23 protein-coding genes and 1 pseudogene (1 of these 24 running past the window's edge) are annotated in these 57,671 nt (G+C 63.0%); 19 read left to right on the top strand and 5 right to left on the bottom strand.

Features of this window, described 5'->3' with window-relative positions; translation table 11 throughout:
* The 7 genes from CYR32_RS14710 to CYR32_RS14680 form a co-directional block, all read left to right on the top strand.
* Positions 1–2,987: the 3' portion of an Ig-like domain-containing protein gene (locus tag CYR32_RS14710; RefSeq protein ID WP_101825724.1), read on the top strand. The gene continues 2,557 nt to the left of window position 1, outside the view; 2,987 of the gene's 5,544 nt are visible here — the last part of the coding sequence; its start codon lies off the left edge, out of view; its stop codon occupies positions 2,985–2,987.
* 571 nt (positions 2,988–3,558) lie between these two features.
* Complete coding sequence (locus tag CYR32_RS14705) at positions 3,559–9,990, top strand: Ig-like domain-containing protein (RefSeq protein WP_165698250.1); 6,432 nt, start codon at positions 3,559–3,561, stop codon at positions 9,988–9,990.
* Between the two features lie 718 nt (positions 9,991–10,708).
* Positions 10,709–11,260: a BapA prefix-like domain-containing protein gene (locus tag CYR32_RS14700; protein WP_101825720.1), complete on the top strand. Its 552-nt coding sequence runs from the start codon at positions 10,709–10,711 to the stop codon at positions 11,258–11,260.
* Positions 11,239–30,663 carry an Ig-like domain-containing protein gene (locus CYR32_RS14695; protein ID WP_338152918.1) on the top strand — a complete coding sequence of 6,475 codons (19,425 nt, stop codon included), beginning with the start codon at positions 11,239–11,241 and terminating at the stop codon, positions 30,661–30,663. The genes CYR32_RS14700 and CYR32_RS14695 overlap by 22 nt, the downstream gene beginning before the upstream one ends.
* A gap of 147 nt (positions 30,664–30,810) precedes the next feature.
* Complete coding sequence (locus CYR32_RS14690) at positions 30,811–32,175, top strand: TolC family outer membrane protein (protein ID WP_101825716.1); 1,365 nt, start codon at positions 30,811–30,813, stop codon at positions 32,173–32,175.
* 77 nt (positions 32,176–32,252) lie between these two features.
* Positions 32,253–34,397 carry a type I secretion system permease/ATPase gene (locus CYR32_RS14685; RefSeq protein WP_101825714.1) on the top strand — a complete coding sequence of 715 codons (2,145 nt, stop codon included), beginning with the start codon at positions 32,253–32,255 and terminating at the stop codon, positions 34,395–34,397.
* Positions 34,398–34,407: 10 nt separating this feature from the next.
* Positions 34,408–35,574, top strand: a complete 1,167-nt coding sequence (locus tag CYR32_RS14680; RefSeq protein WP_101825712.1) for a beta-barrel domain-containing protein — start codon at positions 34,408–34,410, stop codon at positions 35,572–35,574.
* Positions 35,575–35,658: 84 nt separating this feature from the next.
* Here the strand turns inward: CYR32_RS14680 and CYR32_RS14675 are convergent, their stop codons facing one another.
* Positions 35,659–37,632: a DUF4034 domain-containing protein gene (locus CYR32_RS14675; protein ID WP_101825710.1), complete on the bottom strand. Its 1,974-nt coding sequence runs from the start codon at positions 37,630–37,632 to the stop codon at positions 35,659–35,661.
* Positions 37,633–38,404: 772 nt separating this feature from the next.
* On the opposite strand from CYR32_RS14675, the gene ompC reads away from it, so the two are divergent.
* The 3 genes from ompC to CYR32_RS14660 all read left to right on the top strand — a co-directional run bounded on the left by ompC (position 38,405) and on the right by CYR32_RS14660 (position 44,607).
* Complete coding sequence (gene ompC, locus CYR32_RS14670; protein ID WP_101825708.1) at positions 38,405–39,508, top strand: porin OmpC; 1,104 nt, start codon at positions 38,405–38,407, stop codon at positions 39,506–39,508.
* A gap of 282 nt (positions 39,509–39,790) precedes the next feature.
* Complete coding sequence (locus CYR32_RS14665; protein WP_101825706.1) at positions 39,791–42,058, top strand: glycosyl hydrolase family 18 protein; 2,268 nt, start codon at positions 39,791–39,793, stop codon at positions 42,056–42,058.
* A gap of 281 nt (positions 42,059–42,339) precedes the next feature.
* Positions 42,340–44,607, top strand: coding sequence for a glycosyl hydrolase family 18 protein (locus tag CYR32_RS14660; protein WP_101825704.1), 2,268 nt, complete (start codon positions 42,340–42,342; stop codon positions 44,605–44,607).
* A 90-nt stretch (positions 44,608–44,697) separates the two neighbouring features.
* On the opposite strand, the gene CYR32_RS14655 is transcribed toward CYR32_RS14660, so the two are convergent.
* The 4 genes from CYR32_RS14655 to CYR32_RS14640 form a co-directional block, all read right to left on the bottom strand.
* The gene (locus CYR32_RS14655) at positions 44,698–45,084 is read right to left on the bottom strand and encodes a helix-turn-helix domain-containing protein (protein ID WP_101825702.1); all 387 of its coding nucleotides are present in this window, start codon (positions 45,082–45,084) and stop codon (positions 44,698–44,700) included.
* A 131-nt stretch (positions 45,085–45,215) separates the two neighbouring features.
* On the bottom strand, positions 45,216–45,431 hold the full coding sequence (locus CYR32_RS14650) for a hypothetical protein (protein ID WP_101825700.1): 216 nt from the start codon (positions 45,429–45,431) through the stop codon (positions 45,216–45,218).
* 840 nt (positions 45,432–46,271) lie between these two features.
* Complete coding sequence (locus CYR32_RS14645) at positions 46,272–46,613, bottom strand: DUF2502 domain-containing protein (protein ID WP_420912841.1); 342 nt, start codon at positions 46,611–46,613, stop codon at positions 46,272–46,274.
* 155 nt (positions 46,614–46,768) lie between these two features.
* Entirely contained in the window at positions 46,769–47,014 is a 246-nt protein-coding gene (locus CYR32_RS14640; RefSeq protein WP_072930436.1) for a DinI-like family protein, read from the bottom strand.
* Between the two features lie 713 nt (positions 47,015–47,727).
* On the opposite strand from CYR32_RS14640, the gene tssB reads away from it, so the two are divergent.
* The 9 genes and pseudogenes from tssB to CYR32_RS14600 all read left to right on the top strand — a co-directional run.
* On the top strand, positions 47,728–48,225 hold the full coding sequence (gene tssB / locus CYR32_RS14635; protein ID WP_180319906.1) for a type VI secretion system contractile sheath small subunit: 498 nt from the start codon (positions 47,728–47,730) through the stop codon (positions 48,223–48,225).
* Between the two features lie 35 nt (positions 48,226–48,260).
* Positions 48,261–49,805, top strand: a complete 1,545-nt coding sequence (gene tssC, locus CYR32_RS14630; protein ID WP_101825735.1) for a type VI secretion system contractile sheath large subunit — start codon at positions 48,261–48,263, stop codon at positions 49,803–49,805.
* Between the two features lie 14 nt (positions 49,806–49,819).
* Positions 49,820–51,163, top strand: coding sequence for a type VI secretion system baseplate subunit TssK (gene tssK, locus CYR32_RS14625; protein WP_101825696.1), 1,344 nt, complete (start codon positions 49,820–49,822; stop codon positions 51,161–51,163).
* Positions 51,160–51,834, top strand: a complete 675-nt coding sequence (tssL, locus tag CYR32_RS14620) for a type VI secretion system protein TssL, short form (RefSeq protein ID WP_101825694.1) — start codon at positions 51,160–51,162, stop codon at positions 51,832–51,834. Before tssK ends, tssL begins: the two co-directional genes overlap by 4 nt.
* A 338-nt stretch (positions 51,835–52,172) precedes the next feature.
* Positions 52,173–53,534, top strand: coding sequence for an OmpA family protein (locus tag CYR32_RS14615; RefSeq protein ID WP_338152917.1), 1,362 nt, complete (start codon positions 52,173–52,175; stop codon positions 53,532–53,534).
* Between the two features lie 3 nt (positions 53,535–53,537).
* A complete protein-coding gene (gene hcp, locus CYR32_RS14610) occupies positions 53,538–54,029 on the top strand; it encodes a type VI secretion system effector Hcp (RefSeq protein ID WP_101825690.1) in 492 nt (163 codons plus the stop codon).
* A 166-nt stretch (positions 54,030–54,195) separates the two neighbouring features.
* The gene (tssH, locus tag CYR32_RS14605) at positions 54,196–56,835 is read left to right on the top strand and encodes a type VI secretion system ATPase TssH (protein WP_101825688.1); all 2,640 of its coding nucleotides are present in this window, start codon (positions 54,196–54,198) and stop codon (positions 56,833–56,835) included.
* A gap of 120 nt (positions 56,836–56,955) precedes the next feature.
* The gene (locus CYR32_RS21455; protein WP_146000705.1) at positions 56,956–57,234 is read left to right on the top strand and encodes a type II toxin-antitoxin system YoeB family toxin; all 279 of its coding nucleotides are present in this window, start codon (positions 56,956–56,958) and stop codon (positions 57,232–57,234) included.
* A 253-nt stretch (positions 57,235–57,487) separates the two neighbouring features.
* Positions 57,488–57,671: pseudogene (locus CYR32_RS14600) on the top strand (type VI secretion system tip protein VgrG); the annotation flags it as partial.

Below are 57,671 nucleotides of genomic sequence, written 5' to 3'. Positions count from 1 at the left end.
CCGGGGAACAGGCGCAGGACCAGATCCTCGACGGCACCTTCTTCCTGGACGACAGCCCCACGGGTGAGGGCGTGGCCGGGCTGGCGGTGACGATCCGCATGACCTCCTTTGACGGCCAGAGCTTTACCTATACCACCACCACCGGCGTCGGCGGCAACTGGCAGGTTACGGTGCCGGCCGCCGATCTGGCGTTGCTGCCCGATGGCCGGGTTGACCTCGTGGGCAGCGTCACGGACGGCGCGGGTAACACCATCAGTAATGACAATGTGTTTGTGGTGCTGGCTGACCCGGGCACCCTCACCATCGACCCGATCGCCGGGGACAACGTGCTGACGCCGGAGGAGGCCGCCGCCGGGCTGGTCATCAGCGGCAGCAGCCACTTTATGGCGATGCCGCTGGATGTGCAGGTCACCATCAACGGCGTCACCCACAGCTTCTCCGACTACAGTGACACCTGGGCCGTGACCTTTACCCCGCAGGAGCTGGCCGGGTTGCCGGACGGCCCGCTCACCGTCACCGTCAGCGCCTTTGATCTGGCCGGTAACCCGATCACCGCCACCGCGCCGCTCACCGTCGAGCTGGGCGACCTGCAACCGCTGACCTTCGACCCGTTCGGCGGCAGCGACAACTATATGGACGAAGATGAGCTGGAGAGCGATCAGCTGCTCAGCGGCCACGCGGACAACAGCCCGGCGGGCAGCATCGTGACCCTGACGCTGGGCGGCTTTACTTACCAGGCAGAGGTGCAGGCAGACCACAGCTGGAGCGTGCTGATCCCGTCGGCGGATCTGAAAACCCTGCCCAATGACCCGACCACCGACATCCTCGGCAGCATCAGCGACGCAGACGGCAACCTGCTGGCAGTGGGCAGCCACAGCTTCCTGCTCTACCGCACGCCGGGGCAGCTTAACATCGACACCCTGGCCGGTGACGGCACCCTCACCGCCGACGAGGCCAACGGCCCGCTGGTGATCAGCGGCACCATTACCAACGGGCAGGTAGGCGCGGCGATCACCGTTGATCTGAATGGCCACCTCTACCAGACCACCGTCACCGACTCTGACGGTGCCTGGAGCGTCACGGTGCCGCAGGCGGATCTGGCGCTGCTGGGCAACACCGACTACTGGGTCTCGGCGACCTCCACCGATCTCAGCGGCAACGAAATCAGCGGCCTGAACCTGCTGACGGTGGATCTCTCCGCGCCGGTGATCACCCTTAACCCGATCGCCGGGGATAACATCATCAACATCGCCGAAGCCGCCGCCGGGGTGGCGATCAGCGGCCAGAGCTCCGAGGCGGGCGGCACAGTCAGCGTGCTGCTTAACGGCGTCACCTATAACGCCGCCGTCAACGACGAGGGGAGCTGGCAGGTGACGCTGCCGAGGCGCGTCCTCGCCGGGCTGGAGGATGGGCGCTATACGCTGACCGTCAGCCAGACCGACGCCGACGGCCAGACCACCACCCTGACCGAGTCGCTGCTGCTGGACGCTGACCGGGCCAACCGGCCGGTACTGCGCATCCATAAAGTCTCGGGTGACAACGTGATCAACGGCGCGGAGATCCAGAGTGACCAGATCATCAGCGGCAGTTCGGAAAATGTCGAAAGCGGGCAGACCCTGAGCCTGAAAGTCGGCAGCGTGACCTACACCACCCAGATACAGGCGGGCGGCGTCTGGTCGCTGGTGATCCCGGCGGAAGATCTGGCGGCACTCGGCAACGGCGGGGAGACGCTGCGCGCCAGCGTGACGGATACCTCCGGTAACCCCGCCACCGCCAGCCGTAACATCACCATCCATAGCCACCGCGACGGCCTGAGCATCGACCCGATCACCGGTGACAACCTGATCAACGCCGCCGAAGCAGGCGGGGCGATTACCATCACCGGCCATACCGACGGCGTGCAGCGCGGTGCCACGGTGCACCTGACGCTGAACGGCGAGCACTACACGGCGAAAGTCGGCCGTGACGGCAGCTGGTCGGCGACCCTTCCGGCCGCGGATGTGGCGGCGCTGGAAGAGGGCTGCAACACGCTGAAAGCGAGCGTCAAAGGCGCAGGGCACCAAACCCTGCACGCCAAAGCGGTATTGACAGTGGACACCCTCGCACCGGAACTGGCGTTTAACCCGGTCACCGGGGATAACCGCATCAGCGTGCAGGAGGCGCAGGCGGGCTTCGGCCTGACCGGCACCGCCACCGCTGCGGCCGCCGGGCTGCTGGTGCTGGTGGTGCTGAACGGCGTGGATTACCACGGCCTGGTACAGGAGGACGGCCACTGGGCGGTGGCGATCCCGGCCGGGGCGCTGGCGGATCAGCCCGCCGGTGACTACCCGCTGACGGTCAGCCTCGCTGACGTGGCCGGGAACCTGACGACGGTCACCGGGGCGCTGACGCTGGAGGCCGCGCCGGAGGCGGCAGAAAGTGACGCGGCCCAGGCGATGGCTGCCACAGCAACCGCTGCCAGCACCCTGGCCGCCGCGCTGGCGGTGCCGGAAGCGGCGGCCACTGAGGAACAGGGCACTTACAGCATCGCCGGGCTGACGCTGGATCTCACCGCAGGCGGCGAGGCGATCGGCGGCAGCGGCAATGACACCATCGTTGTGCACACGCTGGATTTCCTGCATATCGACGGCGGCAGCGGCACGGACACCCTGCTGCTGGCGGGCAGCGATCAGCACCTTGACCTCACCGCGCTGGGGCTGAAGATTGAGAATATCGACGTCTTCGACCTCGGCAACGGCAGCAACAGCCTGACGCTGGGGCTGCATGAAGCGGAAAGCGTCAAAGACCAGCCGGAGGAGAGCCTGCTCATCCGCGGGGCGGAGGGCAGTGTGCTGACATTAACCGGTGACGGCGGAAGCTGGGCCGACAGCGGCCAGCGCGACGTCAATGGCCTGACGTTTGATGTCTACCACCACAGCGCGCTGGGAAGCAGCGATCTGTTTGCGGACGTGCTGGTGCAGCAGGGCATTCTGGTACAGCAGGTGTAACGCAATAACAGGGGGGAAAAAGGCCGGGCGGGAAACCCGGCCTTTTTTATCGGCATCCGGCGCGGGGGCCTTTCCTTAATAACCGCCCCGGTTATTACCGATAAAAAGGATAAAATATTCTAATGTTTTCTCCGTGATTTTAATGAGGGGGCTTTTTATGGCTATTATTTCGCGCCGGAATAAATGGGAAGCCACCCGGATAAATTCACCGCAGATCAAGCTGTAATTGAAGGGGCTTATTTTTCCGCTGTTATTTTCTGATATCACGCTGTGTTAACTTAATTGTTTTCAGGACTTTTCTTAGCCCAATAACGGGCGCATTTTCCCATAGACTTTCTCTCAGGCCGGAATATCCGGCCCTTTTATTTATCCTAAAAAAACAGCATTTATCGGTTATTACCTTAACCTCTGGGCCTTTTTGTCTTTTTTTGGCCGCGTTTATTACTGCACGTCACCAGTCTGGAAAAACATAACGCCCCTGAGCAGCGGGGCTTTTGAATTGATGCTCCCCCGGCCGCGCGGGCTGACCCGGCGGCCGGGGACTCATGACGATTCCTACAAGAGGCAGTGTATGGCAACCACAAACCCAAGCTCCCGATCCTCCGGCAACGCCCTCGCCCAGGTGGCCGCAAGCGACCTGACCTTCACCCTTGACCCGCTCTCCGGGGATAACGCCCTGAACGCCGCCGAGGCCGCCCAGCCGCTGGTGATCAGCGGCAACACCTCGCCGTGGCTGCCTGACGCCGCCGTAGAGGTGCTGCTGAACGGCACTTCCTACCGCGCCACCGTCAATGCGGATGGCCGCTGGAGCACCACCGTGCCGGTGGCGGCCGTGGGCGCGCTGCCGGACGGCGCGCAGCCGGTGACCGCCACCCTCACCGCCGCCGACGGCACCTCCCAGCGCGCGGAGGCGACGCTGGCGGTGCACGTCACCACGCTGCCGCAGGCGGAACTCGACCCGCCCGCCACCCTCAACCAGGCGCAGACACAGAGCGACCAGACGCTCACCGGCCGCACCGGCGTCAGCGGTGAGGGCCAGAGCGTGGTGGTGGCGCTTAACGGCCAGACCTACAGCGGGGAGGTCACCGCAGACGGCACCTGGCAGGTGACGCTGCCGTCCGCCGCCCTGCAGGCGCTGGCAGAGGGCAGCTACCCGGTCAACGTGACGGTGACCGATGCCGCCGGGAACGTGAGCACCACCCAGGGCAGCCTGCCGCTGGACATCACCGCGCCGCAACTGGCGATCGACCCGGTCACCGGCGACAACCTGCTGAGCCAGCGGGATGTGCAGCAGGGGATCACCCTCACCGGCCAGTCCGGCGAGCCGGGCCGCCCGGTGGCCCTGACCTTCAACGACCAGAGCTACAGCGCCACCGTGGCCGCCGACGGCACCTGGCGGCTGGCGCTCCCGCCTGAGGCACTGAGCGGGCTGGCCGCCGGTGACTACACCCTCACCGCCACCACCACCGACGCCGCCGGGAACCCGGCCACCGCCCAACAGACCGTGACGGTGGACACCAGCAACCTGCCGCAGATAGCGATCACCCCCTTCACCGGTGACAACCAGCTCGACCTCGCCGAGCGTAACGTGGCGCAGGAGCTGAGCGGTACCACCCGCAACGTGGAGCCGGGGCAGACGGTGAACATCACGCTGAACAGCCACAGCTACAGCACGGTGGTGCAGGCGGACGGCAGCTGGCAGCTGATTGTGCCGCAGATCGACATGGTGCAGATTGCCGCGGGCACGCTTCCGCTGAGCGCCACCGTCACCGATCTGGCCGGGAACAGCGCCAGCGCCCGCCAGACCATTACGGTGGTCAACGGCGGGCAGACGGTGGCGATCGACACCCTGGCGGGGGATAACATCCTCAACGCCGCCGAAGCCGAAACCGACCTCACCATCAGCGGCGTGGCGCAGGGGCTGGCGGTGGGGAACAGCGTCACCGTCACCCTCAACGGCGTCAGCTACACCGCCACCCTGACCAGCAACGCCACCGTCAACGGCGGCACCAGCTGGCGCGCCACCGTCCCGGCGGCAGACCTCAACGCGCTGGCGGACGGCACCTACAGCGTCTCGGCGGAGGTGCGCAGCAGCAGCGGCACGCCGGTCACCTCCACCCAGGAGCTGCTGGTGGTGATCAACACCCAGCCTGACCTGCTGAATGACAGCCCGTTCGGCGACGGCTACCTGAACCTCGCCGAGGCGGCGGCCGGGCAGTTCCTCTCCGGCCACACCGGCGTCACCGGGGCGGGGCAGAGCGTCACCGTGACGCTGGCCGGGCAGAATTTCACGGCGGTGGTGGATGAGGGCGGCCAGTGGCGCGCCGCCATCCCCCCGGCAACGCTGCAGGCACTGCCCAACGGGCTGGTGACCTACACCGTCACCGCCAGTGACGTCGCCGGGAACACCGTGACCGGCCCCGGTGCCTTTACCGTGGACTTCACCCCGCCGGGGCTGAACATCAGCCCGCTTACCGCCGACAACATCGTCAACCAGAGCGAAGTGGGCCGCGGGCTGATCCTGCACGGCACCTCGGCAGATGTGCCGATCAACACCAGCCTGGGGGCCACGGTGGTCGCGACGCTCAACGGCGAAACCTACACCACCACCGTCACCGAGGACGGCATCTGGAGCATCCCGCTGCCGCCGGGGGCGCTGGCCGGGCTGCCGGACGGCAGCTACCCGATCACCGCGGAAATCACCGATGACGCGGGCAACCATACCCTGGTCACCGGCGCGGTGGTGCTGGCGGCCGGGCCGCTGAACACGCCGGTGCTCACCTTCGACCCGTTCGCCGGGGACAACGTGCTCAACGGCGCGGAGCAGAACACCGCCCAGACCCTGAGCGGCCACGCTGACCATGTCGAGGCGGGGCAGCTCGTCACCCTGGGGCTGAACGGCCGCACCTACACCGCCGTGGTGCAGCCGGACGGCAGCTGGAGCGCCGCCGTCCCGGCCAATGATCTGCGCCTGCTCAGTGACGGCACCCTGACGTTGACCGCCACGGTGGACAATATCGCCGGCAACCGCGCCACCGCCAGCGAAGAGCTTACCGTTGACCTCAACCGCGGCGGCATCAGCGTCAACCCGCTGGCCGGGGACGGGATGCTGAACGTCGCTGAACAGGCGGCGGGGCTGATTGTCAGCGGCACCACCGCCGGGGTGCCTGTGGGCAACACCGTGACCGTGACCCTGAACGGCCGGGAGTACACCACCACCACCGACGCACAGGGCATCTGGGCCCTGCGGGTGCCGCCGGAGGCGCTGGCGCAGCTGGCTGACGGTCGGCAGACCCTCGCCGTCAGCACCACCGACGCCGACGGTGACGTGGTTTTCACCCGCGCGCCGCTTAACGTCTTCCTGAATAACCTGCCGCACCCGACGCTGGACACGCCGTTTGTGGATGGGCGGCTGAATGCCGCCGAGGTGCAAACCCCCCAGATCCTCACCGGCCACACCGGCATTACCGGCGCGGGGCAGAGCGTCAGCCTGGCGCTGGGCGGGCTGATCTACACCGGCACGGTGGATGAGAACGGCGTCTGGAGCCTGAGCCTGCCGCCTTCCGCCTTCCGCGGGCTGGCCGAAGGCACCACCTCCTTTGAGGTCACCGTCAGCGATCTGGCGGGCAACACCGCCACGGCCGCCAGCCCGGTGGTGGTGGATTTCACCCCGCCGACGCTGGTGGTGAACACCATCGCCGGGGATAACATCGTCAACGCCCGTGAAATGGCCGCGGGCGTCACCCTCAGCGGCAGCGGCTCCGAAGTGGGCGGCACCGTCAGCGTGACAGTGCTGTTCAACAACATCAGCTATGAGGCCACCGTGAAACCGGGCGGCGGCTGGAGCCTGCGCCTGCCGCCGGGCGCGCTGAATAACCTGCCGGACGGCCGCTATGACCTGCTGGTCAGCCTGTCGGACGCGGCGGGCAACACCGCCACCGAGACCCGTTCACTGGTGCTGGACGGCGACGCCGCCACCCTGCCGCGCCTGCGCATCAACGCCGTCTCCGGCGATAACCAGCTGCACGGGGCTGACCTGTTCAGCGACCAGATCATCAGCGGCTCGGCGGATAACGTCGAAACCGGCCAGCAGGTGCAGCTGAGGATCGGCAGCCACACCTACACCACGCTGATCCAGGCGGGCGGCATCTGGTCGCTCACCGTTCCGGCGGAGGATCTGGCGGCGCTGAACAGCGGGCGGCTCACCCTGCTGGGGCGCGTCTCGGATCTCGCCGGCAACCCGGCCACCGCCACCCGCTTTGTCAACGTCAACACCGACCGCGCCGGGCTGAGCATCGACCCGGTCACCGGTGACAACCTGATCAACGCCGCCGAGGCGGGCGGGGCGATCGCGCTCAGCGGCCACGCCCTGGGGGTCGCCACCGGCACGGTGGTCAACCTGACGCTGAACGGCCACCGCTACACCGCCCGGGTGGATGCGGAGGGCCACTGGGCCACCCAGATCCCGGCGGCGGATGCGGCGCAGCTCCCTGACGGCACCCTGTCACTGGTGGCGCGCGCGGCGGGCCTCAGCGGTTCACAGCTCTACACCAGCATGCCGATCGGGGTGGTGGCCCATACGCTGCCCGCCCCGACCGTGAACACGCTGTTCGGCGACGGCCTGCTCGGCCACGCCGACGCGGCGCAGACGCTGGGGCAGAGCATCGCCGGGAATACCGGCGTCACCGGTAACGGCCAGAACGTGGTGATTACCCTGAGCGGCCGGGAGATCCACGCGGTGGTGGACAGCCACGGTGCCTGGAGCGCCACGCTTCCCGCCGCGCTGCTTACCGGCCTGCCGGAGGGGCAGAACAGCCTGACCGTGACCGCCACGGACGCCGCGGGGAACCGGGCGCAGACTGAAGGGAGCTTCCAGGTGGATTTCACCCCACCGGCGCTGACGCTCGACCCGGTCTCCGGCGACGATGTATTGCTGAACAGTGACACCAACACCACGATTTCCGGTACCGCCGACATGGACACCGTGGGCCAGAAAGCGGTGGTGACGCTGTTTGGCGTGCCGTACCAGGCGGAGGTGCTGTGGGACGGTAGCTGGGCGCTCTACCTCAGCGGCCTGAACCAGATGCCGAACGGCATCTACCCGATCACCGTCAGCGTCACCGATGCCGCCGGTAACGTCTCGACCCTCAGCCGGGAGGTGCAGGTGGCGCGTAACCTCGACCTCGCCATCACCCGCGATGCGCTGACCGGGGACGACGTGCTCAACGCCGCGGAGATTCAGGTGGATCAGGTGATCACCGGCCACACCGTGGGCGTCGAAGCGGGGCAGATCCTGACCCTGCGCTTCAACGGCACCGACTACACCACCACCGTGGCCTCCGGCGGAGAATGGCGCGTCACCATCCCGCAGTCGGCGCTGGCCGGGCTGGAGAACGGCGAACGGGTGATCATCGAGTCGCGGGTCAATGACATCCACGGCAACCCGGCGGTGCAGAGCCAGGCCGCCACCGTGAACCTCGATCAAGGGGGAATCGCCTTTCACCCGGTGGGGGGCGACAACACCCTGAATGCGGAAGAGGCGGCCGGCACGGTGGTGCTCAGCGGCATCACGGCCTATGTGGCGGAGGGGGCGGCGCTGGCGCTGATCTTTGACGGCCACAGCTACACCACCACGGTGGCGGCGGACGGCAGCTGGCGCTTTACCCTGCCTGCGGCGGATGTGGCGCGGCTGCCGGACGGCAAGGTGCCGCTGACCGCCACCGTCACCGATCTTGACGGCACGCTGATCACCCAGAGCACCGACATCCATGTGCACATCAACTCGCTGCCTGCGCCGACGCTTAACACGCCGTTTGCGGACGGCCTGCTCAGTGCGGCGGAAGCGGCGGCCGGGCAGGCGCTCTCCGGCACCACCGGCGTCAGCGGCGAGGGGCAGCAGGTCAGCGTGGCGCTGGGCGAACAGCGCTTTAACGCCATCGTCGCCAACGACGGCAGCTGGACGGTGCTGATCCCGGCCGCCACCCTCCAGGCGTTGCCGGAGGGGCGCGCCACGGTCACCGTGACGGCGCGCGACGCCGCGGGCAACAGCCGCGAGGCCAACAGCACCTTTACCGTGGACGTCACGCCGCCTGAACTCAGCGTCAACCCGCTCACCGGTGACAATGTGATCACCGCGCGTGAGGTCCAGAGCGGCTTCGCCGTCACCGGCAGCACCACCGCCGCGGCGGCCGGGCTGATGGTGGCAGTGGTGCTCAACAGCGTCACCTACCACACCCCGGTCCATGACGACGGCAGCTGGTCGGTGGCGATCCCGGCGCGGGCGCTGGCCGGGCAGCCGGACGGCCACTACCCGCTGACCGTGAGCCTGGCGGATGCGGCGGGCAACCTCACCACCTCCAGCAGTGAGTTCACCCTCGGCACGCCGCCTGCGGTGGCCGTGGCCGCGACAGAGAGTGCGCCGGCTGCCTCCGCAGGCAGTGAGGCGGCGGCCGTGGGGGAGGCCCCCGTTACCCTCAGCACGGCACAGGCCGCGGCCCCCCTGGCTGAGGCCACACCCGGCGAGACGGCCTACTCCATCGGCGGGCAGGTGATTGACCTCACCACCCCCGGCGGTGAGGCGCAGGGTGGCAGCGGCAACGACACCCTCAGCCTGCACACGCTTGATTTCCTGCACGTTGACGGCGGCAGCGGCACCGACACGCTGCTGCTGGCGGGCAGCGACCAGCACCTCGACCTGACCGCGCTGGGGCTGAAGGTAGAACACATCGAGATTTTTGACCTCGGCAACAGCGGCAGCAACAGCCTGACGCTGGGGGTGCATGAGGCGGAAACCGTCAAAGACCAGCCGGACGAGAGCCTGTTCATCCGCGGGGCGGCGGGCAGCCAGCTGACGCTCACGGGCGACGGCGATACCTGGGCCACCACTGGCCAACGGGTGGTGGACGGCCTGACCTTCGACGTTTACCACAACAGTTCACTGGAGGGCAGCAACACCCTGGGGGATGTGCTGGTGCAGCACGGCATTCAGGTTCAACAGGTGTAAACAGCCATCGCACCGCGTTTTATGGCCGGGGCCGGGGAAACCCGGCCTTTTTTATGGCCTGAGGGCAGGGTGGGAAACGGCCAGCGCCGGGCGGGAAAACGGTGCCCGCACCGCCTGCGGGGCCATTATGCACGGTGTTTTCCCCGGCAACAGGCAGGGGCAGGCCAAGCCCGCAAATACGATCCAGCCAGCACAATAGATAAATTCTTTTGATGTATCCGGTGCCCTCTTTAAAAAGAGGAAAAGTTGTGTTTATTATGTGTTACTTAAGTTAAATTATCGTTGATTGTGTTAAATTTGTTTTATATCAGAGGATTATTTGGGAAATTTATTCTTATAAACCGGTTTATCACGCACATCACTGAGAAAATAACGTGTTGTAATAAATATTTTTTATCTCTGTGATAAATTTTTTTCCAAGCAGAGCGCGGTTTCGCTGCATATACCTAGATAGCCACTGATTTAAAAAAGTGCCGCTTATCAATAATCAGGGTAACGATAGACGCTTATTTGCTTTGTTTTTTGGTTGTTCCTTGTTGCTGTTGCCACACCAGATTGAAAAACAATGAAGCCACGGAATTCCAGGGCTTTTTGGTTAATTTCCCTTACTGTCTCTTTCTCCGATCAGGGCGGGCCTGTCTATGACAAGCTGCTGTAATGAAAGGTAAAAGCGTGCCGGCATGGGATTTTTTACGACGATTTGGAGAAGAGGCAGCATATGGCAACCGCAAACATCCTTTCCCGTAGTTCCGGTGACGTGATTACCCAGGTCGCAGACGGAAACCAGACACTCTCCCTGAATGAACCGAGCGTGGTGCGCATCAACGGCACGCGCGCCATGGTCGTCCGCTATGAGCGGGTCGGCAATGATCTGATCCTGCATATGCAGGATGGCTCCACCATGACCTACCGCAGCTTCTTCCTGACCAATGCCGAGGGGCTGCACAGTGAACTGGTGTTTGATGACGGTGCGGGCCTCATCGACCATGCGGTGTTTGCGGATGCCGCGGCGACAGCGGGCGCGACGGCGGTGGTGCCTACCTTTGCAGCGATGGAAAGCATCGGGCCGCTGATTGCCGCCGGGTCGACCCTGGGCCTGTCGCCGCTGGCGCTGGCCGGGATCGGGGCGGTGGCGCTGGGCGGCGGGATTGCCCTGGCCGCCGGCGGCGGTGGCGGTGGTGGCGGCGGCAGCGCCGGGGATGGCGGCACCGTCACGCCGGGCACCGCACCGGTGGTCACCCTGACCCCCTGGCCGCCGATAACCTGCTGAACGCTGCGGAAGCGCAGGCCGCCCAGACCCTGACCGGCACCGTGCAGAACGCCGAAGCGGGCAGCGTAGTCCAGGTGACGCTGAACGGCGTCACGTACAGCGGCACCGTGGCCGCAGACGGCAGCTTCAGCATCAGCATCCCGGCCTCCGCCCTGCAGGGGCTGGCGGACGGCAGTTATCCGCTTGGCGTGACAGTGACCAACGCCGCCGGGCTGAGCGGCCAGGCGACCGCCACGCTGGTGGTAGACACCACCGCGCCGACCGTAACCGTAAATCCGGTGGCCGGTGACAACCTGATCGACGCCAACGAAGCGGCCCAACCCCTGACCATCAGCGGCACCGCCTCCGCCAGCGAGGCGGGGCAGACCGTCACCGTAACCCTGAACGGCACCGCCTACACCGGCACCGTGGGCGCGGACGGCAGCTGGAGCCTGACCCTCCCGGCCGGGGCGCTGAACGGCCTCGCCAACGGCACCTATCTGCTGACCACCTCCCTGACCGATGCCGCCGGTAACACCACTACCGTGACCCAGAGCGTCACCCTGAACACCACCGGCGCGACCCTGCCGACCCTGACCCTGGCCCCGTTCGCCGGGGATAACGTGGTCGACGGCACCGAGGCGCAGAGCGCCCAGACCCTGAGCGGCACCACCACCGGTGTGGAAGCGGGGCAGACCGTGACGCTGGTGCTGAACGGCATCACCTACACCGCCGCCGTGAATGCCGACGGCAGCTGGAGCACCACCGTCCCGGCCGCCGATCTGGCGCAGCTTGCGGCGGGCACCACCACCCTGACCGCCACCGTCACCACGCTGGCGGGCGTCCAGGCCGCTGACAGCGAAACCATCACTGTTAACCTGAGCGCGGCGCAACCGACCCTGACCCTGGCCCCGTTCACCGGGGATAACGTGATCGACCGTACCGAAGTGCTCGCTGACCAGACCCTGAGCGGCACCACCACCGGCGTGGAAGCGGGCCAGACCGTGACGCTGGTGCTGAACGGCATCACCTACACCGCCGCCGTCAACGCGGACGGCAGCTGGAGCACCACCGTCCCGGCCGCCGATCTGGCGCAGCTCGCGGCGGGCACTACTACCCTGACCGCCGCCGTCAGCACCGCCGGCGGCGTGGCGGCTGACGCCAGCGCCACCCTGACCGTGGCCGGGCAGCCGACCCTGAACCCGGTCACTGGGGATAACATCATCAACGCCGCCGATGCCGGTGCCGATCTGGTGCTGAGCGGCACCACCGGGACGGCGGGCGTGGGCCAGAGCGTCACCGTGACGCTGGGCGGCACCACCTACACCGGCAGCGTGGACGCGGCAGGCAACTGGACGGTGACCGTGCCGTCGGAAACGCTGCAGGCGCTGCCGCAGGGCACCACCACCCTCGACGTGGCGATCACCGATGCCGCCGGCAACGTCACGCCGCTGACCGCCACCGTCACCAATGACACCGCCGCGCCGGTGCTGGCGGTGGACCCGGTCGCCGGTGACCAGACCATCAACATCGCGGAAGGGCAGGCGGACATCGTCGTCAGCGGCACCACCAGTGACCCGGCTGCGCCGTTAAGCGTCACCCTGAACGGCGTTGCCTATACGCCGGTGATCGCCGCCGACGGCAGCTGGACGGCCACCATCCCGGCCAATACCCTGACCTACCCGGCAGGCAGCTACCCGCTGGAGGTCACCACCACCGACGCCGCCGGGAACCCGGCCACGGTCACCCAGACCCTCTACCTGCACGCTGACCCGGCCGCCGCGCCGACGGTGAGCATCAATGCCTTCGCCGGGGATAACACCGTCGACGGCGCTGAGCTGGCCACCGCACAGGTGTTGAGCGGGACCACCACCAACATGGAAGCGGGGCAGACGCTGACCATCAACATCGGCGCGTCGCTGCAACGCACGGCGGTCGTCCAGGCGGACGGCAGCTGGCAGCTCACCCTCACGGCGGAGGAGCTGGGCGCGCTCCCGGCCGGTACCACTGACATTACCGTCCAGGCCACCGACGCCGCCGGTAACCCGGCCACCAGCACCCCGCTCAGCATCGGCGTGATCCCGACGCAGGGCGGTGTGGCGATCGATGCCGTCACCGGGGATAACCTGATCAACGCCGCCGAAGCCGCGGCCGGGCTGACCCTGCAGGGCACCACCCTGAATGTGGCGGAAGGCACCACTGTCGACGTGACGCTGAACGGCATCACCTACAGCGCCATTACCCAGGCGGACGGCAGCTGGAGCGTCAACGTGCCTGCCGCAGATGCGCAGCTTCTGGGTGACGGCAGCTACCCGGTGACCGTCACCACCACGGACAACAACGGCGCGGCCCTGACCACCAGCACGACTATCACCACTGCCATCGCCACCCAGCCGGTGGTGACCATCAACCCGCCGCTGGGGGATGGCGTCCTGAACCTGGCGGAAGCCGCCACTGACCAGACGCTGACCGGCAACACCGGCGTGACCGGGGCAGGGCAGGCGGTGACGCTGACCCTGGGCGGCGTGGCCTATAACGCCACCGTGGCCGCCGACGGCAGCTGGAGCCTGGTGGTTCCGGCCGCAGACCTGCAGGCGCTGCCGGACGGCAGCGTGCCCTACAGCGTGGTGGCCGCCGACGCCGCCGGGAACAGCAACACCCTGTCCGGCAGCCTGCCGGTGGACTTCGGCGCGCCGACCCTGACCCTGAACCCGGTCGCCGGGGACGGCATCCTCAACGCCGCTGAACAGCAGGTCACGCAGATCCTCAGCGGCACCGCCTTCGGCGTGGAGCCGGGGCAGGCGGTCACCGTGACCCTGAACGGTGTCACCTACAGCGCGCCGGTGCTCTCCGGCGGCAGCTGGCAGGTGGAGATCCCGGCCGCCGATCTGGCGCAGCTCGCCAACGGCGGGCTGACCGTGACCGCCACCGTGGCGGATGCGGCGGGCAACAGCGTCAGTGAAAGCCAGACGCTGATCGTGAACAACACCCTGGGCGGCCTGGCCCTCGATCCAATCGCCGGGGATAACCGCATCAACGCCACCGAGGCGACCGCGCCGCTGGTGCTCACCGGCAGCGCCGCCAATGTGGCGGAAGGCAGCCCGGTCACCGTGACGCTGAATGAGCGCACCTACACCGCCGCCGTCGGCGCAGACGGCAGCTGGACAATCACCGTGCCGGTGGCCGACGTGGCCGCCCTGCCGGACGGCACCAACACCCTGACCGTCACGGCCACCGATGCCGCCGGTAACCCGCTGAGCAGCAGTGTCGACATTGACACCCGCATCACCACCCTGCCGGAGCCGGTAGCCGACGCGCCGTTCGGCGACGGCACCCTGAGCGGGCCGGAAGCGGCGGTTGACCAGACGCTGACCGGCAGCACCGGCGTGACCGGCAGCGGCCAGTCTGTGGTGGTGAACCTGAACGGCGTTGACTACGCCGCCACCGTGCAGCCGGACGGCACCTGGAGCGCCACGATTCCGGCCGCCGATCTGCAGGCGATCCCGCCGGGCAGCACCCCGCTGACGGTCACCGCCACCGACCCGGCCGGGAACAGCGACAGCAGCACCACCCCGGTCACGGTGGTCGGCAGCAGCAACCTGATCGTCATCGACCCGGTCACCGGCGACAACCTGGTGAACGCCGATGAAGCAGTGGGCGGCATCACCCTGAGCGGCACCGCCGACAGCCTGCCTGCCGGCACCGCCCTGACGCTGACCCTCGCCGGGCAGACCTACACCGCCACCACCGCCGCCGACGGCAGCTGGAGCGTGGATGTGCCGGAAGCGGACGTGCTGGCCTGGACGGATAACCCGCTGCTGCTGGTGGTCACCGCCCCGGACGGCACCAGCAACAGCGTGGAGATCGGCAACTACGTCACCAGCCCGCTGGCCCCGACCTTTGACACGCCGTTCGGCGATAACGTGCTGAATATCGAGGAGGCGGCCGCCGACCAGACACTCTCCGGCACCACCGGCGCAGCGGGGGCGGGGCAGACCGTGACCGTGACGCTGGACGGCACCACCTACCCCGGCAGTGTCGACAACGACGGCAACTGGACGGTGAGCCTGCCGGCCGCCGCGTTGCAGGCGCTCGCGGACGGCACCACCACCATTGAGGTCACCGTGAGTGACGTGGCGGGCAACAGCGCCACCACCAGCCAGACCCCGACCGTGGCCCTCACCGCGCCGACGCTGACCGTCGGCACTATTGCCGATGACAACGTCATCAACTACGCCGAGGCGCAGGCGGGCGTGACCCTGACCGGCACCTCCTCACTGCCCGGCAGCACTGTGACCGTGACGCTGGGCAGCGAGACCTTTACCGCGGACACCGGCACCGACGGCAGCTGGACGCTGACCCTGCCTGCCGGTGCGCTCAGCGCGGGCGGTGCCTTCCCGGACGGCACCTACCCGCTGACCGCCACCCTTACCGATGCCAACGGCAACACCACCACCACGACCCAGCCAGTGGTGATCAACGCCGATGAGGACTCCCTGCCGACCGTGACGCTGGACAACGTCAGCGGCGACAACCAGCTGACTGAGGCGGAGCACCAGGTCTCGCAGACCCTGAGCGGCACCACCACCAACGTCGAGCCGGGCCAGCAGGTGACCCTGACCTTCAACAACCTGACTTACACTGCCACCGTACAGGGGGACGGCAGCTGGAGCGTGATTGTGCCGGCGGCGGACATCGCCGCCCTGCCTGCCGGGGCCAGCACCGTCACCGCCACGGTCAGTGACAGCGCCGGTAACACCGCGACCGCGGCCGAACAGAGCGTCACTGTGGTCGAGACCCTGGGCGGCATCGCCATTGACACCATCGCCACCGACAACCGCATCAACGCCGCCGAGGCCGCCACCGATCTGGTGGTGCAGGGCAGCGTCTCCAATGTGGCGGAAAACGCCCTGGTAACCTTCTCCTTTGCCGGGCGCAGCTTCTTCAGCCGTGTCGCCAGCAGCGGCTGGCGCGTCACCGTGCCGGCGGAGGTGGCCCAGTCAGTGGGCAGCGGCACCGTGGTGGCCACCGTGAGCACCACCGATCTTGACGGCAACACCACCACCAACGAACTGCCGATCTCCCTCTATGTTAGCCCGGTGCCGGTGGCCTCTCTCGACACCCCGTTTGGTGACGGCTTCCTCAATGCGCAGGATGTGACCGCCGCCCAGACCCTGACCGGCCGCACCGGCGTTAGCGGGGCGGGGCAGACCGTGACCGTTACCCTGGCGGGCACTACGCTCACCGGTACCGTGGGGAATGACGGCGTCTGGAACGTGACCGTGCCGGTCGCGGTGCTGCAACAGCTGTCAGAAAGCGCCTCGCCGGTCACCGTTGAGGTGCAGGTGGCGGATGCGGGCGGCAACACCAGCACCACCAGCGGCACTGCGGTGGTGGATCTCACCGCCCCTGTGCTGACCCTCAACACCCTGGCGGGGGATGACATCCTCAACGCTGCGGAACAGGCTGTCCCGCTGGTCATCAGCGGCACCGCCACCGGCGGCGTCGAAGGGCAGACCGTCACCGTCACGCTGAACGGCATCAGCTACACCGCCACCGTGCAGGCCAGCGGTAACTGGCAGGTCACCGTCCCGGCCGCCGATCTGGCGCAGCTCACCAACGGCGGCTTCACCGTCACCGCCAGCGTCAACGATGCGGCCGGTAACCCCGGCACCGTCAGTGACGTGCTGGTGGTCAACACCGATCTGGGCGGCATCGCGATTGATGCCATCTCCGGCGACAACGCCCTGAGCCAGGCAGAAAGCGGCCAGCCGCTGGTGATCGGCGGCACCACCGCCAACGTCACCGCGGGCAGCAGCGTCAGCGTGGTGCTGGCGGGCGTTACCTACACCACCACCGTGAACGCGGACGGCAGCTGGTCGGTCACCGTTCCGGCCGCTGACGTCGGCGGCCTGCCGGACGGCCTCAACAGCGTCACCGCCACCGTGACCGATGCGGGCGGCACCGGCGAGAGCGCCACCGCCACGCTGGATGTCCATATCACCAATCTGCCGCAGGCGGTGCTGGATGCCCCGGCCACCCTGAACGGCGACGCCGCGCAGGCGGAGCTGGCGCTTACCGGCAGCACCGGCGTCAGCGGTGACGGCCAGACCGTGACCCTGACCCTGAACGGCCAGACCTTCACCGGGCTGGTGGACGGCGACGGCAACTGGCGTGTGGCGGTACCGGCCTCCGCCCTGCAGGCGCTGACGGACGGCGACTACCCGCTGGCGGTGACCGTCACGGATGCGGCCGGCAACATCAGCACCGCGACCGGCACGCTGCCGGTGGATGTCACCGCGCCGACGCTGGCGATCGACCCGGTCACCGGCGACAACATCCTCAACCAGACTGAAGTGCAGGCGGGGATCACCGTCACCGGCCAGTCCGATAACCTCGACGGCACCGTGACCGTGACCTTTAACGACCAGACCTACACTGCCACCGTGGGCGGTGACGGCAGCTGGAGTGTGGCGATCCCGGCCGACGCGCTGGCGGGGCTGGCGGGCAACCTGCCGCTGACCGCCACCCTGACCGATGCCGCGGGCAACGTCACCACCGTCAGCCAGACGGTGACGGTCGACGCCACCGATCTGCCGCAGCTCACCCTGGATCCGTTCACCGGTGACAACGAGCTGGACAGCGCCGAGATCGGCGTGGCCCAGACCCTGACCGGCACCACCACCAATGTGGAAGCGGGGCAGACGGTCACCGTGACCCTCAACAACCAGACCTACACCACCACCGTGCAGGCGGACGGCAGCTGGAGCCTGATTGTCCCGGCGGCGGATCTGGCGCTGCTGGGCACCGGCTCCGCTACCCTGACCGCCACGGTGGCTGACCTCGCCGGGAACAGCATCACCGCGGAAGAGACCCTTACCGTGGTCACCGGCCAGGAGGCGGTGGCGATCGACACCCTTGCCGGTGACAACTTCCTTAATGCCGCAGAGGCCGGTGAACCGCTGGCAGTCAGCGGCGTGGCGGTGGGCGTGGCGGAAGGCAACGCCGTCACTGTTACCTTTAACGACCAGACCTACACCTCCACCGTCAACGCGGACGGCAGCTGGCGCGTGGAGATCCCGGCGGATGATCTGGCCGGGCTGGCGGACGGCACCTACAGCGTCACCGCCAGTGCCGTCGACAACAACGGCGCGACTGTGACCGACAGCCAGGATCTGGTGGTGCTGGTCAACAACCTGCCGGCCCCGATCAGCCTCACGCCGTTCGGTGACGGCTACCTGAGCATCAGCGAGGCGGCGGCCGGGCAGGCGCTCACCGGGCAGACCGGCGTCAGCGGCACCGGGCAGAGCGTCACCGTGACGCTGGCCGGGCAGAACTTTACCGCGACCGTGGATGAGAACGGCTTCTGGAGCGCCGACATCCCGGCGGAGGTGTTGCAGTCCCTGACCAACGGGCTGGTGAACTTCACCATTGCCGCCACGGACGCGGCGGGCAACAGCAGCGAGGCCACCGGTGCCTTTACCGTGGACTTCACCGCGCCGGGGCTGAGCATCGGCCCGATCTCCAATGACAACATCATCAACATCGCCGAGGCGGCAGGTGAGGTAGTCCTGCGCGGGACCTCGGCGGACATCCCGCAGAACGGCGCGGCCGGGGCCACGGTCACGGTGACGCTGAACGGCGAAACCTACACCACCACCGTCACGGAAGAGGGCACCTGGAGCGTGCCGCTGCCGGTAGGCGCGCTGGCCGGGCTGCCGGACGGCAGCTACCCGATCACCGCCGCCATTACCGATGATGCAGGCAACAGCACCAGCGTCACCGGATCCGTGACCCTGGCCACCGATCCGGCCAACGCCCCGCAGATCACCTTCGATCCGTTTGCCGGTGACAACGTGCTCAACGGCGCGGAGCAGAACACCACCCAGCTGCTGAGCGGCACCGTAAGCAATGTGGAGGCCGGGCAGGTGGTGACGCTGACGCTGAACGACCGCAGCTACACCGCCACCGTGCAGCCGGACGGCAGCTGGAGCACCGAGGTGCCGGCCAACGACCTGCGCCTGCTCAGCAACGGCACGGTCACCATCAGTGCCAGCGTGCAGAACGTCGCCGGTAACCCCGGCACGGCGGAAAGCAGCCTGACCGTTGACCTCGACCAGGGCGGCCTCAGCCTCAGCCCGCTGGCCGGGGACAACCTGCTGAACGCCGAAGAGGCCGCCAACGATCTGGTGATCAGCGGCACCTCGCTGGATGTCCCGGCGGGGGCGCTCATCACCGTGACGCTGAACGGCCAGACCTACACCACCACCCTGGGGGATGCGCAGGGAGGCTGGAGCGTCACCGTACCGGCTGCGGCACTGGCCCTGCTGCCGGACGGCCCGCAGACCGTGACGGTCACCAGTACCGACAGCGCCGGTAACCCGGTGACCACGGACGCCACGCTCACTGTCCTCATCAATAACCTGCCTGTCCCGACGCTGGATCTGCCGTTCGGCGACGGTATCCTCAACAGCAATGAGGCGCTGGTCAGCCAGACCCTCACCGGCTCCACCGGCGTGAGCGGTGCCGGGCAGAGCGTCAGCCTGACGCTGGGCGGCACGCTCTACACCGGCACCGTGGACGAGAACGGCCTCTGGAGCCTGACCCTGCCGCCGCAGGCGCTGAGCAACCTGCCGGAAGGCACCACTACGCTGCCGATTACCGTCAGCGATCTGGCGGGCAACACTGCCACCCTCAACGGCAGCGCGCAGCTCGACTTCACCGCGCCGACCGTGGTGGTGAACCCGATCGCCAATGACAACATCGCCAACGCCAGCGAGATTGCGGCCGGGGTGGTGGTCAGCGGCAGCGGCTCGGAAGTGGGTGAGGTGGTCACCGTGACCATCCTGTTCAACGGCATCTCCTATGACGCCACCGTGCAGCCGGGGGGCGGCTGGAGCCTGACCCTGCCGCCGAGCGCGCTGGCCAACCTGCCGGACGGCAACTATGACCTGTCGGTCAGCCTGACGGACATCTCCGGCAACACCTCCACCCTGATCCAGACCCTGACGCTGGATGGCGCGGCCGCCAACCTGCCGCAAATCACCATCAACGCCGTCGCCGGGGATGACATCCTCAACGGCGCGGAGATTCAGAGCGCGCAGCTCATCAGCGGCGTGGCGCAGAATGTGGAAACCGGCCAGAGCGTGCAGATCACCCTGGGCGACAACACCTACACCGCGCAGGTGCAGGCGGGCGGCGTCTGGTCAGTGACCATCCCGGCGGCCGACCTCGCCCTGCTGGCTGACGGGGCACAGACCCTCAGCGCCGGGGTGGCGGATGTGGCGGGCAACCTGGCGACCACCAGCCGCCCGATCACCCTCAACAACGCCCAGGGCGGGATCAGCATCAACCCGGTTACCGGTGACAACCTGATCAACGCCGCCGAAGCGGGCGCGGCCATTACCCTGAGCGGTAACACCGCCAACGTGGCCGGGGGGGCCACCGTGACCGTGACGCTGAACGGGGTGACCTACACCGCCGACGTCGGCGCGGACGGCAGCTGGACGGCCACCGTCCCGGCGGAGGATGCGGCGCTGCTCACGGACGGCAACCTGCTGCTGTCGGCCAGCGTGACCGACAACGGCGGCACGGTGCAGACCACCGACGTCACCCTGGGCGTGTTCACCACGCCGGTGCCGGTGCCGGTCGTCAACGACCTGTTTGCTGACGGCGTGCTGAGCAGCGGCGAGGCGGCGCAAAGCCTCGGCCAGAGCATCGCCGGCAGCACCGGCGTGACCGGCAACGGCCAGACGGTGGTGGTCACCCTGGCCGGGCAGCAGATCAATGCGGTGGTAGACAACACCGGTGCCTGGAGCGCCACGCTGCCTTCCGCCCTGTTGACCGGGCTGGCGGGCGGCACCAACAGCCTGATCGTGACGGCCACCGACGCCGCCGGGAACACTAACCAGACCGAGGCCACCTTCGAGGTCGACTTTACCCCGCCGACCCTGACCCTCGACCCGATCGCCGGTGACAATATCCTGATCAACAGCGACACCAACACCACCATCAGCGGCACCACTGATGCCGTGGGCCAGACGGTGGTGGTCACCCTGTTTGATGTGCCGTACCAGGCGGAAGTGCAGCAGGACGGTACCTGGACGCTGTTCCTCAGCGGCCTGAACCAGATGCCGAACGGGACTTACCCGGTCACCGTCAGCGTCACTGACGCCTCCGGCAATGTCACCACCCTGACGGATCAACTTCAGGTGGCGCGTAACCTCGACATCGCCATCACCCGCGATGCCCTGACCGGCGATGACGTGCTCAACGGCGCGGAAGTGCTGGCAGACCAGGTGATCACCGGCAGCACCGTGGGCGTGGAGGCGGGCCAGACCCTGACCCTGCGCTTCAACGGCACCGACTACACCACCACCGTCACCTCCGGCGGCGGCTGGAGCGTCACCATCCCGCAGACGGCGCTGGCCGGGCTGGCGAGCGGCGAACAGGTGATCATCGAAACGCGTGTCACTGACATCTACGGCAACCCGGCGGTGCAGAGCAGCTCGGTCACCGTGAACCTCGAGCAGGGCGGCATCGCCTTTGACCCGGTCAGCGGCGACAACGCCATCAATGCTCAGGAAGCCACCGGCGACATCGTGCTCAGCGGGGCCACCGCCAATGTGGCGGCAGGGGCGACGCTGGCGCTGACCTTTGACGGCAACAGCTACACCACCACCGTCAATGCCGACGGCAGCTGGAGCTTCACCGTGCCGGCGGCCGATGTGGCCGGCCTGCCGGACGGCATCGTACCGCTGACGGCCACCGTCACGGATCTGGGCGGCACCACGCTGACCCAGACCCAGGACATCAACGTCCATATCACCAGCCTGCCTGCACCGGTGGTCAGCACCCCGCTGGGTGACGGCTTCCTTGGCTCGGCAGATGCCGCACAAGACCAGTACCTCTCCGGCTCCACCGGCATCAGCGGTGACGGCCAGACAGTGGTCGTTACCCTGGGCGGCTTTACCTATAACGCCCAGGTCAACAACGACGGCAGCTGGACGGCGACCCTGCCGTCCGCTGACCTGCTGACCCTGCCGGAAGGCACCACCCCGGTGACCGTGACCGCCACGGACATCGCCGGGAACAGCGTCACCACCAGCAGCAGCCTGACGGTGGACTTCACCGCGCCGGTGCTGACGGTTGCGGCGGTCGCCACCGACAACGCCCTTAACGCCACCGAAGTGCAGCAGCCGTTTACCGTCAGCGGCACCGCACCGGCCGGGGAAGCGGGCCAGACCGTGACCGTGACCCTGAACAGCGTCAGCTATACGGCGGCGGTGCAGGGCGACGGCAGCTGGACGCTGGATATCCCGGCCGGGGCGCTGGCCGGGCAGCCGGACGGCAGCTACCCGCTCACCGTGACCCTCACGGATGCGGCCGGGAACAGCAGCACCAGCACCAACACCCTCACGCTGGCGGCCTCACTGCCGCTGCCGCAGGTGGATACCCCGCTGCAAAACAGCTACCTCAACGCCGCCGAGGCGGCCGTGCCGCAGGTCTTCACCGGTAACAGCGGCGTGGCGGGCAGCGGCCAGAGCGTGGTGATTAACTTCGCGGGCGTGGACTACCCGGCGACCGTGGACGCCGACGGCAACTGGACGCTGACGCTGCAACCGGCGGTGTTGCAGGCCCTGCCGGAAGGCACCCAGCCGGTGCTGGTCACCGTGACCGATGCCTTCGGCAACCAGGGCGTCACCGAGAGCGCGATCATCGTCGACTACAGCGCCCCGGTGCTGAATGTGACGCCGGTAGCGGGGGATAACATCATCAACGCCGCCGAAATCACCGGCAGCGTGCTGTTCAGCGGCACCACCGGCGCCGCGGAGGCGGGGCAGACCGTCACCGTTGATTTCATTAACCAGACCTACCAGACGCAGGTGCAGGCGGACGGCAGCTGGAGCATCACCCTGCCCAACAGCGTGACCCAGACGCTGGCCGACGGCAGCTACCCGGCCACCGTGACCCTGCTGGACGCGGCGGGCAACCCTGTCACGCAGAGCGTTACCGTGACGGTGGACGCCTCCGCCGCCGATCTGCCGACCCTTACCGTGGTCGCCGTCAGCGGGGATAACTTCGTCAACCAGGCGGAAGCCGCGGCGGATGTGCTCGTCACCGGCAGCAGCACCAACCTCCCGGCCGGGCAGGTGGTGACGCTGACGCTGGCAGACCAGACCTTTACCGGCACCGTGGCCGCAGACGGCACCTGGAGTGTCACCGTGCCGCAGGCCGCCCTGGCCGCGCTGGCTGACGGCACCCAGACCTTTACCGTCAGCGCCGCTGACGTGGCGGGCAACCCGGCCAACAACCTCGGCCAGTTCACGCTGGTGGCGCAGGCGGCGAGCCTGCCGTCCGTGACCCTTGACCCGGTCAGCGGTGACGGGGTGCTCAACGCCCAGGAGGTGCTGAACGACCTGACGATCACCGGCAGCAGCCAGAACGTGCCGGAAGGGGGCACGCTGACCGTCAGCCTCGGCAACGGGCTGGACTACGCCGCCACCGTCAATGCTGACGGCAGCTGGAGCGTGGTGGTCCCGGCGATCGACCTGCAAACCCTGCCGCAGGGGGCCAACAGCGTTACGGTTACCGGCAGTGATGCCGCGGGCAACCCGGCCACCGGCAGCGAAAGTTTCACCGTGGACACCACCATCCCGTTGCTGGATGTCACCACCAGCCTCGGCACGGATGCGATCCTCAACCAGGCCGAAGCGCTGGCCGGGCTGACCATCAACGGCACCGCCGAAGCGGGTCTGCCGGTCACCGCCACCCTGAGCGGCATCACCTACAGCGTGGTGGCCGCCGCGGACGGCAGCTACAGCCTGACCATCCCGGCCGGTGAGCTGCAACAGCTCCCGGACGGCCCGGCCTCGCTGGTCGTGACCGTGACGGACGGCAGCGGCAACGTGGCAACCCAGACCTTCCCGGTCGGCATCGCCATCAATACCCTGCCGTCACTGACCCTGGACACGCCGTTCGGCGACGGCCTGGTCAGTGCGGCGGAAGCCGCGGCTGACCAGGTGCTGAGCGGCACCGCCACCAACCTGGAAGCGGGCACCACCATCACCGTGACCTACGGCAGCCTGACCTTTGCCACCACCCTGAACGCCGACAACACCTGGAACCTGATCATCCCGGCCAACACCCTGACGCCGCTGGGCGACGGGGCCGAGCAGGTGCTGGTCTCGGCGGCGGATCTGGCGGGTAACCCGGCCAGTATCAGTACCAGCGTGGAACAACTGGTCAGCGCCGTGCCTGTGGCGGTGCTCAACACGCCGTTCGTCGACGGCCTGCTGAATGCCGCGGAAGCGGCCAGTGACCAGGTGATCAGCGGCTCCACCGGCGTCACCGGCAGCGGCCAGACCGTGACCCTGACGCTGGATGGGCAGCCCATCACCACCACCGTGGATGAGGGCGGCATCTGGAGCGCGACGCTGACGGCCGAACAGCTCTCCGGCCTCAGCGACGGCACCCACACCCTGGCGCTGTCAGTGGTTGACCGGGCGGGCAACACCTCCGACATCAGCACGGACTTCACCGCCATCGTCAATACCCTGCCGGATGTCACCTTCAACCTGCCGTTCGGGGACGGCATCATCAATGCCGTTGAGGCGGCGCAGGGCGGGGCGCTCAGCGGGACCACCGGCATCACCGGTGCGCAGACGGTGGTGGTGAACGTCAACGGGACGCTCTACCCGGCGGATGTCAACCCTGACACCGGCGACTGGTCACTCACCCTCTCCCCGGCGCTGCTGACCACGCTGCCGGACGGCGCATGGCCGGGTTCCGTCACCGTGACGGACGCAGTGGGGAACACCTCGACCCTGGGCGGTGACCTGTTTATCGCCATCAATAACCTGCCGGTGGCGAGCCTGAACGCGCCGTTCGGCGATGCGCAGCTCAACATCGCGGAAGCGGCGGCCGGGCAGACCCTGAGCGGCAAAACCGGCCTCAACGGCGACGGCCAGACGGTCACTGTCTCTATTGACGGCGGCGCGCCGATTGCGGCCACTGTCTCCGCCAACGGCGACTGGACGCTGGATCTTACCCCGGCGCAGTTGCAGGCCCTGTCCGACGGCACGCACACGCTGCTGGTCACCGCCAGTGACTTTGCCGATAACACCAGCACCACGTCGCTCGACTTCGTCGCCAGCCTGACCCCGCTTGACCCGGTGATCGACACGCCGTTCGGCGATGGCGTGCTCAATATCGCCGAGGCGGCCGGTGTCGTGACCATCACCGGGAATACCGGTGAGGTGGGCGTCGGCCAGGGGGCGCAGCTTACCCTTGACCTGGACGGCATCAGCTACATCGGCACGGTGGACGCGCAGGGCAACTGGACGGTGACCCTGCCGGCCGGGGCGCTCAGCGGCCTGCCGAGCGGCCCGCATGAGCTGGATGTGACGCTGATTGACCAGGCCGGCAACATCGCCACCGATGTGCTCGCCTTCACCGCGGTGCTGACCGCGCCGCAGCCGACCTTCTCGGTGGCCTCCGGCGAGGGGGTGATTAACGCCGCCGCCGTGGCCAGCGGCATCGTGATGAGTGGTACCACCGGGGCCACCGGGGCCGGGCAGACCGCCACCGTGACGCTGGGCGGCACGCCGTACACCGCCACCGTGGCCGAGGACGGCACCTGGACGCTGCCGCTCTCTTCGGCGCAGCTCGGCCTCCTCGGGCAGGGCAACCAGCCGCTGATCCTGGATGTCACCGACAGCGCAGGCAACCCGGCCCGGCTCTCTGACAGCGTGCTGATTGATACCACCGTCCCGGCGGTGGATGGGCTGGTCTTCTCCGCAGGCGATACCCTGGACTATGTGGAGAGCTTCACCACCCAGACCCTGAGCGGCACCACCACCAATGCCGAAGCGGGGGACGTCATCACCGTGACCATCGGGGAGGCGACCCAGACCGGCATTGTGGCGGCGGACGGCAGCTGGTCCGTGAACCTGACCCCGGCGCTGCTGGCAGGGCTGGAAGATGCCGGGGCGATCGGCGTCACCATCACTGACCTGGCGGGCAACACCAGCGGCACCACGCTGCCGGTGGCGGTGGATCTCACCCCGCCTGCCGCGCCGGACATCGCCGTGGTGGCGCTGGGCGGCGACAACATCATCAACGCCACAGATGCCGCCACCCTGGCCCTGACCGGCCGCTTCTTCCGGCTGGCGACCGGCAGCGTGGGCACCGTCACGGTGGCCCGTGCTGACGGCACCGTGCTCGGCAGTACGCCGATCTCCGGTACCGACGGCGAGTGGAGCGTCAGCGTACCGAACACTGCCGCCAGCCTGCCGGACGGCACCCAGACGCTGACGGTCACCCTGACCACGGCGACCACCACCCTGACCGGCACCACCACGGTGCTGGTGGACCGCGCCGCGCCGACCCTGACGCTGGATCCGTTCACCGGGGATAACATCCTGAATGCCGGTGAGCAGAACAGCGGCCAGACCCTGAGCGGCACCGTCTCGGCCGCGGACGCCGGGCAGACGGTGACCCTGACGCTGGACGGCAACACCTACCGCGCCGTGGTGCAGGCGGACGGCACCTGGGCAACCACCGTGCCTTCCTCCGCGCTGCAGGCGCTGGCTGACGGCAGCTACCCGATCACCGCCACCGTGAGTGACGTGGCGGGCAACACCACCAGCCAGACCCAGACCCTGACGGTGGACACCGCCGCGCCGCTGATCACCGTGGAAGCGCTGGCCGGGGATAACATCCTCAACGCCGCCGACATTCTGGTGACGCAGGTGCTGACCGGGACTGCCTCCGGGGCCGAAGGGCAGACCGTCGGCCTCTACCTCGGCGACGGCAGCCCGCTGGCCACCGGCGTGGTGGCAGCGAACGGCACCTTCAGCCTCGACCTGACGCCGGAAGTGCTCGGCAGCCTGACCGAAGGGCCGCTGGTGCTGGGGCTGCGGGTCGGCGATGCGGCCGGGAACACCACCGCCGCCACCGTGACCGTGAACAAAGTGGTCAACAGTGCGCTGAACCTGGTGGTGGACTCGGTGTTCGGCGACAACACCCTGAACGCGCTGGATACCGCCGTAGCGCAGACCATCAGCGGGGTGGCGACCTCCGCCGGGATCGGCGCTACCGTGGCCGTGACCCTGGGCGGGACGACCCTCACCGCCGACGTCGGCCAGAACGGCCAGTTTGCCATTGTGGTGCCGCCGAGCGTGCTCGGGCTGCTCAGTGACGGCCCGCTGGCCGTGGATGTCACCCTGACCGACGCCGCGGGTAACACCCGCACTGTGGGCCAGACCGTGACTGCCATTGTCGATGCGGTGCCGGTAGTGGGCGAACTCACCGGGCTGTTCGGCGGGGATAACCTGCTGAACGTGGCGGAATCCCTGGCCGGGCAGACCATCGGCGGGGTGATCAACGCTGCCGCAGGCTCGACCGTGACCGTGACCCTGGGGACGCGCGCCTACCAGAGCGTGGTGGGTGCCGACGGCAACTGGAGCGTCACGCTGCCGGCCGCCGACCTCACGGCGCTGGCCGGGGGCAACCTCAACCTCGGCCTCACGGTGGTTGACCCGGCAGGCAACGTCGCCTCCAGCACGACCACGGTAGGCATTTTCAACCTCCAGCCGACCCTGACCCTGAACCCGATCTTCGGCGACGGGCTGCTCAACATCGCCGATGCGCTGGTGAACCAGACCATCAGCGGCGTGGTCACCAATGCCGCACCGGGCAGCACCGTGACGCTCTCCCTCGTCAACCGCACCGTTGACGCCACCGTAGGCAGCAACGGCAGCTTCAGCGCGGTGATCACGCCGGACATCCTCGGCACCCTGACCAGCGGCCCCCTGACCGTGGGCGCGACGCTGAACGGGGCGGCCGGCAATACCGCCACCGCCAGCGCCGGGCTGACGGTGGATGTCACCGCGCCGACCATTACGCTTAACCCGCTGTTTGGTGACGCGCTGCTGAACGCGGCAGACGCCACCGTGAACCAGCTGATTGGCGGGACCGTCGGCAACGCGGAGGCGGGCTCACGCGTGGTGGTGTCTATCGGCAGCCAGCAGTATGTCACCACCACCGCCGCTGACGGCACCTTCAGCCTGGCGCTGACGCCGTCCATCCTGCGTACCCTCACTGACGGCAACCTGTCCGTGGGCGTCAGCGTCACCGATGCCGCCGGGAACACCAGCAGCACCAGCGGCACCGCGCTGGTCGGCATCACTAACCTGCCGACCATCAGCCTCAACCCGGTGTTTGGCGGCGACAATATCCTGAACGTGCTGGAAGCGCTGACCACCCAGACCATCAGCGGTAACGTGGGCAACGTGGCGGCAGGCAGCACCGTGCGGATCAACGTCGGCAACATCGTCACCACCGCCACCGTGGGGCAGAACGGCAGCTTCAGCGCCCAGCTGACGCCGGATGTGCTCGGCACGCTGCTCTCCGGCAACCTCACCGTGGGCGTCTCGGTGACTGACCCGGTCGGCAACGTCGCCAGCGCCAGCATCGGGGCGCAGGTCGGGCCGCGTGTGACCCCGACCGTGACGCTCAACACCATCTTTGGTGACGGCGTGCTGAGCGCGGCGGATCTCAGCATCGCGCAGACCATCAGCGGCACCACCACCAACGCGGCGACCGGCTCGGCCGTCAGCGTGACATTGGGCGGCGCGACCTACAGCACCACCGTAGGCAGCAACGGGGCCTGGTCACTGAGTGTCCCGGCCGGTTCCCTGAGCGGGCTGGCCAACGGCACCCAGACGGTGAACGCCACGGTCACTGACCCCTACGGCGCAACCGGCACCGCCAGCCGTACCGTCAGCGTGATCGCCCAGACCCCGCCGACCGTGACCCTGACCTCGGTGTTTGGGGATAACGCCATCAGTGCCACCGATGCGCGCCAGGCCCAGACCATCACCGGGACCACCACCAACGCCGAAGGATCGACGCTGCGGGTAACGCTGGGCGGCACCACCTACACCACCACCGTGGGCAGCAACGGTGCCTGGAGCGTCTCCGTCCCGGCGGCGGCACTGGCGGCACTGGCGGACGGTAACTACACCGTCACCGCCAGCGTCACCAACGCCGCCAACAACAGCGGCAGCGGCAGCGCGGCAGTCTCGGTGATCACCCACACCCAGCCGACCGTGACGTTAGGCTCGGTGTTCGGCGGCGACGGCTACCTGAACCTCGCCGAGGCCAGCACCAACGAAACCATCAGCGGCACTGCCACCAATGCGGTAGGCAGCACGGTGACGGTGAACGTGGCGGGGAACGTGCTGACCACCACCGTGGGCAGCAACGGCACCTGGAGCGTGTCGGTGCCGAGCGCAACGCTGCTCAACATCAGCGACGGCAGCCATACTGTCACGGCCACGGTGAGCGACGCAGCGGGCAACACCGCCAACGCCAGCAGCACCTTTACCGCCGTGACCCATAACCTGCCGCTGGTGGCGGTCGACCCGGTGCTCAACCTGGTCAACTTCCTGCTGTTCGGCCTGACGGTCTCCGGCGGGACGCTGAACCTGCCGCAAGGCTCGCGGGTGAGGGTCACCCTGCAAGGGGTGAGCCAGACCACCACCGTGGATGCCTTCGGCCGCTACAGTGTGCACTACACCTCGTCGCTGCTGGGCGGGCTGCTGATCAACCTCAACTCGATTGTCACCGTGTCGGCGGTGGATGTGGCGGGTAACACCGCGGCGGTCACCACCACGCTGTTGCTCGGCTCGCTGTTGCCGGTCGCGGCAACCGCCGAAGCACAGACACTGATGGTGGCGACAGCGAGTGATGATGTCTCGTCGCTGGCGACCGGGGATGACAGCAGCAACACAACGGTCCACACGCTGTCGGCGCTGAGTGTCAGTGAGGTCGCCTCCACCACCGCGGAGGCGTCTGACAGCACGTTGGCCACCACGGCACTCACTGCCGGTGACACCACCACCGCCAACGCGGCGGTGGTCACGGCAGAAAGTGACGAAACCGCCTATTCTATCGGGGGGCTGACGCTGGATCTCACCACGCCAGACAGCGAGGCGCTGGGCGGCACCGGTAACGACGTCATCCAGCTGCACACGCTGGACTTCCTGCACATTGACGGCGGCGCGGGCACCGACACCCTGCAACTGGCGGGCACCGGGCAACACCTTGATCTGGTGGCGCTCGGGCTGAAAGTGGAGCACGTCGAGATCTTTGACCTCGGCCAGAGCGGCACCAACAGCATCCGGCTCGATCTGCATGAGGCGGAAACCGTGAAGGATTCACCGGAGGACACCCTGTTCATCCGCGGCGCGGACGGCAGCCAGGTCACCCTGGTGGGAGACGGCAGCACCTGGGCCACCACCGGCCAGCGGGTGGTGGACGGCCTGACCTTCGACGTTTACCACAACAGTTCACTGGACAGCAGCAACACCCTGGGGGATGTGCTGGTACAGCACGGTATTCAGGTACACCAGGCATAAGGAGGCCACCGGGACCACAGGTACTGACGCCGGGGCCGGGGCAACCCCCCGGCCCCCTGACAGTTGTAAGGAAACCACACGCCGCGCGGCGGAAACCGCCGCCGTGCGGCATGACCTAAAAGAACCGAATATGGGGTAGCGTCGGTAATGACCAAACAAGGCAGGCGGTGTGCTGGGGTATTGCTCAGCACCCTATGGATCACAGGGATAACGGCAGCGGGCGCCCCCCGTGCCGAGACACAACCGGAATTTCACTGGCAGGCGGCACCCACCGAGGAGCAGCGGGCCAGCCTTACCCTGCGCGAAGCCATTTTGCGGGCCTTCGCGCGCAACCCACAAATCGCCTCCGCCGCGGCACAGATTCACGTCGGCGAAGGCGACCTCAAACAGGCGCGCAGCGCCTGGTTCCCCCAGATTTCCCTTAACGCCTCGGCCGGGCACTCCAACCAGACGGACTCGGCCGGGCAACTCAATAACAACGCCTCCGGCGGCATCGAGCTGAGCCAGCTGCTGTATGACTTCGGCAAAACCGGCGGCGCCATCGACGAGCAGGAGCAGCTCTCGGCCTCCTACCGTTACACGCTGTTCAGCACCATGACCGATGTCGGCCTCAGCACGCTCCAGACCTACCTGGAGGTGAAGCGCTACCAGGCGCTGACGCTGGCGGCACGGGACAATATCGCCTCGCTGGAGCGGGTGCGCGACACCGCCAAAATGCGCGCGGACGCAGGCTTAAGCTCGCAGTCCGACGTGTTGCAGGCGCAGACCCGCATCGCCGGGATGCGCGCCACCCTGGAGCAGTACCGCGCCCAGCAGCGCTCCGCCTCGGCGCAGCTCACGGTGCTCACCGGCGTGGTCTCCGACAACCTGCCCGATCTGCCGCAGAGCCTGCTGGAGCAGCAGGTGGCGCTGGACCGTATCCCCTACCAGAACAGCGCACTGGTGCGCAGCGCGCAGGCCAAACAGGAAGCGGCGATCCAGCGGGTGAGGTCGCAGCGGGCAGAGCACTGGCCGACCTTACGGGTGCAGGCGGGGCGCACCCGCTATGAAAATGACACCCGCTCCTACTGGGACGACCAGGTGCAGCTGGCCGTCGAGGCCCCGGTCTACCAGGGCGGGGCGATCAGCGCGCGGGTGCAGTCCGCCGAGGGCGAACGCGAGGCGGCCCAGGCGGAGGTGGAGAAGGCGAAGCTGGACATCAACCAGAAAGCCTCCACCGCCTACGCGGACATGATCGGCGCGCAGCAGCGCCAGCAGGCGGGGGATGAGCAGTTTGAGAGCGCCGTCCATACCCGCAGCGTCTACCAGGATGAGTACAAACTCAGCAAGCGCAGCCTCAATGACCTGCTGACAGTGGAGCAGGATGTGTTCCAGGCGGACACCATGCGCATCGGCGCGCTGTATGACGGCTGGGACGGCACGGTGCGCTATGCGGCGGCCGTGGACAACCTGCTCGACATGCTGGGGATCGACCGGCAGCAACAGAGCGGCGACACCTTGCCCGCGCTGTAGCCGGGGCGGGTGACCCTGATATTTTCCCCGGCCGGGCATGGCAAGGGCGCGGCCGGGAAACCAGAGAGAGTGTGGATATGAAAACAACGACCGATGCATGGATTGCCGCGATGGTGAGATCGGCGGAGATCTTCGGCAAACCCGCCGACCCGCAGTTCCTGCGCCAGCAGATGCGCTGGTTCGAACAGCTCAGCCAGGCGCGCCAGCTGGAGCGTCTCAGCGGGCTGATGGGGTTACAGGTGAGCCTGGTGCACCGCGACCGGGTGCGCTGGCGGCAGGAGATTCTGCCGGCGATTGTGGTGCTGGAGCAGGGCAGCACAGCGGTGATCGAGACGCTGGATGCCGAGGGGCAGGCGGGCTATTGGCTGCAGGACGGCGGTGACATCCTGCGGCAGGCTGACCTCTCCTCGCTGCTCTCCCAGGGCGACGGCAATGTGGTACTGGTCGGGGTGGCGGCGCGCGGGCGCGACGGGCGCATCGACGAGTTTGTGCAGCCCTACCGCAAACACTGGTTCTGGCACAACTTCCGCGGTGCCGGGCGGCGCATCGGTGAAATTTCACTGGCGTCGGTGATCGGCAACGTGCTGGCGCTGGCCGGTATCCTCTTTTCGATGCAGGTGTATGACCGGGTGATCCCGGCGGAGTCCTATTCGTCGCTCTGGGTGCTGTTCGTCGGGGTGCTGCTGGCCGCGGCGATTGAGTACGGCATCCGGCTGATGCGCACCCGCGTCTCTGACCTGATGGGCAAGCGCATCGACCTGAAAGTCTCCTCGCTGTTCTTCGCCCGCGCCATGAGCATGAAAAACGAGGCGCGGCCCAAATCCACCGGCTCCTTTATCTCGCAGCTGCGGGAGATTGACCAGGTGCGCGAGCTGCTGACCTCCACCACCGTGGGCGCGGCGGCGGATATGCCGTTTGTGCTGCTGTTCCTGGCGATCATGGCGTTCATCGGCGGGCCGCTGGTGATTATCCCGCTGCTGGCGATCCCGCTGATTGTGATCCCGGGGTTACTGATCCAGATCCCAATGGCGAAGCTGGCGAAAGAGGGGATGCGCGAAGGGGCGCTGCGCAACGCGGTGCTGGTGGAGGCGATCGAAGGCATTGAGGACATCAAGGCGTTGCAGGCGGAGCCGTACTTCCAGCGCCAGTGGGAGCAGAACCACGACGTCGGCGCGACCATCGGCATGAAGCAGCGGCTCTGGGGCGCGCGCCTCACCGGCTGGGCCTCCACGGTGCAGCAGCTTACCTACGCCGGGATGCTGGTGTTCGGTGTCTACCTGGTGCTGAACGGCGACATCACCACCGGGACGCTGGTGGCCGCCAGCCTGCTCTCCTCACGCACCATTGCGCCGCTGATGCAGCTGACGCTGGTGTTCTCGCGCTGGCAGCACGCCAAGAGCGCGATGAAAGGGCTGGATGAGCTGCTGAAAAAGCCGCTCGACCGCCCGGAAGAGGGGGAGATGGCGCACTGCCCGGCGCTCAGCGGGCATTACCAGCTGAGCAATGTGCAGTACGCCTATGACGCAGAGCACGGGCCGAATGTGCTCGGCCTCGGCAAACTGGAGATCAAGCCCGGCGAGCGGGTGGCGATCCTCGGCAAGGTGGGGGCGGGGAAATCGACCCTGCTGAAACTGCTGGCCGGGCAGGCGACGCCCACCGGCGGCAAAATTATCATCGACGGGGTGGACATGACCCACGTCGACCCGGTAGACCTGCGCCGCCAGCTCGGTTACCTCTCCCAGGATTCGCGGCTGTTCTTCGGCACGCTGCGGCAGAACCTGATGCTCGGCCACCCGCACGCCACCGATCAGGAGATGTTGCAGGCGCTGCGCATCAGCGGCGCGCTGAGCATGGTGCAGCAGGACGCCGCCAGCCTCGACCGGATCATCAACGAAGGCGGGCGCGGGCTGTCCGGCGGGCAGCAGCAGATGGTGCTGATCAGCCGGATGGTGCTGCGTAACCCGCAGGTGGTGCTGATGGATGAGCCGACCGCCTCGATGGATGAGCAGCTGGAAGAGTATGTGTTGCGGCAGATGCACAGCTGGCTCACCGGGCGCACGCTGGTGCTGGTGACGCACCGCCCGGCGCTGCTGAAGCTGGTGGACCGGATTGTGGTGATGGACAACGGGCGCGTGGTGGCTGACGGCCCGCGCGAACAGATTCTGGCGAATGCGGCGGCAACGCAGGCCGCGGCGGCCAAGGCGCAACAGGGCGCAGCCTGAGGGAAGGACGATGACGCATATTGTATCGGATGAGTTTGAGCGCGATCAGAAGCGGGTCTCCGGGATTATCTGGCTATCGCTGCTGGCGCTGGTGGTGTTTTTCGTCTGGGCTTATTTTGCGGTGCTGGACGAGGTGACGGTGGGAACCGGAAAGGTGACGCCGTCGAGCCGGGCGCAGCAGATTGAGAGTTTTGACGGCGGGGTGATCAAGCAACTGCTGGTGCAGGAGGGGAGTATTGTCGATAAGGGGCAGATTCTGGCGCGCCTCGACCCGACGCGTTTCCAGTCTAACTACGGGGAAGCGGCGGCGCGGGTGCAGACGTTACGCGCCTCGGCGGAGCGGCTGACGGCCGAGCTGACCGGGGAGCCGCTGAAGTTCAGCGCGCAGACGATGAAGTCCCCCGAGCTGGTGGCGCGTGAGCGGCAGTATTACCTGTCGCGGTTGCAGAACCGGAATGAGACGGTGAAGAATTTGCAGGATTCGCTGCGGCTGGTGGAGCAGGAGCTGCGGATGACGGAGCCGCTGGTGGCGAAAGGAGCCGCCGGTCAGGTAGAGGTGATCCGCCTGCGGCGGCAGGCCAGTGAGATCCGCGGGAAGATTGACGAGGCGCGTAACCAGTACGCGGTGAAGGCGCGTGAGGAGCAGGTGAAGAATAACGCCGATCTGGAAGCGGAGCTGCAGGTGATGGCGGGCAAAGAGGACCAGGTGACGCGCGCGGAGCTGTTCTCACCGGTGCGCGGCATCGTGAAGGATATTCAGGTGACCACCGTCGGCGGGGTGCTGCAGCCGGGCGGGAAGCTGATGGAGATCGTCCCGATTGAGGATCAGCTGCTGATTGAGACGCGCATTAACCCGCGCGACATCGCCTACATCCGCCCCGGGTTGCCGGCCACGGTGAAAATCACCGCCTACGACTCCTCGATCTACGGCGATCTCAAAGGCAAAGTGGAGACGGTTTCCCCGGACACCATCCAGGACGAAGTCAAACGTGACCAGTTCTACTACCGGGTTTACGTGCGCACGGACAAAGCGATCCTGACCAACAAAGCGGGCCGCGAGTTCCCTATCGTTCCCGGCATGGTCGCCACCGTCGACATCAAAACCGGCCAGAAAAGCGTCCTCGACTACCTGCTGAAACCGCTCAACAAAGTCAAAGAGTCCCTGCGGGAACGGTAACCCTGAAGGCAGGCACCGCGCCTGCCTTTTTCTTTCCTGAAGCGCGGCCGCGCTGGGGAACAGGGCGCATGCCGCCCACTTACGCTACTCCCCCAGAAAATCACCGCCCTCCCCAAGCCGCCGCCGATCCTGCCACAACGCCATCCTGTCCCGCAGGGAGGCACTCAACGCGGCCAGCGCCGCCTGCGCCGCCTCAAATTCCGGATTGATGGAGAGCGCCAGCTCAAACAGCTGTTGCGCCCTGTAGCGGTTCTTCTCACAGCCCAGCCCCTCGCGCCACGCCATGCCCAGCGACCAGGCGGCCTCGGCGCGGGTCGCGCTGCTTTCATCGCGGATAATCTCCGGCAGCCAGTGGGTGACGGCCTGCTGTTTGTCCGCCTCCGGCCCCGCCTCCAGCGCCCAGGTGGCGCGCCAGTAGCGGGCGTTCAGGTCACCGTGCTCAATCGCCCGCTGATACCACGCCATCGCCCCGGCATAGTCGGGGCCTTCTTCCCCGCCTTCGCGCAGGGCGTTGGCGTAGGCGAACATCGCCGGCACCAGCCCCGCTTCCGCGGCGCGCCCGGCCGCCTGCAGCGCCCCCTGCGCACTGCGCAGGTCGTCCGGCACATCCTCGTGCCAGGCGTCACGGTAGAACAGATAGAGTTCATAACTGTGCAGCGCGCTGCCGCGCAGCGCCATGCCGAGCAGCATGGTGTGGGCGGCGTGCAGGTCACCGTTCAGCGCCATGTCGTGCGCCAGGGTGATCTGCTGTTGCTCCGTCACTGCCCGGTCCGGCTGGGCGGCCAGCAGCGAGGCGGCATAATCCAGCAGGGAGGCCGAAAGGCGCAGGTTCTCCGGCACGCCGTACAGCCCGTGGGCGCAGGCGCAGGCGGCAAAGGCCGCCAGCAGGGCGTCTGACGGGTGGGCGCAGGCGCGCTGCAACAGCATCGGCAGCACGCCGTGGGCATCCTCAACGCCGGAAGCGAGCACCGCGCGGGAGATAAACAGCGTGGCGAACGGGCCGGGGACCCGATCCGGTGACAGCGCCAGCAATTTGGCATAGCAGGCCAGCCCCGCGGCATCATCATCCTGCCAGTAGGCCAGGCAGGGGGCGGCCGCCTCCAGCAGCCGCGCGTGCAGCGCCGGTTCCGGCGGCGGCGTCAGGGCCTCTGCCAGCCGTTGCTGGAGCTGCTCCGCCCGGTCGCTGCCGCGCTCCGCCACCTCATCACCCAGCGCATAGAGCAGCACCTCCGCGCGGAAGCGGCGCTGGCTGGCGTCGTCAAAGCCCGCCATCAGCGCGCTGTCAACCACTGCCTCGCGGTGGGCCGGGTCGCCGCCCCAGTGTGGGGACTGAAACACCAGCCAGGACTCCAGGGTGCCGGTGTCGCCGGGGCGCACCGCCAGCGCCAGCCGCAGCCAGTAGTCGGGTGCTGCTTCGCCCTCATTGCGCGTTTCGATCAGGGCGGGCGGGAGCTGCGCGGGCCACGCTTCCGGCGCGCCGGCACCCAGCGCCGCCAGCCAGGACAACCCCTCGGCCCAGACCGGGTTGCCGGTCAGCCGGAATTTCTGGTGCAGCGGCAGCGGCACCTCACCGGCAAACAGCGCGCGCAGCCAGTAAGGTTCGCCAAAGCCGCCGCTCAGGGTCATCAGGTGGCGGTAGGCGTGGGTCGGGCGCGGGTGGCACGCTACGGCCCGCAGCAGCGCCAGCACCGCGTGGTCACAGCAGAGCTGCGCACCGAGCCACTGGCTGTCCGGCAGGGCGGCTTCGTCACCCTGGCTGCGGATCGCCCATGCCTGCCCGTGCCAGAACATCCCCAGCAGCACCTGGGCGTGGTAGCTCTCCGGCGACAACTGTACCCACTCCCGCAGCAACTCCAGCCGGCCGGCGGCATCCAGTTCGCTGCCGCTAAACAGGCTTTCCATGCTCATGAGCAGCCCGTACTGGCTGTCTGGTGTGGTGTGCGACTGCCATCCGCGCATCAGCATCAGCAGCCACTCATCCAGTTTGGCAAAGCGGCGGGTCAGGAGCAGGGTGCGCGCCCGCAGGGTGTCATCGGGCTGGGTATCAGAAAGTGGCATGCGATTCCTTCAAGCTGGCTGAACGGGGCTGCCGTGTGGCGGACGGCAAAAAGTGGGGGTAATTATGCGAAGTTTCTGCGCATAAGTCTAAGTAATGGCCGTGGTTCCCAGCAGCAGAATGTTCTGAGAAACATTGCCCCTGAGCAACGCGGGGCAAACGGGGCAGGGCAAAGCAGGAAAAGCAGGCCCGGATATAAGTAAGCGACAAAAGGTTATTATTACCCGCGGGCCGGACAGGCTTATTATTACCGCTATCAGCGCTCCTGTTACCCCTGCATTTTCCAAGGAGATAGAAGGAGAGAAAATAATAGATAATTACCGTTATCACTAATCACGGATAATGACTACCGCACAAAAAGGCAATAAAAAACCGGCCAGAAGGCCGGTGCAAAAACAATCAAATTATCAGAGATAATGAAGGTAATAAATACAAATAATGATGATAGCAGGGCGTATTATAGTGAGCGCGTTAGGAATTCCTTTATCATCCTGTGCGATAAAGCTAAATTTTAATAACTTAATGAATTTAAACAAATTTATAGAAAAGTTTACCAAATAGTGCCTTATTTGACTTATTGCGGAGTTTAAATAATCAGCAATTAATTACATGTTGACATGTTTATTTATAACAAAGAAACATTATTGCTAAATTGGTAGCATTTTCTTTCTGGATTAATTATGCACTTATCCTGAGAATGAATTCGCCTTGTCGGGTTTAATTATTCATCGGTAACAGTGGCGCTCACCCGACATCACGATCAAGGATACTTACATGAAATTCCGCATTCTCTCTCTGATGGTTCCCGCTTTACTGGTTGCCGGCACCGCAGGTGCTGCCGAAATTTATAACAAAGATGGCAACAAGCTGGATCTGTTCGGCAAAATTGATGGCCTGCATTACTTCTCTGACAATGACGGCAGCGACGGCGACCAGTCTTACATGCGTTTCGGCCTGCGTGGTGAGACCCAGATCAGCGACCAGTTAACCGGGTACGGCGAGTGGGAGTACCAGGTTGCGCTGAATAACTCCGAAGATGAGGGCAGCGCAGACACCTTTACCCGTATCGGCTTTGCCGGCCTGAAGTTCGGCGACTACGGCTCCCTGGATTACGGCCGCAACTACGGGGTGATCTATGACGTCACCGCCTGGACCGACGTGCTGCCGGAGTTCGGCGGTGACACCTACGGTGCGGATAACTTTATGCTGCAGCGCGGCAACGGCATGCTGACCTACCGCAACACCAACTTCTTCGGCCTGGTGGACGGCCTGAGCCTCGGCCTGCAGTACCAGGGCAAAAACAGCAGCGGTTCTGGTTCTGAAGATGGCCGTGATGTGCTGGACAGCAACGGTGACGGCTACGGCGTGTCGCTCTCCTACGATCTGGGCAACGGCTTCAGCGCCGCGGCGGCCTACGCCAGCTCTGACCGCACCACTGACCAGAATTCTGACGCGCTGTATGGCCGCGGTGACCACGCAGACGCCTACACCGGTGGCCTGAAGTATGACGCCAACAACATCTACCTGGCGGCGATGTACACCAAAACCTACAACGCCACCCGCTTCGGCGGCGGCGGCAGTGACATCGAAGGCTTTGCCAACGAAGCGGACAACTGGGAAGCCGTGGCGCAGTACCAGTTCGACTTCGGCCTGCGCCCATCGGTGGCGTACCTGCAATCCCGCGGGAAAGACATTGAAGGGTTCGGCAACCAGGATCTGCTGAAATATGTGGATGTGGGCGCGACCTACTACTTCAACAAAAACATGTCGACCTATGTTGATTACAAAATCAACCTGCTGGACGACAACACCTTCACCAACGCGGCCGGTATCAATACCGATGACGTGGTGGGTGTCGGCCTGGTGTACCAGTTCTAAGCGTTCACCGCTGACCCGTTATCCGCCCCCTTATGGGGGCGTTTTTATTTCACCTTCCTCTCTTTTATTTCGTTTATTCCCCGGGCGGCCGCCAGCCGAAATGGTTTTTCCTTTCTGCCCCGGCACATGAATCCTCTCTTTTTCGTTGTTTATAAAATTAATCCCTCATTAATTTAAAATGTATTAACTATTAATTTTAATACTGTTTATTTTAAATATTATTTCTCCGGCGTTAATTTGAATTGATATGATCTCAAATTTAATTTTTATAAGGAGAGAGTGATGAGGCTAAACAAAATAACCACGGCGCTTATTCTGTCGGCAGTGGCCCTTCCTTTATATGCGTCCGCGGCCACCCTGACGGCGGATGACAACACCAACACCATTACCGGCCTTGATACCAGCCAGATGATCTCCAGCGACAACGGGCATAAGTGGGAAGCCTACACAAGTGAAAAACAAAATAATTTTCCCGGCACGCTGACGGTAACCGTGGCGGTAAAAGACGATCAGGCCATTAAAGCGGTGGATTATGACCCGTCCGTTGCCTATTCCGAAAACGGTACCCTGGTGCGGTATAACGGTTATTACTGGACCAATAAATGGTGGGCCAACCCGGGTGAATTGCCGGGCAGTAATAGCGTCTGGGAAAAAGGAAGCAAGATTGAGATTACCACCCTTGCCACCTTTAAATTTACCCCGTACACCGGCCAGGCGGCGATTGATTTCCAGAACCAGCAGAAAGCCAAAGTGGCTGAACAGCGGAAAGTTGTGGGGTATTTCCCGGAGTGGGGCGTGTATGACGCACACAATAACTTTACGCCGGACAAAATTGATTTCTCTGAGCTGACCCATCTGAATTATGGCTTTGGGATTGTCAAAAATGGTGAAGTGGTTATCCACGACACCGAAAAAGGCCCGGGATTACTGGCGCAGCTCGATGATATGACCGAGGATGCAGGCGTCTCTTATATGGCATCGATTGGCGGCTGGAACAACTCGGAAGAGGGCGTGTTCGAAGCGGCTACCGCCACCGACGCAGGCGTGGACAAACTGGCCAACAGCATGCTGGCCTTTATGCTGGAGTGGGGCTTCGACGGGATCGACGTGGACTGGGAGTACCCGGACACCGACGCCGAAAAAGCGCAGTTCACCAAGCTGATGCAGAGCCTGCGCAGCAAGCTGGATGCGCAGGGTAAAAAAGATGATAAGTACTATCAGCTCTCTGCCGCCGTGACCACCAACCACAGCAAAATTGAGTTTATCAACCCGTCGGTCACTACGCCGCTGATGGACAGCGTCAACGTGATGGCCTATGACTTCCACGGTGCTTTTGACCCGATCACCGGCCACAATGCCCCGCTGTATGCCAACCGCCAGGATGCTGACCAGAAATTCAACGCGTCGTCGGCCATGAAAGAGTATGCCGACACCTATAATGTGCCGAAAAATAAACTGCTGATGGGGATTCCTTTCTACGGCCGTGGCTGGGGCGATGTGGAGCCGACGGAGATCGTCCCGGGGCTGCCGGGGCTGTTTGCGCCGGGCACTGCCACCGTTCACGGTGCCTGGGATGACGTCGGGCAGTTCACCGGCACCAACCCGTGGTATGTGCTGAAAGAGAAACTGGCCAGCGGTGAGTACACCCGTTACTGGGACCGCGAATCCCGCGTGCCGTACCTGTATAACGCCGCCACTAAAGAGTTCCTCACCTATGACGATCCGCAATCTGTGCGTGAAAAAGTGGACTTCATCAATAATGAAGGCTACGGCGGCGCGATTATCTGGGATTTGAGCGGTGACACGCCGACGCATGAGCTGGGCGAAATTGTGAAGGATGTGAAAGATGCCCAGGAGCAATCTGAAGCGAAAGATCTGCGCCTGCAATTTTTCAATAATGTTTTAAATATTGTAGCCGTGCTGGATGAGGCGCACCAGGCCGGTGAAAACCGTTATAAAGTGTATGTGAATAACACATACCGGATGGAAAGCTATGCGGGTAAAGTTTATTACTGCAGCATGACCGCCCAGCCTGAAGAACATACCGTCAGACTGACACAGGCGGCTAAAGGAACAGCTGCCGTGAACGTCGGTGATGTCATTGAATTACGTAAAACCAGCAATACGCCGGGAGAACCTTCAGGTGATTATACGGTGCTGAGGAAAATTACCGTTACCGAGGAGATGCTGAAAAACCCTACTCTGGATGCCGATATTAAAAAGGCAAAAGAGGGGTTGAAAGGCCTGACCGTGAATAAAAATGGCTTCTCTATTACCGAGACCAAGGCGCTGTTTAACGACACGCTGCGTATCGTAGGCTATGTTAACGGTGCCTATAATATGGAAACCTTCCACGGCAAAAACTATTACTCTTCAAAAAAAGAGCAGGGTGATGACGTGGTAGTGACCGCCAGTCGCGCCTTAAAAGCGGGCGATAAGGTCACGGTGAAATTTACTGCCGGGAAACCGGGTGCCGGCAGCGATGCCCTCGCGACACTGGCAGAAACGACGTTGCAGGAAGTCACCGTAACGGCCGATATGCTGAAATAAGATTAATTTGTTGCGGTGAAATAGTAGGTAAGCGCCCCGGCCATTATGACCGGGGCGTTTTTTATGCATTTTATTATTAGAGGGTTGCCGCATTACCCTTCATGACGGATGAAAGTATGTAACGTATTTATTAATAGTACATAACACAAGGCGTTCTAATTTAATTGTCAGTTAATTAAGAGTGTAATAACTATTGATTCTGCTGGAGGGAAAACTATTTATTATGCACGCCGCATTACTGGATGTCGTTACGGCGATGATTTTTTTAAAAGGATACAATTATGAAGCTAAGTAAAATAACCACCGCCATTCTGCTGGCGGCGGTTACGGCTCCCCTGGCGGCGTCAGCGGCTACCCTCTCTGCCAATGACAGCACCAATACCATTTCCGGCCTTGATACTACCCAGATGATCTCCCGCGATAACGGAAAAACCTGGGAAGCCTACGCCAGCGAAAAACAGAACCATTTCCCGGGTACCCTGACCGTCATCGTGGCGAAAAAAGAGGATACGGCGATGAAAGCCGTGGATTACGACCCGGCGGCCACCTACTCTCAGGCAGGCACCGTGGTACGTTACAACGGCTATTACTGGACCAATAAATGGTGGTCTAACCCGGGTGAGCTGCCGGGCAGCAACGACGTCTGGGCAAAAGGGGCGAAAATCGCGGTGACGACCCTCGCCACCTTTAAATTTACCCCGTACACCGGCCAGGCGGCGATCGATTTCCAGAACCAGCAGAAAGCGAAAGTGGCTGAGCAGCGGAAAGTGATCGGTTACTTCCCGGAGTGGGGCGTGTATGACGCACACAATAACTTTACGCCGGACAAAATTGATTTCTCTGAGCTGACCCACCTGAACTATGGCTTTGCCGTGGTGAAAAACGGTGAAGTCGGTATTCATGACACCTATAAAGCTCCTGAATTGCTGACGCAACTCGACAAGATGACCGAAGAAGCGGGCGTCACTAACATGATCTCCGTAGGCGGCTGGAACAACTCCCTTGAAGGCGTGTTCGAAGCGGCTACCGCCACCGATGCGGGTGTGGACAAACTGGCCAACAGCATGCTGGCCTTTATGTTGCAGTGGGGCTTCGACGGGATCGACGTGGACTGGGAGTACCCGGACACCGAGGCCGAAAAAGCGCAGTTCACCAAGCTGATGCAGAGCCTGCGCAGCAAGCTGGATGCGCAGGGCAAAAAAGATGACAAGTACTATCAGCTCTCTGCCGCCGTGACCACCAACCACAGCAAAATTGAGTTTATCAACCCGGCGGTGACTACGCCGCTGATGGACAGCGTCAACGTGATGGCCTATGACATTCACGGTGCCTTTGACGCGATTACCGGCCACAATGCGCCGCTGTATGCCAACCGCCAGGATGCTGACCAGAAACTCAACGTCTCTGCCACCCTGAAAGAGTACGCTGACACCTATAATGTGCCGAAAAACAAGCTGATGGTTGGTATTCCTTACTACGGCCGCGGCTGGGGCAATGTCGAACCCACCGAAATTATTCCGGGGATGCCGGGCCTGTTTGCACCGGGTTCCGCCACCTCTCAGGGTGCCTGGGATGACGTCGGCCAGTTCACCGGCACCAACCCGTGGTATGTGCTGAAAGAGAAACTGGCGAACGGCGGCTTCACCCGCTACTGGGACAGCGAATCACGCGTGCCGTATATGTACAACGCCTCTACCAAAGAGCTGCTGACCTATGACGACCCGCAATCTGTCCGTGAAAAAGTGGACTTCATCAATAATGAAGGCTACGGCGGCGCGATTGTCTGGGATCTGAGCGGTGACACGCCGGATCATGAGCTGGGCAAGATTGTGAAGGATGTGAAGGATGCACAAGAGCAATCTGAAGTGAAAGATCTGCGTCTTCAATATTTCAATAATGTATTGAATATTGTTGCCGTTCTGGATGAAGCGCATCAGACCGGCGAAAACCGCTATATGGTCTATGTGAATAACCAATACCGGATGGAAAGCTATGCGGGTACGGTTTATTACGGCAGCAAAACCACCCAGGCTAATGAGCATACCGTCAGACTGACACAAGCGGCTAAAGGAACAGCTGCCGTGAAGGTGGGTGATGTCATCGAATTACGTAAAGCTACCAACAAACCGGGGCAAAGTTCATCTGAATATACCGTCCTGAGAAAAATTATCGTCACCGAAGAGATGCTGAACAATCCTACCCTTGATGCTGATGTCAAAAAAGCAACAGAAGGTTTGAAAAGCCTGACCGTTAATAAAAATGGCTTCTCTATTGTTGAAACGAAGGATCTGTTTAACGCCAACATTCGTATCGTAGGCTACGTCAACGGTGCCTATAATATGGAAACCTTTAACGGTCAACACTATTACTCTTCCAAGCAAGAACAGGGTAATGACGTGATATTGTCAGCCAACCGGAAATTAAACGTCGGGGATAAAGTGACGGTTAAATTTACCGCCGGGTCACCAGGTGCGGGCAGCAGTGCAATCACTACTCTTGCAGAAAACACCTTAAAGGAAGTGAAGGTCACCGCAGATATGCTGAAATAATTCCGGCATAATTCAGTAATAGGTGCATTAAACGCCCCGGCTGTGATGGCCGGGGCGTTTTTTTATGTGCTTTTACCGGGCAGGCCTGTCTCAGGCCGTTTTCTGATGGATAAGGTGCAACGGCGGGGCGATGTCCAGCGTGATGTCGGGGTTCTGCCGGAACTCGTGCGGGGTAATGTTAAAGCGCTTACGGAACATGTAAGTAAAGTGCGACTGGGAGCCGAAGCCAAAATCCATCGCAATGTCAAAAATTGGCGTATCGCTGGCACTGAGCTGGTACACCGCGCCCGCCAGACGGCGTTCGCGGATATATTTACCCAGCGAAATGCCTGTCGATTCTTTGAACAGCTTCTGCATGTGCCACAAGGAGTAACCGGAGTAGCTGGCCAGCTCTTCCAGATGGATGACGCGGCCAAGGTGGTTTTCAATCCACTTGCTCAGGGCGCAGACAACTGTGATATGAATATCGTGTGCCATGGGTTTGTCTGTTTCTGAATTTGGTATAGGGCAGTATACACAAAATCTATGAAATAGCGGAGTTGAGCGGGGCAGGGGGACATGGGCAGGGGCAAAGACGGCGGCCCGCTTCCCCGGCCCGCCGCCGTTCATCACAGGTGAAGGTGGTGAGCGAGGGTCTCCAGCGCCCCCTTCCGATCGTCAGCAGGATCGGGTGACAGTGCACTGGCACCTTGCGCGTCAATCCTGACTGCCCACCATCCCTCAGCTTCACTGAATATGGCATAACTTCCCTGTTCACACGCCGTCAGTAAGTCGTCAGCCTCAAGCTGATAGACAACGTTGTCCAGATAGACCGTTCTAATCATTTCTCATCCTTGAATAGTGGGCCTGAATACAACCGGTGGCTGGCGCGCCATGCGGCTGCGGTATCGGGGTAATACCTCAGGCGGCATTCTAGTATCAGCTTACCGTGGACAGCTGTGAAGCGTAACGTCACAAATCTGCGAGTCGCCACAAAAAGTAGGATGATAAAGATGCAAATGATGATTTTTCAGCTGCTTAAAGGAGTTTTCAGCGGCTTAGAACAGTTGTACAGCCAGCATTATCATCGACAGCCAGAACAGCGCACAGCCGCTCAGCAGCAGGGTCCAGACAGACGTGAGTGTTGGGATCAGGGTCATGGCAGCCTCAGGGATCAGGGAAGAGAGCCGCCATTATCAATCAACCGGGAGGAAACAATGGGGGGAGCAGAGAGGCATTTCCCCGCCAATTTGTGCCGTAAACGCTTACTTTAGCAGCAGCCAATGAATCAGCCGGGCGATGGCATCATCCAACAGCACCACTGCGACCAGCACCCCGGCGATCAACCAGTAAAATTGCCTGCCCTTCACCAGCCAGCCCCTGCCGGCATCAGCCCCACGGGCTGGTACCTTGCATCAATGAAATAATACCGGCGCATACGGCGACAAAACAGACGAACACGATCAGTAACCGGATCATCAGCCAGAACTCCCTTATCTATGTTGGGTGATTTTACCGGATGCTATTTTTTCAGAAACGAATTCAAAAACAAACTGAATTTCTTGCCGGAGGCGGTGGGGTGAAAAGAGGGCACAAGCAGCAGAAATATACGGTGAACACGGCAGGGGTAATGCAGATAGCCGCAACCAATAACAAACCGGCAGCCCAGGGGCTGCCGGTCAATATTACCAGTCATCGCGGTCATGATGATGCCAGTGTGGCGGTGGGCCATCATGCCAGTCATCATGCCAGCGTGGCGGAGGCGGCGGCTCATGCCAGCGGGGCGGCGGCACGTCTTCATCAGGCTCTTCCACCCAGACCCAGCGGCCATCTTCGTGATGGCGGTGATGGTGGTGCCACCAGTGCGGGTCACGCCAGTCATCGCCATCCCAGTAATAACCGCGGCGATCCTGATCGCCGATATGCAGAGACAAACCGGGAACATCCACACCCAGTTCTACCCCAGCGTGGGAAACCAGCGGGAGCGATAACAACAGGGCACACAGCGTGACGGCTTTTTTCATCATAATAAACTCCAGCGCCTGATAGTCAGGTGCCGCTAAAGTAATCCTGAAAAAAGTGCACGCCTATAGGATTTTACCCTATTTACGCAGTCATACGGATTCTTAACAGTTGCAACTGAAAACATACATTTTTCACACTGTATAGCATGCGGCCGGGCTTAATAGTCGCTGTGTGTCAGCCACTCATCGGCATCGTCAAACATCTCTTCCACTAATCGGTTCAGTACCGATTTGTCCTGTTTGTTGGCATCACTGTTCAGGCCATTGGCTTGCATCGCTTTCACTTTAATCTCGGCATCCGGAAATACGCGGTGTACCCGTTTGGTCAGTTCAGCGGTGATCATGGCATGGGCATTCGGCAGCCCGGCCACATTGCGTTTATCGTAAATCAGCTCTACACGCATGGCGCGTCCTTATAAGGTGGCAAATTCAAGGTGGACGAATATACAGTGGTTGCCACCATTTCGCTATGGGTTTGCCGGGGCGGGCAAAAAAATTTTTTAAGGCCACCCCTCAATGCGGTATGGCGACGAGATCCTAACAACGCTGGAAGCCTTCGCACCCGGCCTGTCCCACCTCAACCGGGCATGATAAATCGCGAAAGCGATTTATCCAGGCGGCTTTACCCTGAATGTCGACAGAACGGGTATCTGATGATTTTAAGATAAGACTCTTATTATGCTGGCGAAATATAAATCGCCGTTTCTATAATGATTAATTTATTGCCCAGTGATTCATTGATAAGAATTATAAAATCAAATTTTTTATTTATTGGTTTTATAAATTTATCGGGGAAAATTGTTTTCCTGGATGATTAACTTACACTGAATTCTCTTTTTAAACAAGAGGAAATATTATTTATGCACTTGATTTTTAAGCTTATTTTATCGATCAAAAATTAACCAAAACGCCAGTTGTCAGTGATTTAAATTTAATTATCATTATTTTTAATGTCATTATTAAAATTCAAATAGTTAAATTAATTTTTTTAGATGAAGGTTGTTTATCTGCCAATAATTCAGTGCTAATTTATGGTGATAAATAGCTGGTTTCTGCTTTTGTCTTCCCGGGTAAGTTATTTTCCTTACGTCATCTCTTGCTTTATATAAAAGGAGTTATCGTGTCCAGTTCTTTTCAGAATGAGATCCCCAAGGCCCGCGTCAATATAAAACTTGATCTGCACACCGGCGGCGCCCAGAAAAAAATGGAATTACCCCTGAAGCTGGTCGTCATGGGGGATTACAGCAACGGTCAGGAGCATCGCCCGATCTCTGAGCGTGAAAAAGTCAGCATTAACAAAAACAACTTCAACAGCGTCCTGGCGGAGTTCGCGCCGGCCGTCAACCTCACCGTGGAAAACACCCTGGCGGGGGACGGCACCGAAGAGAACGTCCGCCTCGCCTTCCGCGAGATGAAAGATTTCGAGCCGGAGCAGGTCGCCCGCCAAATCCCGCAGCTGCGCGCCATGCTGGCAATGCGCAACCTGCTGCGTGACCTGAAATCCAATCTGCTCGACAACGTCACCTTCCGCAAAGAGCTTGAAAATATCCTGAAAGACCCGTCCCTCAGCGACGCGCTGCGTGACGAACTCAATGCCCTGGCGCCGAAGGCGTAATTCCTCAATTAATGGATTAATGCGAGATAATGCTTATGTCTGTCAACACTGAAAAAACCGCCTCTGCCGGTAAAACCACGGTGCTGGAGCACCCGGAAGCCGCAGGCGTCTATGCCTCCCTGTTTGAAAAAATCAACCTGACGCCGGTCTCTGAGCTGGGTGACCTCAATGACTTTCAGGACGGTGCGGCCCTGGCGGATGTGACCGCCGACCAGCGCGTCACCGCGGCGGTACAGGTCTTCCTGGCACGCCTGAAGCAATCCGGCCAGACGGTGGAGCGCCTGGACAAAACCCTGCTTGACCACCATATCGCCGAACTGGACCACCAGATAAGCCGCCAGCTGGACGCGGTGATGCACCATAAATCCTTCCAGCAGGTGGAGTCCGCCTGGCGCGGCCTGAAGTCGCTGGTTGACCGTACCGATTTCCGCCAGAACGTCAAAATCGACGTGCTGGACGTCGCCAAAGATGACCTGCGTCAGGACTTTGAAGACAGCCCGGAAATCATCCAGACCGGCCTCTACTACCACACCTACATCCAGGAGTATGACACCCCGGGCGGCGAGCCGATTGGGGCCATCATCTCAAACTATGAGTTTGATGCCTCTGCCCAGGATGTGGCGCTGCTGCGCAATATCTCCAAAGTGTCTGCGTCTGCCCATATGCCGTTTATCGGCTCTGTCGGCCCGGCTTTCTTCCTGAAAGAGTCGATGGAAGAAGTAGCGGCCATTAAAGACATCGGCAACTACTTTGACCGTGCCGAGTACATTAAATGGAAGTCGTTCCGTGACACGGATGATGCCCGCTATATCGGCCTGACCATGCCGCGCGTGCTGGGCCGCCTGCCGTATGGCCCGGACACCGTACCGGTGCGCAGCTTCAACTATGTGGAAGAGGTCAAAGGCCCGGACCATGAGAAATACCTCTGGACCAACGCCTCGTTTGCCTTTGCCGCCAATATGGTGAAAAGCTTCATCAAAAACGGCTGGTGCGTGCAGATCCGCGGCCCGCAGGCGGGCGGGGCCGTCACTGACCTGCCGATCCACCTCTATGATCTGGGTACCGGCAACCAGGTGAAAATCCCGTCTGAGGTGATGATCCCGGAAACGCGCGAATTTGAGTTTGCCAACCTCGGCTTTATCCCGCTCTCTTACTATAAAAACCGCGACTACTCCTGCTTCTTCTCAGCGAACTCCGCCCAGAAACCGGCGCTGTATGACACCGCGGATGCAACCGCCAACAGCCGTATCAACGCGCGTCTGCCGTACATCTTCCTGCTGTCACGCATCGCCCATTACCTGAAGCTTATCCAGCGTGAAAACATCGGTACCACCAAAGACCGCCGCCTGCTGGAGCTGGAGCTGAACACCTGGGTACGCACGCTGGTTACGGAAATGAAAGATCCGGGCGATGAACTTCAGGCTTCCCACCCGCTGCGCGACGCGAAAGTCATCGTGGAAGACATCGAGGACAACCCGGGCTTCTTCCGCGTGAAACTCTATGCGGTGCCACACTTCCAGGTCGAAGGGCTGGACGTGAACCTGTCGCTGGTCTCGCAGATGCCGAAGGCGAAAGCCTGAAGCCCGGAGGCGCAATGAAGATAGAGCGACCGTTATGGATGCAGGGCGTTATGGTGTCGCCACAGCATTTCCAGCAGCAGGCTGCTTTTACAGCCTGGCATACCGAGTGTATCGCGCTGATGGGCGTGATGCACCCCTGGGGTGTGCTGGCGGCTGAGTTTGATCAGGATGCGCTGAAACAGGGCCGGCTCCAAGCCGGCCGTCTGGCAGTGCGTTTTTCTGACGGCACCCTGACAGACAGTGACAACGCCGATAGATTGCCGCCAACGCTGACTCTGCCGGAAGGGGGCAGCGGTGACATTATCGCGATGCTGGCACTGCCGCAGATCTACGCGAATGGCGGCAATTGCCTGAAACCGGAGGAGGAAGCTGAACGTCCGGTACGCTATCGCCAGCGCTGGCACGATGTGCGTAACTGTTTTGGCGAAGATACGCGCCAGATTGCCACGATGCAGCATGAGCTGACGCTACGCCTGGACTCCCAGGATAACAGTGACTATCTGGTCTGCCCGGTAGCGCGCCTGCACCGGGACAGGCAGGGATGTTGGACACAGGACAGTCGCTTTATTCCACCGCTGTTGAGCCTGAAGGCCAGCCCATGGCTCATCAACCAGCTTGAACAGCTGATGACTCAATTGCGGGCCCGGTTGGCACGGCTGATGGCGATGCGCCGTGAGAGTAATGAGCGTATGGCCGATTTTGCCGTGGCCGATGTTTCCCTGTTCTGGCTGCTCAATGCGCTGAATGGTGCAGAGCCGGTGCTGGGTAATTTCCAGCGCCATGCGCAGGTGCATCCTGAACGTCTGTATCAGGAACTGGTACGTCTGGCGGGCAGTCTGCTGACATTTTCGCTGGCGCATACCGTCACTGATATTCCTGTCTACCGGCACAACCAATTGACCGATGTCTTCCCGCCGCTGTTTGGACTGCTTGGTGAGTTGCTTGAGGCCAGTCTGCCTTCGCGTGTGATAGCGGTCGAACTGACCCATGAAAAACGGCTGCGACAGTGGCAGGCTCGTCTGAACGACCCGCGCCTGCGTGAGCAGGTGGACTTTTATCTCTCGGTACGCTCGTCGCTGCCGGCGGTGCAGTTGCTGGAACAGTTCCCGCAACAGTGCAAGGTGGGCAGCCCGGATGAGGTAAATGAGGTCATCAATGCGTCGCGACAGGGTATTCCACTGCGCGCGCTAAGCCATGTGCCAGCAGCTATACCGCTGCGTCTGGAAAATCAGTATTTCGCACTGGATATGACCCACCCTGCGGCACAGGCCATGCAGGCGGCAGGAAGTTGCGTCTTTTATGTCCCTGGAACGCTGGACGAGCCCGAGCTTGAACTCTTTGCGGTGCTGAGAACATGAGTAACAACCAAACGTGTGATATCGACGCCTTGTTACAGGAGACATGGCTTGTGGTTATCAGCTTGCGCCATGGTCCGGTATTTAAGGAGGGTGAAGGGCAGCAGCTCTGGCAACGCTGTGTAGAAAACCTGGAGAGGGTGCAGAAGCACCTGATAGCTACCGATCACAGCGCAGAGAGCTGTCAACATATTCTGTATGCGCAGTGTGCATTGCTGGATGAGGCAGCAAAAAGCCGGGGAGTGCAGGACGACGCATGTATGCAATGGTATGACAGGCCATTACAGGGGCAATTTTTCGGCAAAATAAATGCCGGCGATCAGCTGTATGAACGTATGCGTCAGGTACTGCGTGAAGCTGCACCCGACAGAGCTGTGCTGACCTGTTTTCACCGGGTGCTCATGCTCGGATTTCTGGGCGGATTTAGTGATGTTAATGCACCGGAGCGCATACGACTGGTACGGGAACTGGGGGAACGGGTTCCAGCCTTCGGTGTTCCCCAGAATTATCCGGTGATGGCATTTGCTTCCGCCGGGCTCGGGGCAGTTGCCTGGTTACGCCACTGGCCGGTACGCATTGGCCTGTCAGTGGCGAGCCTGGCTGCGTTGTGGTGGGGGCTTGACCATTGGCTCGATAGCCTGATCACCACGCTGTTGCCGGGAGGGATGCAATGAAGCCCGCACTGCAACGGGGGTTATGGCTATGGGCGGGAGTGCTGGCCGTATTGTTATGCCTGCTGTTTTTACCCCTTCCGCCTGCTGCCCGGGGCGTCAGCACCGGTGTAGTCATTATGATAGTTATCATCGGTTTTATCCGGGCCGGGCGTCAGCCTGTGGGCACAGATGTCACACGTTTTTCCGATTTGCCGGAAGAACCTTATCGCCTCCCCGTCGTGCTGGTATGCGGAGAAACGGCAGGCTGGCCGGGGAAAAGTGCGGTCTATCAAACGTCACAGGGCTGCTGGCTGCGGGTAGATGAGGGCTGTGAACTGCACCATGTGGCACGGGAGTTATTGTGGCTACGCCCTGCCTGGGCCGGGCAACTGGCGGCGATGATTTGTGTTAACCCCCAGCAATACGCCTGTGGTCAGGTGCTTGCCCCCCGGTTGTATGAACTGCGCTGGCAGATTGGCCGGCTGCGGCGGGAAACCCGGCAGGCAGTTCCCCTGTTGTTAAGCAGCCATATCGCAGGGCAAGCTGTCACCGAATCTCTATGGCAGACCGCATTTCCCAGCGAGCCGGTGCGTGTCTGGCAGGATAACTGCGCGCCCTGCGGCGTAACGGCCTGGACCTCACAAGATGAAAGCGGCGTACGCTTGCAACAACAGGCGATGCTGAATAGCCTGGCAAATTGGTTCAGCCAGCATATCTCACCCACGTTCATTGATGAAAATCCTGATATTCCGCCGGTATTGCCTTATGCCGTGCTGTTCCATCAGGGCCAGTCGATGGCTGGGGCGATAGAGCATAACCTCTGGGTAGACTGGCTGAGGCAACAGACCTCTCTTGGCCAGGTGGCGGGTTGGATGCCGGTAGAAGGGAAAGAGACATCATCACTGCCGGACTTTGTGTTGCCGTTGTTGCCGAAAGGCCATGCTTCTACTCCCCGCCGTCGGGCGATATGCCATGCGCTTACGCTGTTTACTGTGGCTGCAATGATAGCCCTGTGCAGCAGCGGCTGGCATAACCGGCAGCTTTTGCAGCGCATCGCGTTTGATATCCAGCATTACTACACCGTACCCATGCAGGACTACCTCCCCAAAGCGCAGGCTGTCGTGGTATTGCGCTCCCACGCTACGCAACTGGACAGCTGGTCACGTAATGGGGAACCGCTACGTCTTGGTCTGGGGCTGTATCAAGGAAGTAGCCTTCGTATGCCGGTATTAAACGCCATTAAAAGCTACGTTCCGCCGCCACCCTCCTCTGAGCCGAAACCCACACCTATACCGAAGATCGTACGCCTCGACAGCATGTCGCTGTTTGACGTCGGCAGTGACCGGCTTAAACCCGGCTCGACGAAAGTGCTGGTGAATGCGCTGGTGGGGATTAAGGCCAAACCCGGCTGGCTGATTGTGGTGGCCGGCCACACCGATGACACCGGTGATGAGGCGTCCAACCAGCAGCTCTCGCTGAAGCGCGCGGTCTCGGTGCGCAACTGGATGCGTGACACCGGCGAGGTACCGGAGAGCTGCTTTGCAGTGCAGGGTTACGGCGAAAGCCGCCCGCGTGAAACGAATGACACGGAGGCGGGCCGGGCGGCCAACCGCCGGGTCGAAATCAGCCTGGTGCCGCAGGCGAATGCCTGTCAGGTCACCGGCGCAACCCCCGTATCACCGGCTCTGGGTGATGCGTTAACTCAAAAAATGGAGAAGTAAATCATGGCAATTCCAGTCTATCTGTGGCTCAAGGACGACGGCGGCGCAGACATCAAAGGATGTGTGGATGTCAAAGACCGCGAAGGCAGCATCGAAGTGGTGGCGCAGGAGCATAACCTCTATATCCCGACCGACAACAACACCGGCAAGCTGACCGGCACCCGTATCCACACCCCGTTCCTGTTTACCAAAGAAATCGATGCCTCCACGCCGTACCTCTACAAGGCGGTCACCACCGGCCAGACCCTGAAATCTGCGGAGTTCAAATGGTACCGCATCAATGACGCGGGCCAGGAGGTGGAGTACTTCAACACCAAACTGGAGAACGTCAAGCTGGTGAAAGTGGCTCCACTGATGCACGACATCAAAGACCCGGCGTATGAGAAGCACAATCACCTGGAAGTGATTGAGCTGCGTTACGAAAAAATCACCTGGACCTACAAAGACGGCAACATCATTCATTCCGATTCCTGGAACGAACGCACCACCGCCTGATACCTCCTCACAGCAGACGGCCCGCCGTCTGCTGTTTTTTGCTTTTTGTGTTTGCGAAATCAACACACGACGACGCAAACCCAAACAGCAATACAGACCCGGCACCGGCCTTATGCGCTTTGGATAACAGCGAAGGGCGGTAGCGTACCTGAAAAGGAGAGAAAGCATGGAGCAGCAAGCCGTATTACTTCGTCGTTTAAACCCCTATTGCGCACGGGCGCTGGAGGCGGCGGCCACGCTGTGCCGCACCCGGGCACATGCCGCCATCACGGTAGAGCACTGGCTGCTCAAGCTGCTGGAGCTGGGCGAGGGCGACATCACGGTGCTGGCGCGCCGCTATGAATGGGATATGGACGCGCTCTGGCAGAGCCTGCTGGCGCACCTCGACGCGCTGCCGCGCTCGGTGCAGACCCGCCCGCAGCTGTCAGATGATGTGCAGGCGCTGATGCAGGCCGCCTGGCTTACGGCCTCCTTGCAGCACGGTGCCGAGACCGTCCGCAGCGTGCATCTGCTGGAGGCGCTGATAACGCAGCCCTTGCTGCTGCGCTGTGAGGGGGCCTGGCCGCTGTTCAGCCTGAGCAGCGCCCAGCTTACCCGCCTGACGCCGCTGCTGGATGCGCAGTCTGACGAGCGGCCAGAACGGCAGCAGCAGGCGCGTCTTAACCAGGGCGTTCCCGCACTCGATGAAGCACAACAAAACGAGACGGACGGCACCGGCCACAGCCTGAGTGACGCCCTGCAGGCCGCGCTGGACAAATTCACCCTGGATGTCACAGCCAAAGCCCGGGCCGGGCAGATTGACCCGGTGTTCGGCCGCGACAGCGAAATCCGCCAGATGATTGACATCCTTTCCCGGCGGCGCAAAAACAACCCGATTCTGGTCGGCGAGCCGGGCGTGGGTAAAACGGCCCTGGTGGAGGGGCTGGCGCTGCGCATCGCCGAAGGCAATGTGCCGGAGAGCCTGAAACCCGTGAGCCTGCGCACCCTGGACCTCGGCCTGTTGCAGGCGGGCGCAGGGGTGAAAGGAGAATTTGAGCAGCGGCTGAAAAACGTGATTGACGCCGTGCAGCAGTCACCGGTGCCGGTGCTGCTGTTTATTGATGAGGCGCACACCATTATCGGGGCAGGTAATCAGGCGGGCGGCGCGGATGCGGCCAACCTGCTGAAACCGGCGCTGGCGCGGGGCGAACTGCGCACCATTGCCGCGACAACCTGGAGCGAGTACAAGCAATATTTTGAGCGTGACGCCGCGCTGGAGCGCCGCTTCCAGCGGGTCAGCGTTGATGAGCCGGACGATGCGGCGGCCTATCTGATGCTGCGCGGGCTGAAGTCCCGCTATGCGCAGCACCACGGGGTGCATATCCGGGATGCGGCCATCACCGCGGCGGTGACGCTCTCCCGCCGCTTCCTCACCGGCCGCCAGCTGCCGGACAAAGCGGTCGACCTGCTCGACACCGCCGGCGCGCGGGTACGTATGAGCCTTGATACCCTGCCGGATGCACTGACGGCCCTTCACGCCGAGCTGGCCGCACTGCTGCTGGAGCAGCAGGCCATTGAGCAGGATTTGGTGCTGATGCCGGACAGTGGCTCGACCCGCCTGCAGGAGATTGAACAGCGCCGCACCACGCTGACCGCAGAGCAGCAGCGGCTGCAGCAGCAGTACGACGAAGAGCAGCGCCTGACCCGGCTTATCATCGCGGCCCGTCAGGACATTGCCGATGCTGCCCGGCTGGCGGTGCTGCAGGAAGAGTTACTACAAGTGCAGGGCAGTGCACCGCTGCTGTCGCTGGATGTGGATGTGCGCACCGTGGCGGGCGTCATCGCTGACTGGACAGGCGTCCCGCTCTCCAGCCTGCTGAAAGATGAGCAGAGCGACCTGCTGCAACTCGAACAGCACCTGGGTACCCGGGTGGTGGGGCAGGAGGCAGCCCTCAGCGGCCTGGCGCAGCGCCTGCGCGCCGCGAAAACCGGCCTCACCCCGGAGAACGGCCCGCTGGGGGTGTTCCTGCTGGTCGGCCCCAGCGGCACCGGCAAAACCGAGACCGCCCTGGCGCTGGCGGACAGCCTGTTCGGCGGCGAGAAATCCCTCATCACCATCAACCTTTCCGAATACCAGGAGGCGCACACCGTCTCCCAGCTCAAAGGCTCCCCACCGGGGTATGTCGGCTACGGCCAGGGCGGTGTTCTTACCGAGGCGGTACGCAAGCGCCCCTACAGCGTGGTGCTGCTCGATGAGGTGGAGAAAGCGCACCGCGACGTGCTGAATCTCTTCTATCAGGTGTTCGACCGTGGGTTTATGCGCGACGGCGAGGGGCGGGAAATCGACTTTCGCCACACGGTGATTCTGATGACCGCCAACCTCGGCAGCGATGCGCTGATGCAACGGCTCGATGCGCAACCCGACGCCACCGACGGCGACTTGCACGAACTGCTGCGCCCGATTCTGCGCGACCACTTCCAGCCTGCGCTGCTGGCGCGCTTCCAGACGCTGATTTACCGCCCGCTGAGTGCTGACGCCCTGCGGACCATCGTGGCGATGAAGCTCACCCAGGTCGCCGGTCGCCTGAAACGTCACTACGGCCTGACCTGCACGGTGAAGGAGAGCCTGTACGACACGCTGGTCAGCGCCTGCCTGCTGCCGGACACCGGCGCCCGCAATATTGACAGCCTGCTCAACCAGCAGATTTTACCAGTGCTGAGCCGTCAACTGCTGCAGCGCCGGGCGCAGCAGCTGCCCACCACCCACCTGACGCTGGGCTGGGAGGAGGAGGAAGGCATTGTGCTGGAATTTGATGCAATAGAATAATCAGTAATACATGTTGTGCAGTATTTTATAGCGCTCTTTCATAAAAATTTTCTAAACGGATATGAGGGCTTGTTACATGTCCTCTGGGGTATTTTAAGAAATAATTAAAAGAGGTGTAGTATGGGTTACACATTTAATGATGATGCGGCTCTGAAGGCGCGTCAGTCAGGTAAAAGCAGAGAAGTACATCCCGCTGCAATAAAAAAATATGAAGAATGGCGACATTTAATAAAAGACAGGAGCATATCACCTGTTGAGGCCGCAAAGCAGGTGGGGAAATTAAGAATTGAAAAGCTTACCGGGAATATGTGTTCTATCCGGCTGACGCATGTGCACCGTGTGCTGTTTTCTGTTGACGGGCAGCAAATTACCGTCCATGCCATTGGGGGGCATTATTAAAGGCTTGGTATAAGAGCTAACCAAAGTGGGTTTTAAATGGTATTTAAATTTTGACTCCTGCTTTATCGTTTTTAAACATGGTTAGAGAGTGGGGGTAATGGCTTTAATGTTGGTTTGATAAAGTGATCTCTTAATTTTAAATATTTCCCCTGCTCTGCTGTTTTGATTTTTTTATGTTTTTTAGTTCGGTTTTTTATTAATTTCAGAAACGTTAATCCCTGGATTTTTATTATCTATAACTCAGGTTGATAAAATGAAAAAATCGTCTCCTCCGATAGCTTTTGACCACCGCCACCATTTACTCCGCGTGCGCGGCTGCACCGCTGAGCTGGACATCCTGGGCCTGAGCAGCGAGGAGGCGCTGAGCCTGCCCTTCTGTTACCGCCTGACCTTTACCAGCCCCGATAAGGCCCTTGACCCCGCTGCGTTCCTGATGC

Origin of the sequence: Chimaeribacter coloradensis, assembly GCF_002858715.1 — a bacterium.
GTDB classification, from domain to species: Bacteria; Pseudomonadota; Gammaproteobacteria; order Enterobacterales; family Enterobacteriaceae; genus Chimaeribacter; species Chimaeribacter coloradensis.
This window is presented reverse-complemented; position numbering and strand designations above follow the sequence as displayed.

Coding starts and splice junctions, on each gene's coding strand:
- CYR32_RS14705 (WP_165698250.1), top strand. CDS start 3,559: ATGGCAACCACAAACCCAAGCTCCCGATCCTCCGGCAACGCCCTCGCC.
- CYR32_RS14700 (WP_101825720.1), top strand. CDS start 10,709: ATGGCAACCGCAAACATCCTTTCCCGTAGTTCCGGTGACGTGATTACC.
- CYR32_RS14690 (WP_101825716.1), top strand. CDS start 30,811: ATGACCAAACAAGGCAGGCGGTGTGCTGGGGTATTGCTCAGCACCCTA.
- CYR32_RS14685 (WP_101825714.1), top strand. CDS start 32,253: ATGAAAACAACGACCGATGCATGGATTGCCGCGATGGTGAGATCGGCG.
- CYR32_RS14680 (WP_101825712.1), top strand. CDS start 34,408: ATGACGCATATTGTATCGGATGAGTTTGAGCGCGATCAGAAGCGGGTC.
- CYR32_RS14675 (WP_101825710.1), bottom strand. CDS start 37,632: ATGCCACTTTCTGATACCCAGCCCGATGACACCCTGCGGGCGCGCACC.
- ompC (WP_101825708.1), top strand. CDS start 38,405: ATGAAATTCCGCATTCTCTCTCTGATGGTTCCCGCTTTACTGGTTGCC.
- CYR32_RS14665 (WP_101825706.1), top strand. CDS start 39,791: ATGAGGCTAAACAAAATAACCACGGCGCTTATTCTGTCGGCAGTGGCC.
- CYR32_RS14660 (WP_101825704.1), top strand. CDS start 42,340: ATGAAGCTAAGTAAAATAACCACCGCCATTCTGCTGGCGGCGGTTACG.
- CYR32_RS14655 (WP_101825702.1), bottom strand. CDS start 45,084: ATGGCACACGATATTCATATCACAGTTGTCTGCGCCCTGAGCAAGTGG.
- CYR32_RS14650 (WP_101825700.1), bottom strand. CDS start 45,431: ATGATTAGAACGGTCTATCTGGACAACGTTGTCTATCAGCTTGAGGCT.
- CYR32_RS14645 (WP_420912841.1), bottom strand. CDS start 46,613: ATGATGAAAAAAGCCGTCACGCTGTGTGCCCTGTTGTTATCGCTCCCG.
- CYR32_RS14640 (WP_072930436.1), bottom strand. CDS start 47,014: ATGCGTGTAGAGCTGATTTACGATAAACGCAATGTGGCCGGGCTGCCG.
- tssC (WP_101825735.1), top strand. CDS start 48,261: ATGTCTGTCAACACTGAAAAAACCGCCTCTGCCGGTAAAACCACGGTG.
- tssK (WP_101825696.1), top strand. CDS start 49,820: ATGAAGATAGAGCGACCGTTATGGATGCAGGGCGTTATGGTGTCGCCA.
- tssL (WP_101825694.1), top strand. CDS start 51,160: ATGAGTAACAACCAAACGTGTGATATCGACGCCTTGTTACAGGAGACA.
- hcp (WP_101825690.1), top strand. CDS start 53,538: ATGGCAATTCCAGTCTATCTGTGGCTCAAGGACGACGGCGGCGCAGAC.
- tssH (WP_101825688.1), top strand. CDS start 54,196: ATGGAGCAGCAAGCCGTATTACTTCGTCGTTTAAACCCCTATTGCGCA.
- CYR32_RS21455 (WP_146000705.1), top strand. CDS start 56,956: ATGGGTTACACATTTAATGATGATGCGGCTCTGAAGGCGCGTCAGTCA.